We start from the raw sequence: 50,162 nt of genomic DNA on the forward strand, positions 1-50,162 counted from the left end.
AATCGTATCGAGGGCCGAGAATAGGTTGGTGATGACGGTGACGCCCCAGAAGCTCATCTGCCCCCAGGGCAACGTGTAGCCCATGAAGCCGGTCGCCATCATCAGCAGCATGATCAGGACGCCAGAACCCAAAGCACTTCGCGCGGCGCCTTATAGGAGCCGTAATAAAGTCCGCGGAAAATATGGATAAAGACCGCGAAGAAGAACATCGACGCGCCGACAGCGTGGAAGTTACGGATCATCCAGCCGTAATTCACGTCGCGACGGATGTGCTCGATCGAATCGAAGGCGCCAGAGGCGCTCGGCTGATAATGCATCGCCAGAATGACGCCGGTCACGATCTGCGCGACGAGGCAGAACGTCAGAATACCGCCAAACGTCCATAGGTAGTTGAGGTTGCGTGGCGTCGGAAAATCGACAAGCTGCCCATGTACCAAGCGCCCGACGGGCAGGCGCTCGTCGAACCATTTGCCCCAGCGCGAGGTCGGCTCATAGGTCGAAGTGTGACCACTCATTATTCTTCTCCCTAGCCGATCTTGATTTTTGTATCCGAGGAGAACGCGTAGGGCGGCACCTCAAGGTTTCTAGGCGCAGGGCCTTTTCGGATACGGCCGGACGTGTCGTAAACGGAGCCGTGGCAGGGGCAGAACCAGCCGCCGTATTCGCCACGTTCGTCACCCATCGACTGGCCTTTCGGAATACAGCCGAGATGCGTGCAGATGCCGACGAGAACGATCCAGTTCTCGTGACCCTTGACGGTCCGGTTGGCGTCCGTCGCGGGATCGTCGGTGGGGAGCGCGTCGTTCCGGGCGAGACTGTCGGGAAGCGTCTTCACGTCGACGTCCACGGCAGATGCGACTTCGGTTTTCGTGCGGTTGCGGATGAAGATCGGTTTGCCGCGCCATAGCACCGTGATGGCCTGACCCTCTTTAACGGGCGACAGGTCAACGTCGACAGACGACAGGGCCATGGTGCTTGCGTCGGGATTCATCTGCTGGATGAAGGGCCAAAGCAGAGAAGCGGCGCCGACAGCGGCAAACGCATTGCCCACAACCACCAGAAAATCTCGGCGATTTGGTTCTACTGCGTCAGTGGTCACGGGGGCCTCCAGTTCGAAGCGTTTGGGGAACACTGGAGGCAAGATACATGGGCAGGCGGCGAGACTTGCGTCTCCCGCTCTCAACCGTCCGCATCAAACCCCAGTCTTCTTCATCCCTTGTGGTCGTTCTGACAGCGTTTCGCTTTGCTCTCAAGCTCGGCCGAGCAACACTGTAAGGGGCAATTTGGCGCATCGTGATAAAACTCTCAATCTCGATAGCTCAATTCACAATTATTGCGGGATTTCTATAAATGCGCTTGGCGCTCTATCAACCCGACATAGCGCAAAATACCGGTACGATACTCCGCCTTTGTGCGTGCCTCGGCGTTCCGGTGGATGTTATCGGACCCGCCGGATTCGATTTCAGCGACCGCGCCTTGAAGCGCGCCGCCCTCGACTATCTGGATCATGTCGAGCTGAAGCGGCATATAAGTTTTTCCGAATTCATGGATCGGCGTGCTGAATCGCAAGCGCGCGGCCATGCCGGCCGGCTTGTTCTATTGAGCGCGCACGCCGCGACGCCGCACATCTCTTTTGCCTTTGAACCCAATGATATTTTGATGCTTGGACGCGAAAGCGCGGGATGCCCCGAGACCGTTCACGCACAAGTGGACGCACGCATCACCATCCCGATGCGACCAGGGCTCCGATCACTCAATGTGGCGGTGACAGCGGCGATCGTTCTTGGTGAAGCGCTGCGCCAGACCCATCAATTCCCTAGCCCGCAAGTCGGAATTAAATTCCTGTCGCAGACATGACATGCGAGTCCGGCAGATTTGGCGGGCCATTCTCAACCAAGTTTTCCGCACAGCATGGTCCTCAATATTTATCTCGCCGTCGCCGGTGGCATTGCTGCATTTCTTCTGATTGCGGGTCTCATTGCCGGTATTGCAGCGCATGACGATCAAAGCACATGGCGCATCTGGCCTGCTCCGCCAGCGGGATCGCTCAAGAGCTTTGCGTTCTGGACGCTCTTCCGGACGTTGAACATCGCCGTTCTCATTCTTTGCATCGGGCGATTGCTGCCCTTAACGACGGCCGGCCCGACGGCGATCTTGCGACTGGCCTTGATGGCGATCTCGATCGTTGCGTTCGCCGCTTATCTTTATGCACTTTGGGTTTTGGGGCGCGACGCCACCTATTGCCGGGCGAGCGGTCTCAACACGGACGGCTTCTATCGCTGGACGCGCAATCCGCAATACGCGACGGCCATCGCGGCCTTCGGCGCGCTTGGGCTCGCGGCGTGGTCGCCGGACGCAACGCCGCTCGCCGCTGAGCTGCTCCTCGTCTATGCGCTGATGGCGGTCGCGGAAGAGCCCTGGCTCGGGGCGCGCTATGGACGCGCCTACACGGATTACCGGACCGAGGTGCCACGCTTTTTCAATTTTCGTCATGCGCTCGCCGAGCTTGCGGTGCTCGCTGCCCGCAAGCCGCAGCCCCTCGCTGGGCAGCGCCGCAACGGCCGCTAGCTGACATGCCGTTTGCCGTTCGGCGGCTTGATAACGCCGCCGCTGATTACTCGGCCGCCTCGCGCGCCAGGAAGCCGCCCGACTGGCGCCGCCACAGCTGCGAATAAAGCCCGTCACGGAGCAACAGCTCGGCGTGCGTGCCCTGCTCGATGATGCGGCCTTCCTCCATCACGATGAGCCGGTCCATCGCGGCAATCGTCGACAGACGGTGCGCGATGGCGATGACCGTCTTGCCACGCATCAGCTTCTCGAGGCTCGCCTGGATTTCCGATTCGACCTCGGAATCGAGCGCGCTGGTCGCTTCGTCGAGAATGAGGATCGGCGCATCCTTCAACAGCACGCGTGCGATCGCGATGCGCTGGCGCTGTCCACCGGACAGCTTCACGCCGCGTTCGCCGACGTGGGCATCGTAACCCTTGCGACCCTTCATATCCTCGAGATGGAGGATGAAGCCGTGCGCTTCGGCTTGGCGCGCCGCTGCGATGACCTCGGCGTCCGTCGCGTTCGGGCGGCCGTAAAGAATGTTGTCGCGCACCGACCGATGCAGCAGCGAGGTGTCTTGCGTCACCATGCCGATCTCGGCGCGCAGACTGTCCTGCGTCACGTGCGCGATATCCTGTCCATCGATCACGATGCGGCCGCCTTCGAGATCGTAAAAGCGCAGCAGCAGATTGACGAGGGTCGACTTGCCGGCACCGGAACGGCCGACGAGTCCGACTTTTTCACCGGGTTTCACCGTCAACGACAGATTCTCGATGACACGCGGCGGCGCGTCCTCCGATGCCGCGCGTCCGGCGCCGTAGTGGAAGTGGATATGGTCGAGCCGGATTTGGCCATGCGGAACGGCGAGCGGCTTCGCGTCAGGCGCATCCTGCAACAGGTTCGGAAGCGAAATCGTTTCCATGCCCTCATGCACGACGCCGATGTTTTCGAAGACGTCGGCAATCGTCCACATCACCCAGCCCGACATCGTGACGATACGAATAACGAGGCCGCTGACGACGGCGATATCGCCGACGGAAACGTGTCCCATCGTCCAAAGCATAATGGCCGCGCCGGTCGTCGCGACAAGCAGGATGCCGTTGAGCGTGTAAAGCACAAGCTCCATTCCGGTGATCAGGCGCAGCGAAGCCTGCCATGCCTGCATCTGCTCGGTCAGGGCTTCGCGCGCATAGGCATCCTCGCGTTCGGCGTGCGCGAAGAGCTTCACCGTCATGATGCTCGTGTAGCTGTCGACGATGCGGCCGACGAGCATCGAGCGCGCTTCCGACGATTTCGTTGAACGATCCTTGATGCGAGGCACGAAGTAGCGCAGCGCGACGATGTAGGCGGCGAGCCAGATGACGAGAGGGATGGTCAGTCGCCAATCGGACGCGGCGAACAACAGCGCCGATCCGATGAACTGCACCGAGGCATACCAAAGCGCGTCGATCAATTGCACGACGCTTTCGCGGAGCGACGTGCCGGTCTGCATGATCTTGTTGGCGACGCGGCCGGCGAAATCGTTCTGGAAAAAGCCGAGGCTCTGGCGCAGCACATAGCGATGCGTCTGCCAGCGGATGCGCGTCGTCGTTCCCGCCGAGATCATCTGGTTCTTGATGAAATCGTGCGCGGTCGAGACCAGCGGCCGCAGGATCAGCGCGACGAAGGCCATCAGCGCCAGCATCCCGCCGTAGGTCGAGACGAAGGTCGCGGGATCGGGATGCGTGCGCATCCGGTCGACGATGGCGCCGACGAACCCCATGAGCGCGACTTCAATCGCCGAGCCGAGGCAACCCGCGATCAGCAGAAGCACGAAAAACGGCCAAAGCGGCTTGATGAAAAACCAGTAAAATCCCCACAGAGTATCCGGCGGGCGCGTAACCTCGCGCTCGTCGAAAGGCTTGATGCGGGTCTCCCCCCAGTGCATGAGTCGGCGGAACATGATGCCTATCACAAGCGCAAAAGCGGCGCGTCGTCGCAAGTACGGAAATCCGACTGGCGGCGGCGACCGGATGTTGATCGTGGATGCCGGTTAGGGCTAAGGGTCCTTTCAGTCAAAAACAAGACATTATGCAGAATAGCTGATGACCACATCCAATTCTCCCCTCGAGCAGCAAAAAGCGCAGGCGCGCGCCTGGTTCGAACGGCTGCGCGACGACATCGTCGCCTCTTTCGATAAACTCGAAGCCGGGTTGCCGGAAACAGCTCCGCATGGCGCTGACACACCGGGCAGTTTCGTCGCGACGCCGTGGACGCGGAAAGATGCCGCTGGGAATGACGGCGGCGGCGGTGTCATGAGCATGTTGCACGGACGCGTGTTCGAGAAGGCCGGCATTCATACCTCGACGGTCTACGGCGAATTCTCGCCCGAGTTCCGGAAGCAGATTCCGGGTGCCGAGGAGTCTCCCGCCTTCTGGGCGTCGGGCATTTCCCTGATCGTGCATCCCCGAAATCCGAACGTGCCCGCCGTTCACATGAACACGCGGATGATCGTTACGTCGAAATGGTGGTTCGGCGGCGGCGCCGATCTAACGCCGGTACTCGACAAGCGCCGCACGCAATCGGACGCCGATACACTGGCGTTTCATGCGGCGATGTATGGCGCCTGCGCCCCGCATTCCGTCGCCGACTATCAAAAATACAGAGACTGGTGCGACGAGTATTTCTTCCTGCCGCACCGGAACGAGATGCGCGGCGTCGGCGGCATTTTCTACGATCACCTCACACCGGCTGACACGAGCGGCGGGTGGGATGCCGCTTTCGCGTTCACCCAGGATGTCGGCAAGGCGTTCGCCAGCGTCTACCCGATGCTCGTGCGCGGCAATTATTCGATGCCCTATTCGGACGAGCAGCGCGAGGAACAGCTCATCCGGCGCGGACGTTACGTCGAATACAATCTTCTGTACGATCGCGGCACGATGTTCGGGCTCAAGACTGGCGGCAACGTCGAGAGCATTCTTTCCTCCATGCCGCCCGTGGTGAAGTGGCCGTAGAGCGGAGATTCCTCTCAGGCAAATCCCTACTTCTGTTGCCATTTGGCCAGCCGCGCCTTGCAACGGCCCGAGCGGTCGCTAGGCCGTTCTGGACCGTCGCGGCTGGTGCCTTATAACGCTGCCTGGAAATAGCTCGTCGCCTGTGCCTCAGTTCGCATTGGCGACGCATGGGTGTGCGTACCCCGTCGTGTTTCGCGTGCCGGAAACGGCCTTTGCCGGGGAGGCAGAATGAAACGTCTTGTCTGCTCGCTCGACGGCACGTGGAACGATGGTGACGGTTCGTCGCCGCAGACGAACGTCGCGAAACTACATAGCGCCATTCTGCCGAGAGATCGCAAAGGCGTTCGCCAGCTTGTCCGCTACATTGCGGGCATCGCGACGACAGAGAATTTGCACTTCGCGTTCCTGCGGGGCGCCGTCGGCGTCGAAGTCGGCGCGCGCATCAAGCTCGCGTATCAGTTTCTTCGCGACGTTTACGAGCCCGGCGATGAAATCTACCTGTTCGGATTTTCGCGCGGCGCTTTTGAAGCGCGCAGCCTTGCGAGTTTCGTGACGCTGTTCGGCATCGCTCCGGCGGACAGCGATTTCTCGTTCGAAGACGCGTGGAAGCTCTATCGCCAGTCCGAGCACAAACGGGACGTCGATACTTTGGCGCGCCTCAGCGCCGCTTGTCACTATCCCGTTCCAATCCGTTGCGTCGGCGTGTGGGATACGGTCGGCAACGTCGGAAATCCGTTCTCGGGCGCGTCGAGGATCAGCCGTCGGCTCGCGTATCACGACATGCGCTTGCACGACACGATCGACGTCGCGCTTCACGGTCTTTCGATTGACGAAGTGCGCGGGCCGTTCCGCCCGACGTTCTTTACTCTACCCGATGGAGCGACGCTCGCAGCACATCAGCGTGTCGAGCAGACATGGTTCGCGGGCACGCACGCCGACATCGGCGGCGGCTGGCCCGAGACGGAACTATCCGACATCGCGCTTCTCTGGATGGCGGAGCGCGTCGGCGCCTTGACCGGTCTCGCGATCGATATGCGAAAACTGAAGCGCACGACAGCGCCAGATCCGCTTGGGCTGCAGCACCATTCCGCGACAGGCTGGGTCTACACCTTCTCGCGGTTGGTCCCTTACATGCGGCTTGTCGGCCAGGATCTGCGCGCCATTGCAAAAGGACGACGGCGATGGCTCAGGGCATGGCGGACGAGCAAACTCGCTCCCGAGCTGGTGTCTCTCAACGAGACGATCCACAAAAGCGCTCTGGCGCGCTTCGGCCAGACGGTGCGTGAAGCGCGCGGCCGGACGGTCAAGGAAATTGCGTACCGGCCGAGGAGTCTTTCTTCCGCATTTTCAGTCTCGGCCGACGACGAGGCGCAGGATGGAAATTCTTCTGCAAAAGTAGCGTGAGCGTTGCGAATGGGGAGTTGCAGCGATCTCATAATCGCGGAGCGGTGCATCGCCACAGTTGCCGTCCACGACCGGCTTGCCACATCATACCCTGCCGCAGATATCCGTTTGCTCGCGCTATCCATCATATCCTTCATCATCCGGGATTTTTCACATGACATCGCTCCTTGATCCGCTTCGCGCAGGTGCCTTTACGCTGAAAAACCGTATTGTCCTCGCGCCGCTGACGCGCTGCCGCGCAAGTGCGGGACGCGTGCCAAACGATCTTATGCGGGACTATTACGTTCAACGAGCTTCAGCGGGGCTGATCCTGTCGGAGGCAACCTCCGTTACGGCAATGGGCGTCGGCTATCCGGATACGCCGGGCATCTGGTCTGACGAACAGGTTGCGGGTTGGAAGCGCATTACCGATGCCGTGCATGCGGCAGGCGGCACGATGCTTCTGCAGCTTTGGCATGTCGGGCGCGTCTCGCATCCCGACTATCTCGACGGGGCGCTGCCGGTTGCTCCCAGCGCAATCGCACCGCAAGGTCACGTCAGTCTGATGCGTCCGAAACGCGACTTCGTCGTGCCGCGCGCACTTGAGCTCAATGAAATTCCGGGCATCGTCGCCGATTATCGGCGCGGCGCGGAGAATGCGAAACGCGCGGGCTTCGACGGCGTCGAGGTTCACGGCGCCAACGGCTATCTGCTCGATCAGTTCCTGCAGGACAGCACCAACCTGCGCACCGACGCTTACGGCGGGCCTATCGAAAATCGCGCGCGGCTGATGCTCGAAGTCGTCGACGCCTGCATCGACGTTTGGGGCGCGGATCGCGTCGGGCTTCATTTGGCTCCGCGCGGGGATGCGTACACGATGGGTGACAGCAATCCGCTCGCCACGTTTGGCTACGTCGCCGAGCAAACTCGTCAACGCAAAATCGCATTTCTCTGCGCCCGCGAATACGAGGGCGCGAATGCGATCGGGCCGCAACTCAAGAAGATTTTCGGCGGCGTTTTCATCGCGAACGAGAAATTCACCAAAGAGACGGCGGAAGCTGCGATCAAGTCCGGCCGTGCGGATGCCGTCGCGCTCGGGCAGCTTTTCATCGCCAACCCCGATCTGCCGGAGCGCTTCAAGCTCGGCGCGCCGCTCAACGCTCCCGACCCGGCGACGTTCTACGCGCAAGGTCCAAAGGGCTATACCGACTATCCGTTCCTGGAGCGCGCGGAAGCCTAGGAAACCGGCGCGAAAGCAATCAAAGGGCGCAGCGGTGCTTCATCGCTCCGCCGTGCTGCGCCTAGCATACACGCTATCGAAAGCCTCGGCGAATTCCTGCGCGCCGGGCCTGATGATGGCCTGGGTCATGCGACGGTCCAACTCGAGCTGCAACTGCGCGCCCGTTAAACCGATGACCATCTTGTTCACGTAATAAGCGCGCCGGGCGAAAAAGTTCGTCGTCGGCGCGGAAGAGCCAGGCTCTTGCATCATCTCAAGACCCGTCGTCGGGCCCGCGAGATTCATCAACTCGAGTTCCGCTCCCGAGAGCGATCGGCGGCCTTGCTTCTCGGCGGTATCTTTCAGTGTTCTGAGCTTCATCGCCTGCAGCATCGGACCGATATCGGCATCGATGTTCAGGGTGTGAATTCCCATGCCGGTGTCCGTCTTGGCGTAGCGCTGCTGCACGCTCCATTCGAACGGCAAGCGTTTGACGTTAGCGTACATGCGTTTCAGAACCGCGAGCTTGCGTTTCAGCGCCGCCGTTCGCGCCGGAGAATTCGCCGGATCGCGCAACTTCTGATTAATCAGCGAGATGAACGTTTCGCCGCTGCGGGCCAGCTCGTTGATCGAGTTCGCGTCAAGAAGCTGCGCATAGCCGAGCGCGCTCGAGATCGCGCGACCGGTTTTCTTGATGGGATGAATACCCGACTGCATGTCGTATGTGCCGTTGCCGCCCGTCTCGAGCGCATAGACGCGCACGACCTGCTCCTTGGACAATCCCAAGGCATGCGCTTCCTCGGCATAGCGCAGCTTGAACTCGCGCTCGCTGACGCGCTCGGGCGTGAAGCCATAAACGCGCTTGGCGGCTTCCAGATAATCGGAAACGGTCGCAAGCTCTCGTTCCTTCGCGGGCTCCGTCGTCTTCTGATGTTCGACGAAGTCGTAATATTTTTTTGCAAGCGCGGCCGAGAGCGTTGGCCCGGTATACTTCGGCGGCAAGCTCATCACGTAGTCGCTTTGATCGAAAGGTATTTTCGCCGTACGCTTCTTGCGCCGCGTCTGTCGCTTCGCCTCGACGGCATCCCAATAGGCATCGGTTCGATCGCTGAAGACGTTGCGCGCCTCTTTCCATGCCCGGAACTCGTCGAGTTCAGAATCCGAGAGCGCCGCCAGGAAATCGATCGTCGACGCCGCACCAACAGGGCCGACGCTTGCGACGAGCGAAACGGCGGCGAAGACTGCCGATAACGCCAGCGCCCGAAGCGCTCCTGTCAGACCATGAATTCCCACGCGGTTCCAATTTTCCTGACAGACGGGCTTCGGTTTGCGATACGGTTTAGAAGGTATCGTGATTCAGCGGTGGCCGGCCACCCTTGGATGACGCCAGACATATGGTTACGATTAGTAAAATGCCCGCTCTTTCCGCCCCGAATGTGACGTCAATAGACCTCAATGCCGAAGTTTTCGAAAAGCTTGCCCGTGCGCGCCTGCTGGCGGAGCCGCCGGTCCTGAATGGGACGCATTCCTCGGGCGATGACGATCTCAATCCCGATGCCGGAAGATTTTTCCCGCACCCTCGCCACGCGGCGGTGCTCATTCCGATCGTCGCGCACGCGCCGCTGAGCGTGATCCTGACGGAACGAACGGGAAATCTTTCCGCCCACGCCGGTCAGATCGCTTTCCCGGGAGGAAAAGTCGAACCCGACGACACAAGCCCGCTGGCGGCGGCGGTGCGAGAGGCGCGCGAGGAGATCGCACTCGATGGCGCATTCATCGAGCCTCTGGGCTATCTGCCGACGTATCGTACCGGCACGGGGTTCATCATCACGCCGGCCGTCGCGCTGGTCCGTCCGGGATTCGATCTGGTTGCAGATCCGGCCGAGGTCGCCGACATTTTCGAAGTGCCGTTTCAGTTTTTGATGGACGAAGCCAATCACAAAATCGACAGCCGGAACTGGCGCGGCAACGAGCGGAGATTCTATGCCATGCCCTATGGCGAACGTTATATCTGGGGTGCGACCGCCGGAATCATCCGCGCGCTTTATCGGAGACTGTTCAGCGCATGATCCGCATCGTTTTTGAGAACATCTTTTTCTTTCTGTTGCCGACGCTGTTCTACATCGCCTGGGTGGCATTCCGGGATGACGAATGGTCGGGAGTTGCCGAGATCATGCGCGGCGCGCCCCTGCTCAAGCTCTTCATAGCCGGCGCCGCGCTCATGCTGACGACGCTCGTCGTTTTGTCATCGCGGACCTATAATGCGCCGCAAGACGTCTACGTCCCGCAATCGATGCAAGACGGAAAGCTCGAACCCGGACGCTCGATCCGTGCTCCGGAAGCGCAACCCGAGAAACCTTGAACGCATGTCGCAACTCACCGCCAGTGGCCCGCGCATCACCGCTGAATGGCTTGACGCAAACCCGCTTCGCAAAGTCTTCGCTGCGTTCGAAGCCGCACACGTCGATGTGTGCGTCGTCGGCGGCGCCATCCGGAATACGCTGATCGATCGACGCGTCATCGATGTCGACCTCGCGACGCCGGCTCTTCCCGGAGCCGTTATCCAGCTCGCAAAAGAGGGCGGTCTCGGCGCCTATCCGACAGGCATCGACCATGGCACGGTTACGCTCGTTTCCGATGGCGTCGGGTTCGAAATTACGACGCTTCGGCGCGATGTCGAAACCGACGGGCGCCATGCGACGGTCGCATTCACCCGGTCGTGGAATGAGGATGCCAAGCGCCGGGATTTCACGATCAATGCGCTTTACTGCACGTCCGATGGAACGATCTACGACCCGATCGGCGGCCTCGCTGATCTGCGCCGGCGGCGCGTTCGATTCATTGGCAACGCGGAAGCACGCATTCGCGAAGACTATCTACGCATCCTGCGTTTTTTCCGCTTCAGCGCGGAATACGGCAAAGGCCAGCTGGACGCGGCCGGACTGGCGGCGGCGATTGCACTGAGAGAAGGCCTGACGCAGCTTGCTGCCGAGCGTATCCGCGCCGAACTGCTGAAGCTGCTGGCGGCGCCTTTCGCAGCGGAGATCGTGCGGACAATGCGCGAGAACGGGATTCTGGAATTCGTCCTTCCGGGCGCCCTCAATCCGGAGTGGTTGGCACGGCTGCAGGCAATCGAGACCGGCCTCGGTCAGCCGCCGGATGTGATCTGCGGACTGGCGGCGCTCGCTGTTCCCGGCCCGGAGACTGTCGACGCGCTGGCGCAACGGCTTCGTCTCTCCAATGCCGAAGCGGCCGCGATCAAGGCTGCCGTTATCGTTAATCCAGACATCGATCCCGCGCGGCCTGACTCTGCCGCCTGCGTCGTGCTCTACCGCGTCGGGCGTGAGGCTTTTCGACGGGCCGTACTTGTCGCGTGGGCGCGGTCGGCCGCCTCCCTTGCCGACCCTGCCTGGCGCAGGCGCGCGCTGCTGGCGGACCGCTGGAGCCCGCCAACGATGCCGTTCGGCGGAAGCGACGTGCTTGCCCTTGGCGTGCCTGCGGGGCCGGCGGTGGGAGAAATACTCAAGGCCTTCGAAACGTGGTGGATCGCGAGCAATTTTGCGGCCGACTACGCTGAGCAAACGACAAAGATCAAAGCTCTGGCCTCAAAAGTAATTCATTAACAAAGCATTAAATTTTACTTCAAACTGCTCGTGACCGTGTTTATGCTCCCGGTCCGGGGTTTCGATTGTATTGCGTCGAGGGGAATACCCGGATGGATGATTTTCGTCACGAACGTGCACGATCACTCAGGTTTGTTCAGATTGTTTTTGCCGCGCTTGCGCTCTTCAGTCTGACCGCCGCCCTTGCGGTTGCTACACGGGGAGCCGACCTCGGACTGCCCGAAACATCGACCTACCCGATCTCGCTTGCGTTCCTGATGGTCGGAGTTGTCGATACGGCGTTGCTGTTCATCTGGGAACACCTTTTCCAGCGCATCGAGTTCTAAGCCGTCGCAGGCAAGCACCTGGAGCGAAATAATCGCTGTTGTCGCGACGCGCCGCAGGCTGCCGTCACACGCGTGTAACATGAATCCGGTCCTTCGCTCAGCATGAAAAGCTTGGCGATTGGGGGCCGAACTTGAGCGCCGCGACCGCACCTGGAGAACTGAATTACCGCGCCGTATTCATTTCCGATGTTCACCTCGGAATGCGCAATTCGCAAGCACCCGCGCTTCTCGATTTCCTGCGCTACGTCGAGAGCGAGGAGCTTTACCTGGTCGGCGACATCGTCGACTTCTGGAAAGTCCGGCGCGGACCGCATTGGCCGCAAAGCCATAACGACGTTCTGCAAAAGCTCCTGCGCAAGGCGCGCAAGGGCACGCGCGTCGTTTTCATTCCCGGCAATCACGATGACGGGCTGCGCGACTACGCGGGCATGAACTTCGGCGGCGTGGAGCTTCGCCGCGACGCTATCCACAAAGGCGTCAACGGCAAGCGCTATCTCGTTCTGCACGGCGACGAATTCGACGTCGTGGTGCGGTACGCGCGCTGGCTTGCGTTCCTCGGCGACCGCTCTTACGACGCGGCCTTGGCGCTCAACGTGCCGCTGAACTATGCGCGGCGCATGCTGGGTTTCGGACACTGGTCGCTTTCGGCGTTCCTGAAGCTCAAGGTCAAAAGCGCCGTCAACTTCATCGGTGAATTCGAGGATGCTCTGGCTGCCGAGGCGCGACGGCGCGATGCCGAGGGTCTCATTTGCGGCCACATCCATCATGCGAACAGCCGCATGATCGACGGCATCCACTATCTGAATTGCGGCGACTGGGTTGAAAGCTGCACCGCAATCGGCGAGCGCTTCGACGGCCAATTCGAAATCATCCGCTGGAAAGAGCATATCGGCGCGCGCGCGACGCAGGCCGCATCGGGACGCTGGCTGATCGAAGCCGCATAAAATTCTCAACGCCGTACCGAAAGCGGCGACCAATGGAGATCGTGAGTGAACGTATTCGCAAAAACCTTCGAACCGACCAGCATCAACCTGCTCAGCGAGGCGGTGCACCAGAACCGCGCGCTGAGCGCGGCGGGCTTTCTCGAACGAACCTTCACTTTCGCCTTCCGCTCCATGGTCTATCCGCAAATCTGGGAAGACCCGCGCGCGGATATGGAAGCGCTGGAATTCACGCCGCAGAGCCGCGTCATGACGATTGCGTCCGGCGGCTGCAACGTGATGAGCTACCTGACCGGCAATCCGGCGCGCATCATCGCCATCGACCTCAATGAAACGCACATCGCGCTTTTGAAGTTGAAGCTCGCGGCCGCTCAGCACCTTCCGAACCACGCAACGTTCTATCGCTTTTTCGGCTCGGCCGACGATCGCCGCAACGTGCATCTCTATCGCGATCTGATCGCGCAACATCTCGACGCCGAGACGCGCGCCTACTGGGACGGGCGCGACATCACCGGCCGGCGGCGCATTTCGCGGTTCGCGCGCAATTTCTACCGCTATGGACTGCTCGGCCGCTTCATCACGAGCGGCCATGTCATGGCTCGTGTTCTCGGAGCCAATCCCAAGCGCATTCTCGACGCACAAACGGTCGAGGAGCAGCGCGAGATTTTCGACCGCGAGATCGCGCCCGCGTTCGACCATCCGCTGTTGCGCTGGATCACGTCCAACCGCGCCTCGCTGTTCGGACTCGGCATTCCGCCCGTGCAGTATGATGCTTTATCGGATGGCGGCGCGCGGCCGATGTCGGAGGTTCTGAAGGAGCGCGCCCAGCGCCTCGCGACGGGCTTCGATCTCAAGGACAATTATTTTGCCTGGCAGGCGTTCGGTCGGCGCTATGCTCCGCAGGGGCAAGGCCCGTGTCCGCCCTATCTCGACAAAGCGAACTTTCTGGCGGTCAAGACGCGAACCAACCGTGTGACCGTCATTCATGACAACATGGTCCGCTTCCTGTCGAACGAACCGGCCGAAAGTCTCGATCGCTATATTCTACTCGATGCGCAGGACTGGATGGACGATGCCGTGCTCAACGCCTTGTGGCGCGAAATCACGCGCACGGCTCGGCCGGGAGCGCGAGTCATCTTCCGCACCGCGGGCGAACCGAGCATTCTTCCGGGACGCGTTTCGAACGCCCTGCTCGAACGCTGGACTTACGATGCCGCCCGCTCCGCCGAGATCCATGCCAAGGATCGCTCGGCCATCTACGGCGGCTTCCACCTTTATCTGAAACGCGACTGACGGAGCGCCCATGTCGGAGTCCGCTGCGGGAGCGATGGATGTCATCTATCGGCACCAGCGCTATATCTATGATCTGACGCGGCGGCATTATCTTCTGGGGCGCGACCAGCTGATCGCCGACCTGATGCCCCCCGCCGGCGGGTCCGTGCTGGAAGTCGGCTGCGGTACGGCGCGCAACCTGATCTGCGCGGCGCGCCGTTATCCGGACGCACGATTCTTCGGACTCGATGTTTCAGACGAGATGCTCAAAACCGCGCGTGCCGCGATTGCGCGAAGTGGCAAGAGCCATCGAATCCACGTCGCGCAAGCCGATGCGACCGCGTTCAGCCCAGAGGCGCTGTTCGAGCTCTCGTCGTTCGACCGGATTTTCATCTCATACGCCGTGTCGATGATTCCAGCCTGGGAAGCTGTGCTCGATCGTGCGGCCAGCACACTTGCGCCAGGGGGCGCGCTGCACATCGTCGACTTCGGAACGATGGACGGCATGGCGAACGTCGCGCGAAAGGCCATGCTTGCGTGGCTCGCACACTTCAGCGTAACGCCGCGCACCAACTTACAGGACGTGGTGCGCGCGGTCGCGCGGCGGCACGGCTTTAATGCGTCGTTCCACCAAGGCCGATTTGGCTACACAGCGATGGCAAAGATCAGCCGCTAACGTTGGCTCGGCGAAGAATTCGGTCAGCTGACGTGCGGACCGCGCATCGACTGCAACGCCGACTGAATGCGACGCCAATCCTCGACAAGATGTTTGTCGCCACGCTCCTCGAATTCGCGAACCCTATGCGCAGCTTCGGCCAAGGCTTTCGCGCCGTGAGCCTCATAGAGCTGTCGCGCGTGCGCTTGAATTTCGACGGCATCCATAGTTTTGCCTCTCGTTGGTCGACGTCCGTGAAGCATCTACTTTGAGGCGTAGGGCTGCAATATAAAAGTCCTTGAAACAACATGTGATCGAAGCGCTTTGGCGCGGATCATGAAAGAAAGCCCCGAGAGATGGGGCTTTCTGCGTGCTTCTAGCCGGTATTTCAGAACGCGATGCGGTGCATCACGACTTTGCTGCAGCTGCTTCCGGTTTCGAAGTTCCGGCGCCGTTGGCAACGATCTCGGCGACGAGAGCTTTGTCTTCGGGCGGAATTTCGAGAGCAGACGGAGCGTCGGCTTCTGCTGCGGCCTCAGCCGACACGACAGCTGCCTCATCGGCAGGAGCGACATCGGCGGCGGCTTCTGGCGCCGCAGGTTCTGCCGATGCAGACTCTACGGCTGGGGCTGCGGCTTCCGCTGGTGCATCGTCGGCCGGTGCCGCCTCTCCGGCTGCTGCTTCTGCTGGCTCTGCTGCGTCGGCCGCTTCTAATGCGGCCGGCTCTTCCGGAGCAGGCTCCGAAGCCGGTTCAGCATCGGCTGCTTCCGCGACAGCTTCATCGGCTGCCGCATCCGCAGCACTCACTTCTGCCGCTGCTTCCTCGGTTGCTGGTTCCTCAGCGGCTGATTCCTCAGCGGCCGATCCCTCTACAGCCGGTTCCGCAGCAGCTTCGGCGGTGGGCGCTTCTTCCGATGCCGTTTCTACTGTGGCCGGTTCGGGTTCCGCGGCCACTGGTTCTGCGACAGCTTCGGCTGCCGCTTCTTCTGCAGCCGGGGGAGCTTCCTCCGCCACGGCCACTGCTTCAACGACATCTTCGGTTGCAGCCGACGAAGCTTCTGCGTCCGCTTCCGGTGCAGCGGCCTGTTCCGTTGCCTGCTCCTCAACCACTGCAGCTTCCGCGGGTGCGAGAGCTGCAGCCAAGTCCCCGATCGCGCGCTCGACGGCTTTCATGGCCTTGAAATCCGACGTCGCCTCAATGCGCGCTTGAACGCCCTGATGTAACTCCTTGAGCTTGGACAGAATATCTTCCGACATCTATTCTTCCCTTTCTTCTTGGATTTTGAGAAAAAGTCGCCCCTTCATCAGCGCATGACTGTTCATGCGGATGCTCGTCTTCGAATTTTGCAGTAATGCGCAAGAATAAATGTACAGGAATTATTTGCTGAACCGAACAGCTGCGACGAACTGTACACAGCTATAAATTGCGCCTATGGCCAGTTGGCGTATGTAACAGTTTTACCGCATTCTCGGGAGGTGCTGTGATGAGGCAGCATCAGATTCGGGATGGAGGCAATGCATGGTCGAAGAGGGCAAGCCGTTTAAGCGGACGCAATTGCTCGCCTCGGTTCTGGAGACAGCGACTAGATGGTGGGGCATCCTCCTCCCGCTGTTGGGTGGCGCCATGAGCGGGTACCTAGCCTACGTTACCAGCGCGCTTGCCGCATATGCTCCATTCTCATGGCTGGCAGCAGGGCTAACTGCAGCTTTAGTTTTCATTCTAATAGGACTAGGAGCAGCGAAGACAGCCGAGCTTACTGCGAGGTGGCACTACACGCGCAGGATCACGGCCAACCCCCCACCAGTAAATCCCTTAGACAATGTTTTTACACGACGGCAGATCAAGTTGGCCGACATCCGCAATCCATTCAACGCAGTGCACTCAAATAAGACGTTCCTAGACTGTGAACTCATTGGACCTGGAACATTGCTTTTCGCAGGCAACACGACCTTGGACGGTATCGGATTTATCAATTGCGACTGCGTATCCGTTCGAGAAAACGTGCCGGTGCATAACCTCATAGTGCTGCAAGACGCTGTAATTCGGGGCGGGAAAATATACGGGATGACGCTCCTGTTTCCGGAGACTATGGTAGAACAACTAAATCGCGAGATCCCAGGGATTCAATGGATAACGAGGGTCTAAGTGTCCCGAGGCAAATATCTCTCGCTTGAAGAAGCCCGCAACACGGGCAAGCTCGAACAGTTTGCCAAGGACCATCCGAGTGAAGCCGATGCGCCCCGCTTTAAAAGCCTTCTGGAAGCGATGTCGAAAGGCGTCTTAGAAGCGTCGGAAACATCTTCTCCGGATCATGCCGCAGGTTCCAGCGGAACTCGAACTCGCCAAGGTACAAAGGCAAGCGGTGCGAAGAAACGTGGACGTGCGTCCCGCGAATAGACCGTTTGATGATCGACCAGAAGCCCTCAATCGTATTCGTGTGGCGGTCGCCGCGAACGTATTCCGTCGCAGCGTGGTTCACGCTCTCGTGATCATAGCCGTACATCCACAAACGCTTATAGCTTGTAGCTCGTCCGTGGTGACGGTGGCGTCACGCTTCACATGCTTGATGATGTGAGCCTCAAGCGTCTTGCGGGCGACGTTCGGAATAACACGGGTGATGATGTCGCCATTCCTGGAGACCATGCCGAGCACAATGGTTTTGTATTGCGCGTTGCGGCCCGAGCCGACGCCCTTCTTTTTGCCGCCGACAAGCGTCTCGTCGATCTCAACATGACCGCCAAGCGGCGGATCGGCATCGACGTAGGCCAGATACTTGCGGATTTGCATCCCCATCCTGTACGCCGTTTTGTAATTAACCGAGAGTTGCCGTTGTAGCTCTTTCGCCGGAACGCCGTGGCGCGTCGTCGTGAACAGGTACATGGCATAGAACCACTTTTGCAGCGGCGTGTGCGAGCGATAGAACGGCGTGCCGACCATCGGGTGAACGTGTTCGCCACATGAACACGTCCAAGCGGGCAGTTTCGACAGCCGTTTGTAGAGCCCAACGTCGCCGCAACGCTTGCATTTATACTCTGAACCGAAGCGGGCCCGGAACAGATGCTCAAGGCAAGCATCATCATCCGGGAATAACCTCATGAATTCAGTGATTGGCATCGTCTTGATCATGGCACCGCTCCCTCGCGTCCCATGATATATAGCCCAACAATCTACATACGTCAACTGGCCATTGGCGATAAATTGCGTTCGCGCGGAGCGGAGTGTTCCGGACGAGCGCGATCGCACTCACAAATTCTCGCGACATTGTGAGGAAAGTTCAGCAACGGCTTCGATTGAACGCGCCACCGACACGCCCAAGTCGATTGCATTGGCTGTCTCGATGGGAGACGCCGCACAAGACAAGGAGCCTGTTATGTCGGCACGTTTTAGTGTTCCCGCAATCGCACTTGCCTGCGGCCTCGCGATCTCGGCGCACCCCGCATCAGCGATGCAAGAGCCGGGCGGCAGCGCGGCTAGCACTCCCGCATCCATCATCGTCTTCGACCAGAAGCTCGACGGCCCGGACGTCAAAGTCAGCTACGTCTATGCTCCGGCAAAGAGTTTCGCCGTCGTCTACGGAAGCGATCAGCACGGCAAACCCGGAAGCAAGGTGCTTGGTTCAACGGCACTCGAAGCGGGCGACCATCGCGATGTGAAGGTGCCGATCTCCGCGCAAGCAAAGGCGGGAGATGCGCTTTGGATCTCGCTCTATCACGCCAAGGGCGATGGCAAGGCGTTCGATAGCGCGAACGCGACATCCTATTGGGGTAGCGAGAGCCTGCCGTCCACGAACGGCTTCGTCGTCAGATAACAAAAGAGAAAAGCCCCGCATTGCTGCGGGGCTTTTTGTTTGCGCCGGGCGACTCCCCTGTGGGGAGCCGGCCGCCCGGCGTGAAGTTGGTCTGTGCGGAAAGGCCGGAAGGCGCGGACGTATTCTAAGAGCGAGGAACGACTGCACCGGGCGGCCGGCTCCGCGGAGCTGGCCGCCCGGTGCAATTAAATTAGAAGTCCATTCCGCCCATGCCGCCCATGCCGCCGCCGGGGGCGCCGTGCGCGTGGCCAGAGTCTTTCTTCGGCACGTCGGCGATCATCGCTTCCGTCGTGATCAGAAGACCGGCGACCGAAGCGGCATCCTGCAGCGCGCAACGCACGACCTTCGTCGGGTCGATGACGCCCTGGGCGTAGAGATCGCCGTACTCGTGCGACTGAGCATTGTAGCCGTACGCGTACTTCGAGTTCTCGAGGATCTTGCCGACGATGACCGAGCCATCCTCACCGGCGTTCGTAGCGATCTGACGGGCCGGAGCCTGCAGCGCCTTGCGCACGATGTTGATGCCGACCTTCTGATCGTCGTTCTCGGGCTTCAATGCATCGAGGGCCTTGACGGCACGAAGCAGAGCAACGCCACCACCGGGGACGATGCCTTCTTCAACGGCTGCGCGTGTTGCGTGCAGCGCGTCGTCGACGCGATCCTTGCGCTCTTTGACTTCGACTTCGGTTGCGCCGCCGACCTTGATGACAGCAACGCCGCCAGCGAGCTTCGCCAGACGCTCCTGAAGCTTCTCGCGGTCGTAGTCCGAGGTCGTTTCCTCGATCTGCGCCTTGATCTGCTTCACGCGTGCTTCGATGTCGGCTTTCTTGCCCGAACCGTCGACGATCGTGGTGTTCTCCTTGTCGATCGTCACCTTCTTGGCGCGGCCGAGCATTTCGAGCGTCACGGTCTCAAGCTTGATGCCGAGGTCTTCCGAGATCACCGTGCCACCCGTCAGGACAGCGATGTCCTCGAGCATGGCCTTGCGGCGATCGCCGAAGCCCGGAGCCTTGACGGCAGCAACCTTGAGGCCGCCGCGCAGCTTGTTGACGACGAGCGTTGCGAGGGCTTCGCCTTCGACGTCTTCAGCGATGATGAGGAGGGGCTTGCCCGACTGGACAACGGCTTCGAGAACCGGAAGCATCGCCTGCAGACCCGAAAGCTTCTTCTCATGGATGAGAATGTAGGGGCTCTCAAGCTCTGCGATCATCTTGTCGGCGTTGGTGATGAAGTACGGCGAGAGATAGCCGCGATCGAACTGCATGCCTTCGACGACATCGAGTTCGAAATCGAGGGTCTTGGATTCTTCGACCGTGATCACGCCTTCCGAGCCGACCTTATCCATCGCTTCGGCGATCTTTTTGCCGACAACTTCGTCGCCGTTCGCCGAGATCGTGCCGACCTGAGCGATCTGATCCTTCGTGACCTTCTTCGAGTTGGTCTTGAGGTCATCGACGATGGCCTGAACGGCAAGATCGACGCCGCGCTTCAGATCCATCGGATTGGAACCGGCCGCAACCGACTTCGCGCCTTCACGAACGATGGCCTGAGCAAGAACCGTTGCCGTGGTCGTGCCGTCGCCCGCAAGATCGGCCGTCTTCGACGCGACCTCTTTGAGCATCTGCGCGCCCATGTTCTCGAACCGGTCTTCGAGTTCGATTTCCTTCGCGACCGTCACGCCGTCCTTCGTGATGCGCGGTGCACCGAACGACTTCTCGATGACGACGTTGCGGCCCTTCGGACCGAGGGTCACCTTCACCGCATTGGCGAGGATGTCGACGCCGCGGAGCATACGCTCGCGTGCGTCCTGAGCAAACTTGACGTCTTTAGCTGCCATCTAAGCAACTCCTGAATTTAGCTGAATGCTTCGGAGGGGGAATAGAATTAAGCGGCGGCCTTCTTCTTGGCAGTCACTTCGAGAATGCCGAGGATGTCGCTCTCCTTCATGATCAGGAGATCCTCGCCATCGATCTTCACTTCGCTGCCCGACCACTTGCCGAACAGAACGCGGTCGCCGACCTTGACGTCGAGAGCGTTGACCTTGCCGGCCTCGTCACGAGCGCCCGGACCAACGGCCACGATCTCGCCCTGCTGGGGCTTTTCCTTAACGGTGTCGGGGATGATGATCCCGCCCGCGGTCTTTGCTTCTTCCTCAATACGTTTCACGACCACGCGGTCGTGGAGAGGACGGAACGCCATGGGTTTAACCTCATGATTTGGCTTGATGATTCTAATATCTCTGCAGTGATGAGGAGTTGTGGCGGATAAATTCCACCGCCTGCCACCCTCATGACTGCGCGCTGGTTATATGGAATTGCCTGCTAGCACTGTCAAGAAGTGAGTGCTAAATTCGGGAACGAGATTGCGGCGGAGGGTTAGCGCCCGCTTTGCGCCTCCGGCTTGGCACGCGTGCAATGCCGTTCGGACGCGGCATCAGCGCCGTATCTAAAGATCGTCAATGAAATAAAGAGAGCCGCCGCGCACCGACATTCACGCACCCGGCGGCCCGGTTATTTTGAAACTGGCATCGGATCGCGATCTTTTCGCGAGACCGGCGAATGCCGGCGCGATGTCCGATCAGATTTCGAAATCGGCGAGCTTGGCGCCCTTCCGCAGGCGTTCGACAACCCAGTTGGGTTTGCGTCCACGGCCCGTCCAGGTGTCGAGCTTGTTTTCCGGGTTGGCGTATTTTGCAACGCCTACTGACTTGTTTTTTCCAGGCCCGCGACCGCGAGCTCCGCCAAACAATTCCGCTACGGAAAAACCGTGGGTTTCTGCGAGATCGGCGACCCTCTTCTTTATTTCCGTGCGCTCGCGATCGCGCGCCAGCGCAAGAGCTTTTTTTACTTTCCCATCAAGATCAATAAGCTCCTTAAGTGAAAGCTTGTCGACATTGACGGCGGCCATTTTCTTTACCTTTCGCATCACAGACTAAAACCTCTGGTAAATCCACCGCCAATGGTGGAGCCTGAAAAGAGGCGCAGAAAACTCATAACGTGCGGCGATGTCAATATAGATTATATTTACTTCATGGAGTTTCATAAATTACCGGAAATTGATACCTCGTCCAATTTAAACATCAAAATGTGCATTACTCAGTTCAAAACAACGATACTTTAGGCGGACATTATTCAGCTCTTCAACCTGATTTAAATTTGTTGAATAAAATCGCGGCTGATTGGCGCTGTCCGAAGACGCGCCAGATAACCGGGCCTAATCCGCGTTTTCATCGTTTGTTTCACTGCAACCGCCGTAGAACTAAATGCCTAGAAATTCGGAAACTTCCGTATCCACGATCCAATGAGCATTGGATTGGTAGAAATTTTCAATGTTGGGCCATACGCATCCAAATCTATGGACGAGCAAATTCATGGAACTGATACGCTGCCGACCGCGTTATCATGCGCTTGTGTTGACTGCCTTCAAAAGCTACTTTCCCCGCGTCGCGCTACCCTTAACCCAATGGATGAGTGGCCTTTCATGACACTGAAACTCCCCGATCTTCCGTATGCTTACGACGCGCTGGCGCCGTTCATGTCCGCCGAAACGCTCGAATTTCATCACGATAAGCATCATCTCGCCTACGTTGATAACGGCAACAAACTACTGGCCGGCTCGAAGTACGAAGGCCAGTCGCTCGAAGACATTTGCAAGAACGCCTATGCCGACAAAAACGCCGGCATCATCAACAACGTCGGCCAACACTGGAATCATCTGCACTTCTGGCAGTGGATGAAAAAGGGTGGTGGCGGCAAGAAGCTTCCCGGCAAGCTTGAAAAGCTCGTCGACGTCTACGGCGGCTTCGACAAGGTTCGCGGTGATTTCATCGAAGCCGGAAAAGGGCAGTTCGGATCGGGCTGGGCTTGGCTCGTCATTAAGGACGGCAAACTCGAAGTTCAGAAAACTCCGAATGGCGAAAATCCGCTCATGCACGGCGGGAAGCCGATCCTCGGCGTCGACGTCTGGGAACACAGCTATTACATCGATTATCGCAATGCGCGCCCGAAGTATCTCGAGGCGTGGTTCGACAATCTCGTGAATTGGGAACACGTCGAGGCATTGGCGGGCTAATCACGCGCTTATGTAGCTCGAATTATTTCCGGGGCGTCGCTATGGTATAAGGCCCGAAAGGCCTGCCACACGGCGCCCCGATGTCATTCAAGCCCTTCTCCCTTTCGAGTGTCGCGACGTTCCGGGATTTGCCTCCCGGCGTTTTGCGTTCGCTCGAGGAGAGGCTGCAGCCTCTCCCCATACGGCGCGGAGAGTGCGTCGTTCGGCAGGGAGAGGCCGCCGACGCGCTCCACGTTGTTGTATCCGGCCGCTTCGCTGTCGAGATCGACGGCCATGACGAACCGGTCGCGGAAATCACCCATGGATCGCCGATCGGCGAGATCGCGTTTTTCACCGGCGGCAAGCGAACAGCAACGGTGCGCGCAATCCGCGACGGCGTTGTCGTGCGGCTGTCGCGCGAGGACTTCAATTCGATATCCGAAGCTTCGCCCGCGATCTGGGTGGCGATCACCGCGACGCTCGCAGAACGGCTGGCTGTCCAAACGCGGCTGCACGCAGATCTTCGCCGCGACATCGGGATTGCATCGGCCCGCGCGCGGCCTAGAACGCTCACCGTCATAGGTGCCGGAGACGGGCATATCCCGCCTGAATTCCTGAGCGATTTTGTGAAAATCGCAGCAAGCCATTCGGGAACGGTCGTTGCATCGCGCGATACGCTGCGAGAGGTTCTTGGCCGAGATCCAGGCGACGACGACGATCTGACTGCGGCGCTTAACGCGCTCGAAACGCGCTATTCGACGGTCGTATTCATCGCCGATCGCGAACTGACCGCGTGGAGCGAGAAATGCATTCGCCAATCCGACGAGTTGCTCCTTGTCGCGGCTTCGCCCGATGATCCCATCGGTCGCGCTGTTCCGCTCGGCGCAACGGAAGAATTTGCACTGTCGCTGCATCGGCCTCAGTCACGGCGGCTCGCGATCGTTCATCGCCGCAAAGGCGTCGTGCAAGGCACGCGGCACTGGCTCTCTGGCCGCGAACCCGCGATGCATCACCACGTTGCGCTCGGCGACAGCGAAGACGTCGCGCGCCTCTGGCGTTTCGTCGTTGGTGAAGCCTTGGGATTCGTCGCGTGCGGCGGAGGCGCCTATTGCGCGGCACACGTCGGAATCTACCAGGCGTTTCGCGAAGCCGGCATCGGTTTCGATCTCGTCGGCGGAACGTCGGGCGGCGCGGCGATGGCGGCGGCGTTTGCGCAGAATGTCGATCCCCTCGAGATCGACGCGGGCGTGCACCGCATGTTCATCGAAGGCCGGGCGATGGCGCGTTATACCGTGCCGCGCTACAGCCTGCTCGATCATGCGCATTTCGATCATCTGCTAGAAAAGGAATACGGAAGTATCCGCATCGAGGATTTGTGGAAGCCGTATTTCGCGGTCTCGGCCGATCTTTCGGCTTACGAAGCGGAAGTTCATCGCAGCGGCAGTCTCTGGCGCGCCATTCGTGCGAGCGCCGCGATCCCCGGTCTGCTGCCGCCGTACTATACCGAGGACGGGCGGATGCTCGTCGACGGGTCCGTGATCGCCAACGTGCCGATCGATACAATGCATCGCCTGAAGCGCGGACCGAATATCGTCGTGAGTTTCGACACGGGCGACCGGCAGCACTATCCGGTCGATTACGCGTCACTGCCGAAACGCCGTGAGCTGATCTGGCAAACTCTCAATCCCTTGGCCGCTCGCAAGACGCCGCACGTGCCATCGGCTGCGACCGTGCTCGTCCGAAGCCTGATGGCCAATCGCGGACATTTCGAGCGACACCTGACCGCGGAAGACTGGCTTCTCGTGCCCCCAACACCGCCCGGAATGGGCGCTCTCGACTGGAAACGGCATTCCGAGCTGATGAACTCGGCGTACGCGTACACCCGATCCGCCATGGAAACGCGGGGTTGGCCGCTGTTTTCCCCCTCGGGACGATAAAGGCCGTCCTGCAACAGTCGTCCGAACGTCACAGGACGGCAATGTCGGCGGGGTCTGAGCATTCCCGCGTTGCCCCGGCCTTGAGGGTGCCTTAAAACATTTGCGATATTAGAGGGATTTTCTACGTCGGGGGTATTCAGTGTACGGGGCTAGGCTCTGTGTCGGCGTGCTATTGGCGTCCGCGTTCTGCCTCGCAGGCTGCGCGGCGACGATTCCGCGCAACGGCATCAGCGACGCCAAGCTCGCGCTCGAAGCCGAAATCCCGAACATGCACGGCGTCCGTTTCTGGGCCGATGAAGTCCCCAAAAATCCGATTGCGGAAATCAAGCGCCGCACGGCGCACATGCCGCCGATCGCGCGCAGCGCCAAACGCATTGACGGACGTCCGGTCATCGAAACGCTCGCGCTTTCCGGCGGCGGCTCAGACGGCGCGTTCGGCGCGGGCGTTCTCGCGGGGTGGACCCAGCGCGGCGACCGCCCAGAATTCGAAATCGTCACGGGCGTCAGCGCCGGCGCCATCATCGCTCCGTTCGCCTTCCTCGGGCCGTCCGAGGACGAGAAGCTGCAAGTGATCTGGACGCAGTACAAGCAGAACGAAGTCATCACCACGCAACTTCTACCGGCGCTGTTCGGCGGTCCGGCGCTCGCTGATACGACTCCGCTCCAGGAGCTGATCGCGAATTACGTCGACCGGGAATTTCTCGACAGGATCGCCGCGCAGTACAGGCGCGGCCGCATCCTGATGGTGCTGACGACGAACCTCGATGCGCAGCGGCCCGTCGTGTGGAACATGGGCGAAATCGCGCTCAGCAAATCGCCGCGCGCAATCGAACTTTTCCGCAGCGTGATCCTGGCGTCGGCTGCCATTCCGGCGGCGTTCCCACCCGTCAAGATCGAGGTCGAGGCGGACGGCAAGATGTACGACGAACTGCACGTCGACGGCGGTACGACGCGCGAGGTTTTCGTGCTCCCCGCTGAAGCGCCTCTGCAGGCCTTCGACGCGCTTTATCCTGTGCCGCCAATCCGCAAGTTCTTCATCATCAAGAACGGCAAGGCGTCGCCCGAGCAGGAGGTCGTTAAGCCGACGACCCTGCAAATCGCGTCACGCGCGATCTCGACGCTCATCAAGAGCCAGAACCAGGGCGAGCTTTATCATATCTACCGGATCGCGCTCGATGCCGGGGCGGATTTCAATTTCATGTCTGTCCCTGCGTCATTCGATTTCAAGACGACGCAGATCTACGATCCGAAATACCAAGCGGCACTTTATGCGGAAGGCATCAAGGAAGGCCGCAAAAACGTCTGGCTGAAAACGCCACCGGGACAGGCGCCGGTTGATGTCAGGTCTCAGTCAATTGCGCCTGCGAGGCCACGCGTTCCCGGCGCAACGCCGAGCGCGGCGACACCCTCCGTGAAGCCCGCGGCAAACGCGGCGACTGCAAAGAGGGTGGCTTCTAGTTCCGGCTGGCAAAGCTCAGTACAGTCAGCACCGTAAGAACAGCGACGCTCAGAACCATCGCGGCTGCCACCAATGCAGGAGCATGCGGACGGTGTCCGGAGCGAAGAGATACGCAAGCCCAGCCACGGCCACGATCAGCAGCAGTATGATGACCAGCGCAAGGCCGACCGGCGTGCGATAGCTCAGGCCCGTGCCGGGAATGCCGAGCGTCACCATCGGGCCGTTCTTGCCGACGTTCACCGTCGCGCCATGACCGCCGATGCTGGAGCTGACGCCGGTCTTGCTGAGATTGACGCGCACGCCAGGCAGAATGCTGAATGTCTTGCGGAAGCGGAAATAGCCCATGTGCTGCTCTCCTCGTCGCCGGAACCGGCGCTTCAATTCTCGGCCCACGCCGCGGCGGCCCAAAATCCGCGAATCTCAGAAAAACTAATGAGTCCAACCGTTACTTTCAACAGAGTTGGCAGGTCATTTCTTGAAACCGAAGATATTAGGGAATTTCGATAGCTTCTCTTTGATCTGGCCGCCAAACGTATTGCGGGACTGAAGCCGCTCGTAAGCCGATTCGCGGTCGAGAGTTTGGCGATACTTGCTGAAATTGGCTTTATCCGCTTCCACGAGGGACACGCGCTCTTCGGGCGTCAGCGGACCGACGCGCGACATCGGCGGGCGGATCAGGGTCCGCTCGACCATCGACGGCTCGCCCTTACCGTGAAGCAGAGAGACGAGAGCCTCGCCGACCTTAAGTTCCTGGATGGCGCGTTCGGTGTCGATGGCGGGGTTCGGGCGGAAGGTCTGCGCCGCGGCGCGGATCGCCTTCTGCTCCCTCGGCGTGAAGGCGCGAAGCGCGTGCTGGATGCGGTTGCCGAGTTGGGCCGAAACACGATCCGGCACGTCGGAGGGGCTCTGCGTCACGTAGTAAACGCCGACGCCTTTCGAACGGATGAGGCGCGTGACGCGCTCGATCTGTTCGAGCACGGCCTTCGGCGCCTCGTTGAAGAGCAGGTGCGCCTCGTCGAACAGGAACACGAGCTTCGGCTTGTCGAGATCGCCAACCTCGGGCAACTTTTCGAACAGTTCAGTCAGCAGCCAGAGCAGGAACGTCGAATAGAGACGCGGCGTGTCCATCAGTTTCTCGGCGGCAAGAACGTTGACGTAGCCACGCCCATCGGACGTCGTCTTGATGAAATCCATGATGTCGAGCGCCGGCTCGCCGAAAAATTTGTCGGCGGCCTGCTCTTCGAGCACCAGAAGGCGGCGCTGGATGACGCCGACGGTCGATGTCGCGACGTGGCCGTATTTGCTTCTGAGCTCCGAGGCGCGCTTGCCCATCTCATCGATGACGGAGCGCAGATCCTTGAGATTGAGGATCGTCATGTTCCTGTCGCCGGCTTCGCGCTCGTCGGCGGCCCAGCGGAAGGCGATGTTCAAGACGCCTTCCTGCGGCTCGGTCAGCTCCATCAGGCGTGAGAGGAGTAGCGGTCCCATCTCCTGCACCGTGGCGCGCACGGGATGGCCATCGACACCGAAGATGTCCCAGAACACCGTGGGGAACGCTGCGTTGCCGTAGTTGCTGATGCCGATTTCCGCGGCGCGCGCGACGAGCTTCGGGGCCTGAGTGCCCTTCATCGCGATGCCGGAAAGATCGCCCTTGATGTCGGCAGCGAAGACCGGCACGCCGGCGGCGGAAAAGCCCTCAGCCAGGACCTGCAGCGTTACCGTCTTGCCGGTGCCGGTGGCGCCTGTCACGAGGCCGTGGCGGTTGGCGAGCGACAGCTCAAGGGTTTCGGCCGCCGGCTCGTGGCCTGACTTGCTGACACCGATGAGGACGGCCCCATCCTGCACGTAGTCGCGGGGATCGGCGATGGCCGATTGAGACCCCGGTGTGCCGGACTTTCCAGTCATGTGCGACCCTCGCAATCCCTAAACGGCGCCGACTCGCGCGGGCCAGCAGGCTCCAGATGCCACGGCATCCGGATCGAGGCAAACGCGATAGGAGGTGGAGACGGAGCGCGCGCGGCAATTGGGCCACGCCGGTGGCCAAAATTCGGGCTCGCGCGGAGCCCTCGACCGGGTATACCGGGGCAAATATTTTGATCCCAGTCCATTGCGCTCCAGGAGCCCGATCGAATGAGCCGCTCGCCCTCCGAGACGAACGAAACGCACCTCGCGGAGGGATTTCCCGCCGCCAAGCTCGAGCAATGGCGCGCCCTCGTCGACAAGGCCCTGAAAGGCGCGGATTTCGAAAAGCGGCTGGTCCGGCGGACGGCCGACAGCTTGAAGATCAATCCGCTCTATACGCGCGCCGATGCCCGGCCAGACGCGGCGGCGGCGCTGCCGGGGCAAGCGCCGTTCACGCGTGGCACCAAGCCCGTCGGTGGCAGCTGGGACATCCGCACCTTCCATATCGAAAGCGATCCTAAAGCCGCGAACGCGGCGATCCTCGAAGATCTCGAAGGCGGCGTCACGTCGATCGGCTTGCAGGTAGGCATTGGTCATGGGCTTCCGGCGACGAAAGACGCGCTTGCGGTCGCTCTCGACGGCGTGCTGCTCGATGTCTGTCCGATCGTGCTCGTCGCGGGCGATCATGTCTTCGATGCGGCGCTGGCGCTGACCGGGGTCTGGGATGCGCGCGGCGTCAAGGCTTCCGAACGGCAGGGTTCGTTCGGCGCCGATCCAATCGGCACGCTGGCGATGACCGGGCGATTGTCCGAGACGCTCGACACGGCGCTCGCACGCGCCGTCGCGTTGATGAAGATCACGGCGGCGAGCCCACGCGTGCAAGCGATGACGGCCGACGGCGTCGTCGCCCATGTCGCGGGCGCGAGCGAGGCGCAGGAACTGGCCTTCATGCTCTCGACGCTCGTCGCCTATCTTCGCGCGGCCGAGAAAGGCGGACTGACGCCCGCCGAAGCGCTGCCGAAGATCAACGTTTCGCTCGCCGCCGACATCGATGAATTTTCGACCATCGCGAAACTTCGCGCCGCGCGCCGTCTCATCTGGCGCGTCGCCGACGCCTGCGGGGCGGGCGACGCGGCCGCGAGCGTGAAGATCAACTGCCCGACGTCCTATCGCATGATGGCGAAGCGCGATCCGTGGACCAACATTCTGCGCACGACGATCGCGTGCACCGGCGCGGCGCTCGGCGGCGCAGATGCGATCGTCGTGCTACCGTTCACTTTCGCCCTCGGCAAGCCGGACGCATTCTCTCGCCGCGTCGCGCGCAACATCCAGATCGTCTGCCAGGAGGAAAGCCATCTCGGCCGCGTCACCGATCCGGCTGGCGGCTCGTGGTACGTCGAGAATCTGACCGAGGACATGGCGAAAAAGGCCTGGGAGATTTTCCAGGACATCGAAGGGCGTGGCGGCATGGCGGCAGCGCTCACCTCGGGATACATCCAGGACATGATCGCAAAGACCGCGGAAGCGCGCGCGAAGGACATCGCGACGTTGCGCCAGGAGTTGACGGGCGTCAGCGCCTTTCCGCTGCTCGGCGATGACGGCGTCCATGCCGAGCCGTGGCCTACGGCTGCCGCGCCGTCCGCAAAGTCGGTCGTCGAGGTCAAGGCGCTGAAGCCGCACCGGCTCGGCGAAGCCTTCGAAGCTTTACGCGACGCCGCCGACGCACAGGGCGGCTTCAAAGTCTTCGCCGCGAGCATGGGTGAAATCGCCGATCACAACGTCCGCACGACGTGGATCAAGAATTACCTTGCGGCGGGCGGCATCGCGACCCTGATCAGCGACGGCTATAAAACGCCCGAGGAGGCTGCCGACGCATTCAAGGCTTCCGGCGCGACGGCCGCGTGCATCTGTTCGTCCGATGCCGTCAACGCGGCGCTCTCACAGCCGACTGCAGACGCATTGAAGAAAGCCGGTGCGAAGCTCGTTCTGATGGCCGGGCCCCCTGGAGATGCGGAAGCCGCTCTCAAAGCCGCAGGCGTCGATCAGTTCCTGTTTGCCGGAGCCGACGCCGTGGCGACGCTCAAGGGGCTGCAAGACCGTTTGCGATAATACATCGCGTTCGCTTTCTCGAATGTCCAACATGCGGTGACGTGACGATGGAGGACGGAACTCCAAACGATACGCCGAAGGCTGGCGCTCGGCGATTTGCGCGCACCCGGCGTCGATTGCGGCTCGGTATGCGTCGCTATCGTTATGTCAGCCTGTCGCGCCGCGTGTGGATGCGCCGCGCCGTATTCATCGCGGGGGCCTTGCTCGTCGGCTTGACGGCCGTCGGATTTGCGCAGATCGCGAACGGCGCCCAGGACGTCTACAGTTACATCCTGAAAAACCATCCTGTGCTTCCACTCGTTATCACTCCGGCTGGCTTTGCAGCTTTGGCTTTTGCGACCATGCGCTGGTTTCCAGCGGCGGCTGGCAGCGGCATTCCACAGGTGATCGCCGCCCGCAAGAGTTCGGACCAGGCGCACCGGCGCGCGCTTCTCGGCTGGCAGACGACGATTGCGAAAATCGTCATGACGGCGCTAGCGCTTGTCATCGGCGCGTCCGTTGGACGTGAAGGGCCGACGGTTCAGGTTGGAGCGTCGGTGATGTTTGCCGTGGCAACGGCTGCGGGTCTCGGGCGTCAGAACGGGTTTGTCCTCGCGGGTTCTGCGGCGGGAATTGCAGCGGCCTTCAACGCCCCTATCGCCGGCATTCTGTTCGCGATCGAGGAATTGGCAAAAGCTTTTGCCGGACGGATCAACGATATCGTCATCGGTTCCGTCGTGATCGCGGGCGCCGTGAGCTGGCTGATCCTCGGCAACTACGATTACTTCGGCCAAATTCCCGCTGATGTCGTACAGGCTCGGGATTGGGCCGTTGTGCCGATTTGTGCACTCTTCGGTGGCGTCCTGGGAGGGTTGTTCAGCATATCTCTGATCACGCTCTCCCGCAAACCGTTCGGCATTCTAGCGCTCATCAAACGTCGGCCGATCGTGTTTGCCGCGCTTTGCGGTTTGCTCGTTGCAATCTTAAGCATCGCGACCGCAGGATACGCGTCCGGTAACGGCTATGCCGAAACGCGCGCATCGCTCGTCGATGGCCAGACCATGCCGTGGTGGTATGGGCTCGCCAAGCTGGCTTCGACGCTGCTGTCTTCAGCAAGCGGCATTCCGGGCGGGCTGTTCTCGCCGTCTCTGGCTGTCGGCGCCGGCCTTGGGTCGATGATTACGCCGATCTTCACATTCGCCGATCCGCGCGCGTTCATGTTGCTAATGACGGTTGGATATTTTGCGGGCGTCGTCCAATCCCCGCTCACCGCAGTCGTCATCGTTATGGAAATGACGAGCGACCGGAACATGGTCATTCCGTTGATGGCGACGGCACTTTTTGCAGCCAGCATCTCTCGGCTCATCAGCAGCGAGCCGCTCTACCACGCGCTGGCACGCGGATATTATGCTTCCGTATTTCGCATCCACGGAACGCCCGACGTTTCGGCGGGATCGCCGTCAGCGCGTTAGACGGTGATCCGGGGTGAAGCCTCCAAAGCCGACAAGCCGATCAAGACCTGCACTTATGCCGGTCGATCGCTGCGACGTACCAGCGGACGCGACGCGATCCTGATGCTGACGCGCGCCGCCGCGCTTTGCGACCCGCGAACGCGAAGGACTTGCGCGCCGCGTCGTAGGCTCCGCATTACGCACCACCGATCGCGGAATTTCAGCGCTCTGTGTTTCCGTCCGAATGGCAACGCGCGCGACTTTCGCCGGATCGATCAGACCGGGCGATGGAATCAGTTCCGCCACTTTCACGAGCCTCTTCGGATCGGATGATGCATCAAGGATATCGGGGTCTTCCGGGTCGGGCGAAGCGGCGACGTGCATGCCGTGGGACGGCACTGCGAATTTTGCGCTCAAAGCTTCAGCCGCCGAGCGGGTCGCGGACGACAATGCACTCTCGCCGCCGAAATTTTCTCCGCGCGACGCGAGCAGAAACTGATCGTAATTCAGCACCGGCACATAGTCGGGAAGCCTGATTGCCGCGTACATCGCCGAACCAGGCAGCACGGGCTGAGCTTGCGACGTGTACTTCTGTTCCGCATGGATCGGAAACGTCACGGACGCGAGCCCAACGAAAACGAGCGCGACAGCATTCAGTCTCAAAACACATCCCCCAACGCAATACAAAGCAGACTTCAGTGCCTTGCGCGAACCCCATCACGCGCGATCATCGACGACTGAAACTTGGCAGGAGGCTCGATTGCGGCTCCCGCTCCCCGAAGTGAAAATCACGACTCAACAAGGCAGGAGAAAGGCTTGGTTTTTCTCGCTTTGATGACAATCGCGCAGCTCGATTTTTGTTCGCGACGGTTGCCGCAAAAAAAGGGCCAGCTCCCCGGGGGTGGAAGAGCTGGCCAAGGCAAGGGGGAGGGAAACGATGCGTGGAAGGACTATTCGCGACCGGAGGCGGCAAGAACCGTCATGACGGCAAGGAGCGGAGCAGACGCGAGAATGGATACGGTGGACAGCGCGTATTCGTTGCCGTCGATCAGCGGCGCGAGGAGAGACTGCGCGTCGGGAAGCGTCGCGATGGCGACCGTGGCTACGGTCGCGACTGCGGCTGTGGCGGACGCCGCGATGAAACATGACATGATGAACTCTCCTCTATTGGCCGTCGTCTTGAGGAGAGAATGCTGGACGCGACGCGATTTCGCTGTTCCGGGGGTGACAGTATTGATGGCGCTGGCGACTCCGCTGCGCGGAGCCGGCCGCCAGCGCGGCCTTGTTGAGGCAGCGGAGTAAAATCTCAGGGAATTGGCGCTGGCGACTTCGCGGCGCGGAGCCAGCCGCCAGCGCGAGTGTTTTGATTGGCGCTGGCGACTCCTCTACGAGGAGCCGGCCGCCAGCGCGGCTTTATTTCCGGAGCTTTTCGATTTTGGCGGCCATGTCGGGAATGACGGTCATCCGGTAGGTGTCATTCTCGCATTGCAGAATCCAAACGGCTTCGTTCGGCCTCGAAGCCTTGACTTCGCGCGCGGCGCTTTTTGGCGTGCTGCAGGCAAATCCTTGGTCGCGAATTTGCGACGCAAGGAGATCCGGCGTCGGTTCGTCGCCCGGCAAACACATAGCCGCTCCGCCGAATGCGGCGAGCGCAAAGGTGAAAATTGCGAGGTACACTGCTTTCATCATGTCAGTCGCGCTCCCGAGCCGCGCCTCGAACACTCCCAACCTACCGCAATCGCGTGAGAGACGTCCTGCTGCTCGGCTATCGAGGTAAATATTCCGTATCCTGATCATCGCGCGGGCGCATCGGCTGCGGCCGGTTGATGGCGGCGACAAGCGTGTAGGAAATCAGCATGAGCAAGAACCACGATCCGAGCTTGCCGACGCCGACGATTTGCCAGCCGTGCTTCTGGTGCGGATAGGCCCACGCCGCAGTGAACGTGCCGATGTTCTCGGCGAACCAGATGAACAGCGCGACAAGCACGAGCCCCACCAACAGCGGCATGTGGCGGTGCGTCTTCCATATCCGGTAGTAAATCGTGCAAGGTCCGATCAGGATCAAAGCGGCCGCGAACAGGACTGGACGCACGTCCCAAATGTAATGGTGCGCGAAGAAATTTATGTAGATCGCGGCGCTCAACAGACCGAGCGCCCAGACCGGCGGATGGCGCGTAAAGCGGAAATCGAACAGCCGCCAGCAGCGCGCGATGTAGGAGCCGATCGCGGCGTACATGAAGCCGGTAAACAGCGGAACGCCGCCGATGCGCAGCAGGCTCGGCTCCGGATAGACCCACGACCCGACGGAAGTCTTGAAGATCTCCATGATCGTGCCGACGACGTGAAAAATCAGAATGACCTTGGCTTCCTCGATCGTCTCCAGGCGAAAGGCCAGCATCAGAACTTGAATGACCACCGCCGCGATGACGAGGAAATCGTAGCGCGCGAGGGCGGCGCCCTTGGGATAGAAAAGGAACGTCGCGATGAGCAGCGCCAGCATCAGCGCGCCGAACAGGCAGGCCCAGGCTTGCTTAACGCCGAAGCGGACGAACTCGTAGGCGAAGTGCGCGGCCGGTCCGTGCGCCTCGGCGCGCTCGCCCAGGTTCGCTTCCCAGGTGATGAAGCGCGCCAGCGGCGCCCAGAGGCGTGCGGCGCTCGCGGCCGCGCCGCGCTGGCGGGTCCCATTCGCGACCTTGCGTTGCATATCTGACCCCGGGGGAATTCTGCTACGATCGCCCCATCATGCGGGCGTTTGTGGCGGGCTCGGGCCGATCGCTGAAAAGGCGCGCGTTTTCGGCCAGATCGGGCGCTCCTCATACGAATTCGATGTCGCACGGCGATTGTCGTTGCCGCCGCGTTCCATTACCGTTGCCGCGACGTATCATTTTCACCGGATTTATCGCGCCTGATGACTACTATTCCGAATTTCGCAGACGTGCCTTTCGAAACGGCGGCCACCGGCAAAGCTGGCTCAAGTCCGGCCGCACCCGAGGCTCCAGTCTGGGAAACGCCCGAGGGCATTCCGGTCAAGCCGGTTTTCACCAGCGCCGACACGGCGGGGCTCGATTTCGTCGATACGCTGCCGGGCATCGTGCCCTTCCTGCGCGGCCCCTACCCGGCGATGTACGCGCTGCAGCCCTGGACCATCCGCCAGTACGCCGGTTTCTCGACGGCCGAAGATTCGAACGCCTTCTATCGCCGCAATATCGCGGCTGGCCAGAAGGGCCTGTCGATCGCCTTCGATCTCGCAACCCATCGCGGCTACGATTCCGATCATCCACGCGTCAAGGGCGACGTCGGCATGGCGGGCGTCGCGATCGATTCGATCTTCGACATGCGCGTTCTGTTCGATTCCATTCCGCTGCAGGACATGACCGTCTCGATGACGATGAACGGCGCCGTGCTGCCGATCCTCGCGCTGTTCATCGTGGCGGGCGAGGAACAGGGCGTGCCGCCCGAGAAGCTCGCCGGAACCATTCAGAACGACATTCTGAAAGAGTTCATGGTGCGCAACACCTACATCTATCCGCCCGCGCCCTCGATGCGGATCGTCTCGGACATCTTCGCCTATACCAGCGCGAAGATGCCGAAATTCAATTCGATTTCGATCTCCGGCTATCACATGCAGGAAGCTGGCGCGACGGCCGACCTCGAACTCGGCTATACGATCGCGGACGGCATCGAGTATGCGCGCGCGGGTGTCGCCGGGGGATTGGATATCGATGCGTTCGCGCCGCGCCTGTCGTTCTTCTGGGCGATCGGCATGAACTACTTCATGGAGATCGCCAAGATGCGCGCCGCGCGTCTCCTCTGGGCGAAGCTCATCAAGCAAGAATTCAATCCGAAAAGCGACAAGTCCCTGTCGCTGCGGACGCATTCGCAGACGTCCGGCTGGTCGCTGACGGCGCAGGACATCTTCAACAATGCGACGCGGACCTGCCTCGAAGCCATGGCGGCGACGCAGGGGCATACGCAATCGCTGCACACCAATGGTCTCGACGAAGCGATCGCCTTGCCGACGGATTTTTCGGCGCGCATCGCACGCAACACGCAGCTTCTGCTGCAGCAGGAATCGGGAACGACGCGGACGATCGATCCCTGGGGCGGTAGCCACTATGTCGAGCGTCTGACGTATGATCTCGCGCGAAAAGCGCTGTCGCACATCGAGGAAGTCGAAGAGCAAGGCGGGATGGCGAAGGCCATCGCAGCCGGAATTCCGAAGCTCAGGATCGAGGAAGCGGCCGCACGCACGCAGGCGCGCATCGACTCCGGCCGGCAGACAATCACCGGCGTCAACAAGTTCCAGATCAAGGGCGACAAGGAAATCAATTTCCTCAAGGTCGACAACCACGCCGTGCGCGAAGCCCAGCTCGCCAAGCTTGCGCGCCTTCGTGCGGAGCGCAACGAAGCCGATGTGCAAGCCGCACTCAGTGCGCTGACGGAAGGCGCGAAGGGCAACGCCAACCTGCTAGACCTTGCGGTCAAGGCGGCGCGACAGAAGGCGACGGTCGGGGAAATCTCCTACGCGCTGGAAAAAGTCTTCACGCGGCACAAGGCCGAAATTCGCGCCATCAGCGGCGTCTACAAGAAGGAAGCGGCGATGAATCCGAGCGTCGATCGGGTGAAGACCCTCGTCGAAGCGTTCGACAAGAACGATGGCCGCCGGCCGCGCATCCTGATCGCCAAGCTCGGTCAGGATGGTCATGATCGCGGGCAAAAGGTCATCGCATCGGCGTTTGCGGACTTGGGCTTCGACGTCGATATCGGGCCGCTGTTCGCGACCGCCGACGAAGCCGCGCGGCAGGCGGTCGAAAACGACGTGCACGTTGTCGGCGTTTCGACGATGACGGCGGGTCACCTGACGCTGGTGCCCGAACTCAAGACCGCGCTCGACAAGGAAGGGCGCGGCGACATCATGATCGTCGTCGGCGGCGTCATTCCGCCAGCGGATTATGACGCGCTTTTTGCAGCGGGTGCGAAAGCCGTGTTCGGCCCCGGCACGAACATCCCCGAGGCGGCGGCCGATCTCGTCGAAAAGCTCAACGCGCAGCTCGGCTACGCCGACAAGGCTGCGGCGGAGTAAAAACGCAAATGGCCGGGCGAACCCGGCCATTTTCTTTTCTCTGAAATTCAGTTTGCGCTGAGATCACGAAGCCGGGTTGCGGCTCTGGCGGCCACGGCTGTCGTCGCGCCGGGGCTTCATGAACTTCGGCGCGTCGGTGCTGCTCCAGGCAGGCCGACGGTCACCGCGCTCCGCCTGACGGCCCGAGTTCGGACGATGCTCATCTTTGCGACGCTCCGGTGCGTGCCCGTCTTCGTGGCGGCGACCAGAGTGCGCGTTCTGCGGGCGCGATGCGTCCGTGTGGCGCGCGGGCTGGCCATCACGAGAGCGCTGCCCGGGACCGGAACGAGAACCATTACCGCGATGTTCGCCGCTACCGTTGCGCTCGTGATGCCTGCGGTCGCCCTGATGCGGGCGATCACCGGAACCGCGATGGGGACGATGCTCGTTGCCTCTCGTCTCACGACGCTCGCCGACGCCGAACACGGCCTCGCCGTCCGCCGCGATTGGAGCGGGCTCATGCTGGCGCCGGTTGTCGGCGTGCCGGGGCGACGACGGCGCATTGGCGCGATCGTCGCCGTTGCGGTGCCGCGCGGGGCGTTCTGCGCGCTGGCCGCCTTCGCGTCCGTCGCGGCGGCGGTCGGCATGGTCGTTGTGGCGGTCGCCATCACGGCGCGGCCCGTTCTGGGCGCGGTGATGCTGGCGGCGCTCCGGCATCGGCAGGGATTCGCCGCCGACGTCGGCGATGACTTCGAGCTTTTGCTTCATCATGCGCTCGATAGCCGTGATTTCCTGGCGCTCCGCCGGATCGCACAGCGAGATCGCGATGCCGCTGGTGCCCTTACGAGCGGTACGACCGACGCGATGCACGTAGGTTTCCGGGTCGAGCGGCATATCGAAATTGACGACGTGCGTGATGTTGGAAACGTCGATGCCGCGCGCCGCAATGTCAGTCGCGACGAGAACACGAACGTGGCCCATCATGAAGTCGTTGAGCGCGCGCTGGCGCGCGTTCTGCGCCTTGTTGCCGTGAAACGCCGAAGCACTGATGCCCGCCATTCCAAGGCGATCGGCGACACGGTCCGCGCCGCGCTTCGTCCGCGTAAAGACGATGACGCGCTTGCAGGCTTCATCGGCCAGGATCGTATGAAGCCGGCTTTGCTTTTCGGTGGCGTGGACGATCATGACCTTCTGGTCGATGCGATCGACGACCATCGTCTTCGTCGACAGGTCGACGCGGAAAGGGTCTTTCAGAATGTCGTAAGCGAACTTCTTGATCTCGGTCGGCATCGTCGCCGAGAAAAGCGCCGTGCGCCGGACCGCCGGAATAAGCCCAACGATTTTCTTGATGTCGCGAATGAAGCCCATGTCAAACATGCGGTCGGCTTCGTCGAGCACGAGGATCTGGACGCGAGAAAGATCGCAGGTACGCATGTTGACGTGATCGAGCAAACGACCTGGCGTCGCGACAAGCACGTGCACACCGCGTTTCAGCGCGTTGATCTGCGGCCCCTTGCTGACGCCACCGAGCACGACGGCGCGATTGATCCGCATGTTGCGAGAAAGGCTCGCGACTTCCTGATCGATCTGGATCGCAAGCTCTCGCGTCGGTGCCAAGATGAGCGCCAACACTTGTTTCGAAGCGGGTTCGATGGATTCCGCGGCGATCTTCTGGAGGATGGGAAGAAGGAAGGTTGCGGTCTTACCCGAACCGGTTTCCGCCATGCCGAGAAGATCGCGACCCGCGAGTTGAGGAGGCAGCGCCTGCACCTGGATAGGTGTCGGCGTTACGTACCCACACTGCGTGAGGGCGCGCGAAAGAGGCTCGGCGAAGCCGAATTCCTCAAAAGTCTGAACTGTCAAAGTGAAAATTTCCCAAGGGCTTCGAGGCCCGTGCATCTTGTGCCGGGGCTGCGTCCCATGGCCCACACCGGCGCATTCGGGGCGTGGCCTTATCTTAAAGGATTGATCTGGATGCAGGGTCGAGCGCGGCAGTTTAACCGCTTAGAGTGGCACGAGGACCCGAGCGCCATCGAAGAACAATGGCCCGTGTATCGGTGCGTTCGCTCCGCAAGTCAAGGAAGTTCGGGAAATTCGGCAATGATGCCGCGGTGTTCACCATTTGCCGGGTGTTCAGTCACAGAGGTCGGCTATGGCCCGGCGCATGGCATCCATGACGCCCGGATCGCTCATGGCATGACCTGCCGTCTCGATGAATTCGAGGCGGGCATCCGGCCATGCGGAGGCCAGCGCGTGGGCCGCCCGCGGCGGGCAGAGCAGGTCATAGCGGCCTTGCAAAATGCGGCCGGGGATGCCGGCAAGGTGGCGCGCGTCGCGCAGCAGCTGGCCGGGCTCAAGGAAAAAATCGTTGCGGATGTAATGCGCCTCGACAAGCGGCGTCGGCGGCAGGCGCGAGGCGCTGGCGGCCTCGGTCGGAAGCGGCCCCGGCTTAGCGGCGATTTCCGACAACGCGCGCTCGTAGGCGAACCATCGCAGCGCCGGAAGCCTGTGCACGTCCGGATCGGGATTGCAGAGGCGCTCCACGTATGCCTGGAGCGGATCGGAGCGCTCGGCGAGCGGCAGCCAGTCGCGGAAGTCGGCATAAAGCTCAGGGCGGAAGATTTTCGGCCCTCCAAGGAAAGCCCATTCGACTTCCTCAGTGGTCCCCAGGAAAATGGCGCGCAGGACAAGCCCCGCGACGCGCTCGGGATGCTTTTCGGCATAGGCCAGCGCCAGCGTCGAGCCCCAGGAGCCGCCAACGAGCAGCCACTTTGCAATCCGGAAGTGCTCACGGATGATTTCGAGGTCGCCGACGAGATGCGCCGTCGTGTTGGCGGTGCGGGACAGATAAGGATGGCTGCGGCCTGCGCCGCGCTGGTCGATCAGGAAGATGTGATCGCGCGCCGGATCGAACACTGTCCGGTGCAAATGCTGAGAGCCGCTGCCAGGTCCTCCGTGCAGAAAGACAATCGGGCGGCCGCCTCTCAAGCCGACTTCTTCGACATAGATCCAGTGTCCGTCACCGACCTGCAGCATGCGCGCGTCGAACGGACGGAAGGTTTCGAGCATTGTTTCCATCACCGCCCTGCTGAGCATGGAATTTCGCGCCGGGCAAGACGGCCGCTCAAGTGCGGAGCCTCGACGGGATCGCATTTTTCGACGTCACAGCCACGTCACAGACGGGGATTTGCGACGTGCATCGATGCCGCAGCGCGCAACGGTGATCCGCGCATAGGCGTTGACGAGCGGCTTTAATCAAAAATTCGCACGTCTTCTGAAACTCTTGGTTCACTCAATTGCAATTGACGAATGAGGTTTCAAACCCCACCTCCACACCCGGCGCAAGACTCGCTAAGATGGCCGCATCCGACATGACAAGTTCCGTTCAGAGGAGTTCGACAATGGTCCGCACTGTCGTTTCGCAAATGTTACGCGCCGTCGCCGCTGGCGGATTTGCCGTTGTCGTTGGACTAAGCGGCGCAAGTGTCAGCAGCGCACACGCAGAACCGGTGTCGCTCACCGGATCGTGGAGCGGCAACGGCTCGATCTCCTTCGCGTCGGGCTCGAAGGAAAAAGCGCGATGCCGCGCGCGCTTCGCCAAGACAGGTGCTTCGAGCTACGCGATGTTGGCAACGTGCGCGACGCCGTCGGCAAAAGTCGACCAATCGGCGACGCTCTATAAATCGGGCGCCAACAGCTATACGGGCAGCTTCTTCAACCAGCAGTACAATACCGGCGGGTCGATCCGCATCACGGTGTCAGGACGTACACAGAGCGTACGGCTCAACGGCGAAGCCGGCAGCGCGTTTTTCAAGCTGCGGAAGCTTTAGTCGCTCGCGGGAAGCAGCGAACCTTGGGCGCGGGTCATCAGATTGCGACTTCCCTACTCGCGTCGCGCAAAAATATAGCCGGGCATTCGCGCCCGGCTACATAAAGACCCAGACCGGATCGTTGAAGCGGATCAGCCCTTGTCGTCGGATTCGACCGGAGCGGCGGGGCCGCCGTCGTTTTCAGGTGCATCGTTCTGCATTCCAGGTCCGCCCTTGCCATCAGGGCCGCCGTGCCAGCCACGATGTCCGCGATGTTCCTGGCCGCCCGGACCCCAACCGCCGCCGAAGGCCCAGTGAGGACCACCACGGCCGCCGTGACCGAAGCCCGGCGTCAGTTGGCGCATGAGCGGACGCAGGACATCTTTCTGCTCGTCACTCAGGGACGCGTAGAACGGCGTGAAAGCGCTTGAAAATGCCTTCAGCCGATCGGCGCGCTCGCCGAGATGCTTGCTCATGCGCTCATAGCGTTCGGAAAGATCGGGCCGCTTGGATTGCGCGTCGGATTTGTCAGCCCGGCGCTCCTCGCGCTTCTTCGCCCATTCGGCGCGCTTTTCCTCGCGAACCTTGAACGTGTCGCGCACGTTCGTCTCGATGGGTGCCCAAAGCTTTTCCTGATCGGCATTGAGCTGCAGCGCGGCCTTCACCATTGCGATGCGGCCTTCCTCGAGGCGCGTGCGCGTTTCCGGCGTCATGTTGTGCCAGCCGCCGCGATCAACGGACTTGGCGATGGCGACGGTAGCTGGAACGGCGACAACGGCCGCAATCGCAAGCCAAGCACCGCGCGAAAGTTTGTTCATGTGGTATCTCCTTCGGCCAGCTCGGGGAGCGAAGGGGGAGCAAGTTCGCTGGCCGTCGGAGTTAGGAACGACGTTGGACCGATGATCCGTCGTCAAATATTTATCAGCCTGGCGAAGGGCTCATGTGCGGCTGCTGTACTGCGAGTTTTTTCGCGGGCCGATTGCAATCCGCTTTACTGACTTCCGCGCAGACCGTGGGGAATTGAACCGCTCGTTCCGTCCGATGCGCCGGTTGCCGCGCTCGAAGCCGTTTTGGCGCGCGCCTGGAGATCGATCGGCTGGGCATAGACGACCCGATCACGGCCGCTGAAGCAGCCGGCCACGCAAATGACGAGATCCTCGTTCGGGCGCGCCGCCGTCAACTGGCGGATGAGAGGACTCGACCCGGCGCCAACTTGAAAGCCGAAACCATCGAGGGGTACGGAATTGAGATTTTTTGCCGGAAACTGTTCGTCCGCAGCACCCACGGCGACGATCTGGGTTCCGTCAGCTTCCACGTCATCGACCTGAGCGTCTTCGGCGAGCGCTCCGTTTGCCGACACCAACGCAAAAAGAACAGCAACAGCAGCCGATGCAAACGGCTTCACGAACGCGGGACGCATGACGAACCCTCAAATACTGAACAAACTCGAAAGAATTGTGCCGCACGCGCGTAAAGGAAGTCTTACGAGACTTGCTCGAATTCGCACGGCGGCGACGCAATGGACGCCGCCGCAGGGGCTTGCTCTCGACTTTGCGGCTTGATCTTTTCGGCCGAGCTTACGGCACCGTCCCCGTTTCCGCCTGGAACCGCCAATACTTGCCCGCAGCCGATTCAACGGCCAGGATGCTCTTGACGCGCTTGTCCGGCGGGCGAAGCCCAGAGGCGACGAGAGCTTTCACGTCATTCAACAGCGCCGGGTTTTCCGCGTAACCCGAATGATTGAGCCCCAGCGCGTCCGTCGAGACGGCCGTGACGTCAATGGTATCGAGTCCGGGAATGATCAGCGGTCCTGTCGCCGGCACATCGCCAGCGCGCGGCACGCCGCCCCAGAAACGCGCAGAGTAACTCAACGCGCGATCGTTCGAAGCCGCGTAGAGCGTGACGCCCTTGGCGAATTTGATGACCTCGCGCGCCAGGATGTTGAACTTATCGCGGTCGACGTCGGGCGCTGCCAGGATAACCTGGCTGATCACCACGCCGCGCGGCACCTTGGTCTTTATGCGTTCGAGCACACGCAACAAAAGCTCGTTGCCCATCGAGTGCGCGATCAGGCTGATCGATTTGGCGCCGCTTTTCTGGATGACCATGTCCAGGAACTCGGCCAGCGTCGGCTCGGCCTGCTCAACGCTTCCGTGATCGTACGTATAGCTCGCGACCTTGCCGCCCGAGGGCCAGCTATAAAGGAACGGAACGCCGTCGAAGCGAAGATCGTAGGCGATCTGCGCCGTGCGGTAGAGCGCGTTGTCGAACGACGTGTTGAAGCCGTGCACGAAGACGAACGCGTGGTCCTTAAACGTCGTTGAGGTCGCCAGGCGCTGCTTGATGAGCGCCAGCATCTGGGCTTCCGTCAGACCTTTGATTTCCTGGACCGTGAAGTGTTTCTCGGGGTCTTCCTTTTCCTCGTAGACCTTGACCTTGAAATACGGGATCTCGATCACGACGGGCCGCTCGATATGCGGCACCTTGTGAATGAGCGGCACCGTCACCAACGCCCGGCCAAGCTGCAGCTTGTGTCCGCGCTCGGCGCCGAATTGCAGACGGTTCGGGTCCGGCTCGACGGCGCGATCCGTTCCGTAGAAAACGGGAACGACGTCGAAGGCCTTGGCCGGATCGTCGGCGGGTTTGGCGGGCGCCATTCTTTTCGCTTCATCGTATCGCTGTGCATTGGCGGCGCGCGTTGCCTCTTCGGCACGGCGGATCGCTTCGGCCTTGGCGGCGGCTTCGGCGCTCGCGTTCGCCGCGGCTCCGGGCGCGGCCGGGGGCATGGGCGGCTCTGGTGCGGCTGTCGGAGGGCGCGGCTTGGCGGCGGACGCGCGTGGCGGGGGCGGCGGCGGGGCCGGTGCCGGTTCAGCGGTCTCGTACGACGGGCCAGAGCCTCCGATCGGATCGGACGCTTCCGGATAAGGCGGGGGAGCCGCGCCGCCCGCAGGTTCTTGAGGAGCTTCGGACTCGACGGGCGCAGGGGCGGGCTCCGCCGATGGGGCTGGGGCGGACGGCGGCCGCACAGTTGCGGTCTTCGTCGAATCCGTTTCGGCGGGCGCTTTCGCAAGGCGAGGCGCCTGCGTGCATCCCCCCAGCAGACCGCAAACCATCATCGCCGCAATAACCGGTCCAGACCGGCTTGGCAGCAGCCAACGCTTGGTAAGCGAATACATCGCGTCCCTCCCCGCAATTCCGTCTTGAACCCCTGAGCCCGAGGAAATCCTAAGGGCCCGCCCCTCGTTGGGCAATAAGCTCTGCATGCCGAGAAATTGTGTCAGCAGGATTGTCGTGGATTTCCAGCGACGAAATCCGGACTTGCGGCGCGGGCCGTTCCTGACCATGGTCGGCCGTTGAAAGATAAAGGATATCCAGGCGAGCCATGGCGACTGCCACCCTGTCCGCGCATCGCATTCCCGTTGCCGATTACGTGGCCGGCATCACCGCCGGCGACCGAGCCTTGCTGGCTCGCGCGATCACGCTGGTCGAAAGCACAAATCCCGAGCATGGCCGCCTCGCGCAGCAGGTGTTGCAGGCGCTTCTGCCGAAGACCGGACAAGCCGTGCGCCTTGGCGTCACCGGCGTGCCAGGGGTTGGCAAGTCAACGACGATCGACCAGTTCGGGATGAACCTGATCGCCGAGGGTCATCTCGTCGCCGTGCTCGCGATCGATCCGACGTCGAAGCGCTCGGGCGGGTCCATTCTCGGCGACAAGACGCGCATGAGCTCGCTGGCGCAGGAGCGGAATGCGTTCATCCGGCCGTCACCGTCCTCCGGCACGCTCGGCGGGGTGACTCGGAAGACGCGAGAGACGATGGCCCTCGTCGAGGCGGCGGGGTTCAACGTCATCATCGTCGAGACGGTCGGCGTCGGGCAATCCGAGGTTGCCGTTTCCGATATGGTCGATTTCTTCCTCGTTCTCTTGCTGGCGGGCGGCGGCGACGACCTGCAAGGCATCAAGAAGGGCATCATCGAGCTTGCCGACATGATCGCTATCAACAAGGCCGACGGCGATAACGTCCGGCGCGCGGAACGGGCGGCGGCGGACTACCGGCACGCACTGCAGATTTTCACGCCCCACGATGCGACCTGGTTCCCGCCCGTACTCACGGTTTCCGGCATCGAAAATCGCGGGCTGAAGGATCTGTGGGCGAAAATTCTCGAGCATCGGGAAAAGATGTCGGCGACGGGCCAATTCCAGGCGCGGCGGCAGGCGCAGGCGGTGTCGTGGATGCGCGACATGCTCGAAGACCGTCTGATGGGCGCGCTCAAAGCAAATCCGAAAGTCGCCGCCGAACTTCCGAAAATCGAAGCGTCGGTGCGCGAGGGCACGTTGCTGCCGACGCTGGCGGTCGATCGTCTGATGGGCTTGATGGGGCTTTGACCTCGGCCTGATGCGCACCTCTTTCGGACGGCGCCGGCTGCGACCTATATTGAGTCATGGCGTTGAGAATGAACCGTCGCCCGACCGTATTGTTGACCGGCTTCGGACCGTTTCGGAACGTGCGCAGGAATGCGTCTGCCGCGCTCGTCAGAAGACTGGCGCGCGAGGCGCGACTTGCGTTGCCGCATTGCCGGTTCGCCGTCGCGGTACTGCCGACCGAATGGGCGCGCGCGCCCAGTCTTCTCTCAAAGCTTTACGAGCGGCACGCGCCTGCGCTGGCTCTCCACTTTGGCGTCGCATCCAATATGCGCGGTTTTCGCATCGAAACCGAAGCGCGGAATTTCTGCCGGATGTCGACGGATGCGGCTGGCAGCCTTCCGGTTTCCAGTTGTCTTTGCGAGAGCGGCGCTCCGGAGCTTGCGGCAACCATCGCCGTGACCGCCATCGCGCGGCATCTCGAAGCTCAAGGGTTCGAAGCGAAGCTCTCAAATGACGCGGGCGGCTATCTCTGCAACGCCGTCTTTTACCACTCGCTCGTGGAAGCGCGTGTGCGTGGAGACCGGTGCAAGGTCGGGTTCATCCACATCCCAGTCGACTCAGGCACGCCAGAAGCCGCAGGCCGTATCGTACCCGGCGCGCTGGAAATCCTCAAACTCGCGCTTCAGCCGTCTGCATCGGAGACGGCCTTAACTTCGGTTTAATGTCTGTCGCGCTGGCTCAGTCCTTGCTTCTTGCGCGAAGCAAACTGGAGCACGTCCATGACCATCGACCGCCGTTCGCTCATCGGGGCAAGCCTGGGCCTCGGTGCCGCCGTGAGCACCGCGCACGCGAGCGAGCGCCGATCCGTGCAAGGGCTAGCAACACCGAATGCGTCGGATCTTGCGCCTGCCCTCGTTCCGGATGACGCGCGAGATCAAACGGTTGCGCTGCAAGCGGCGATCGACATTGCCGCGGAGAAAGATATTCCCCTCGTCCTGCCGCCCGGCAGGTTCATCGTCAGCGATCTCAGGCTGCGCAGCGGCTCGCGCCTCATCGGCACGGCGCGGACGACGACGCTGGTATTTTCCGGCGGCGATGCCTTCGTCACTGGCGAAAAAGCCGACGGCCTGGTTCTCGACGGACTGAAATTCGACGGCGCTTACAAAACATTCGATCCGGCGCGCGGCGACGGACTGCTGACGTTCAGCAATTCGAAGACCGTGCATCTTGCCGATCTCGAAATTCAGAACAGCAGCGGCATCGGACTGTCGCTGGCGGAGTGCGGCGGGCGCGTCGAAAGCCTTCTTATCAGCCATGCTCTCGACGCCGGTTTCAAAAGCCTCGATTCCTTCGGGCTCGACGTCAGAGACAACACCGTCACCGAATGCGCTAACAACGGCATCCTGATCTGGCGTTCCAAACAGGAAGAAGACGGCAGCGTTGTCTCAGGCAATCGCATTTCGAAAATTCGCAATGCCCGAGGCGGCACGGGTGAGTACGGCAACGGCATCAACGTGTTTCGCGCCGGAAGCGTGCTCGTCTCGGGAAACCGCATTTCCGACTGCGCTTATACGGCGGTGCGCGGCAACGCTGCCTCAAATATCCAGATCATCGGCAATAGCTGCGAGCGGCTCGGCGAGGTTGCGCTTTATGCCGAATTTGGATTCCAGGGCGCGTTAATCGCAAATAATCTCATCGATACGGCCGCGAGCGGAATTTCGGTCACGAATTTCAACGACGGCGGACGCCTTGCTGTTATCCAAGGAAATCTCATCCGCAATCTTTTCCGGCGCGAGCAAGAAGCCGAAGACAAGCGCGGGGAAGGCATCGGCGTCGAGGCCGACGCGGTTGTCACCGGCAATACGATCGAAAACGCGCCGACCGCCGGCATTCAAATCGGCTGGGGCGCTTATATGCGCGACGTCGCCGTGACGGCGAATGTCATTCGCAATGCGCGCGTCGGCGTCTCTGTCACAAACGCGGCCGATGGCAAATGCCTGATCGCAAACAATTTGATTTCAAACACGAAAGACGGCGCGATCCGCGCGATGGACCTTGGCGTGCTCAAGGGGCCGGACCTCGCGCGTGAGCCGAGTGCATCGGACCGCATTCACGTCACTGGCAACGTCGCGGTTTGAGCCGCGGAAAGCCTTTTCAGAACATTGGATTTTTGGGAGCGCCGCGGCCCGGCCAAGGGGAAGACGGGGGGAGTCGGGACTTGGCCGGGCGGCAGCAGCATCTGGTGTGCACGGGGGGATGTGACACCAGCCTTGGGTTATATCTAAGCACAATAAGATGAACTCATTCTGAACGTGACGTTAAATTGCCGCAACGTTTCGGCCGACATCCCAGTAATTCCGGCTAACTCGACGTTTGCCCTCGATTTTTTTTATTCGCCGGCCGAGTTGCGCATCGAATCGTATTAGCGTCCGGAGACCGATGACTTGCGCATAGGACTTCGTGATGCCGGCCTTCGCCGCGCCGCTCTCTCTGCCGTTTGCTTCAGACTCTGGCGACGCCATGTCCCTCGCCCGCGCCAAGCTCGAGGACGTTTTCGGCTACAAGGGTTTTCGCCCGCTGCAGGGCGACATCATCGATACCGTTCTGCACGGCGGCGATTGCCTGGCGTTGATGCCGACGGGCGGCGGCAAATCTCTTTGCTATCAGATTCCGTCACTGGTCCGGCGCGGGACGGGCATCGTCGTTTCGCCGCTCATCGCGTTGATGCAAGATCAGGTCGACGCGCTGAAGGACCTCGGCGTCAAGGCGGCGTTTCTGAATTCGACGCAGGACCGCAGCACGCAGGATCGGATCGAGCGGCAGTTCGCGGCGGATGCGCTCGATTTGCTTTACGTCGCACCGGAACGGCTGGTGCAGGAGCGAACGCTCGGGCTTTTCGAGCGCACCGACATCGCGTTGTTCGCGATCGATGAAGCCCATTGCGTCTCGCAGTGGGGGCATGATTTCCGGCCCGAGTACCGGCAGCTCAAGATTCTGGCGCAGCGGTTTCCGAACGTGCCGCGCATCGCGCTGACGGCGACGGCGGATGAACGCACGCGGCAAGACATCATTTCGGAGCTGTCGCTCGAAAACGCCCGGAGCTTCATCGCGAGCTTCGATCGTCCGAACATCCGTTATACGATCGCCGAACTCGGCAGTGACAGCGCGCGGGAGCGGCTCTGGCAATTCATCGAAGCCGAGCATGCAGGCGAGGCTGGGATCGTCTATTGCCTGTCGCGCAAGTCGGTCGACGAAACGGCGGCGTGGCTATGCGCGAAGGGGCGTAAGGCGCTCGCTTATCATGCCGGTCTCGAAGCGCACATACGCGCGGCGGCGCAAACCAAGTTCCTGACGGAAGACGGGCTGATCATCGTCGCGACGATCGCCTTCGGCATGGGCATCGATAAACCCGACGTGCGTTTCGTTGCGCATCTCAACCTGCCGAAGTCGATCGAGTCGTATTATCAGGAGACGGGACGCGCCGGTCGCGACGGCGAACCAGCGAACGCGTGGATGGCCTACGGGCTGCAGGACATCGTGCAGCTTCGGCAATGGATCGGGCGGTCGGAGGGCTCGGACGCCTTCAAGACCGTGCAGCGGCAGAAGCTCGACGCGCTCATCGGACTGGCGGAAATGCCTGGCTGCCGGCGGCAAGCGTTGCTCGCCTACTTTGGAGAGATGAATTCCGCGCCGTGCGGGAACTGCGATAACTGCCTCAGCCCGCCTCATACCGAGGACGGGACCGTCGCGGCGCAGAAGGCGTTGTCGGCCGTTTACCGGACGGGGCAGCGTTTCGGCGTCACCTATCTCGCCGACGTACTGATCGGAACAGCGGACGAGCGCGTGCTGCGCAACGGCCATGACCGTCTGTCGGTTTTCGGCATCGGCAAGGACGTGCCGGCTTCGACATGGAAGGGGCTTTTCCGGCAACTGACGGCGCAAGGGTATTTAACGGGCGACGACGAGGGCATGGGCTCTCTCATTCTCACCGAACGGGCCCGGCCGCTGCTTCGCGGCGAAGAACGTTTTCTGATGCGCGTAACGCAGGCAAGATCGAAGCTTGCCAAGAAGCGCGGCGGGTCGCTTGCTCCAAAGGTTGCCGCCCAGAACCAGCCGTTGTTCGATGCGCTCAAAGCCGTGCGCCTCAAACTCGCGGCGGCTGCGAAACTTCCGCCCTACGTCGTGGCGCAGGACCGGACATTGATCGAGCTTGCGGAGAAGCGGCCGAAATCGGAATCGGCGCTGCACGACATCCTGGGGTTAGGCGCCAGCAAGATCGCGCGCTACGGCGCGGCGTTCATGCAGGTGATTTCGCAGTTCACGGCGCATCCGATTCTCACCAACCGATTGTCGGCAAGCGTGAATGCGACGCTGGCGGCACATCTCAGGAGCCTTGACGCCGAGCAGATTGCGTCCGAGCGCGGGCTCGAGGTTGCGACGGTTTATGGACATCTCGCCGAAGCCATCGAAGCTGGACTGATCGGCGCGGACGACGTCCTGCGCCTCGATCCTGCCGAACGCGACGAAATCGAGGCTGCGTTCGACCGCTGTGAGACACGCGACACCGGCAAGCTCGGCCCGGCGTTCGGGGCACTCGACGGCCGCTACAATTACGGCATTCTCAAATGCCTGCTCGCTGACGCTGGCTAGCGCGGTCGGCTTCGAAGCGGAGCAGAATTTCCGAGCCTTTGCCGGACGTGAATGCGACGCGAACGGCTGGGCCTTCGGTGCCTACGACCTCGCATTCGGCGCTGTCGCCGTACTGGTCCCAGTGCAGGCGCACGCGCGAGGGCAGGATCGTCGGCCGGCTCAGTTCGATTTCGGCACCGTCGGCGTCGATGTGACGGACGGTGCACCGAATTGGCGCAGAATTGCCGATTTGCAATTGCGCATGAACGAGGGACATCCGTCTGCCGAATGTCTGTTTGCCACAGTGCGTGCTGATATTGGACACGGAAGCCTCACGGATCGATAAGTCGTGAGGAGATAGGCAAGACGAGTGCCAGCTCCGGGCGACACCCAGGATCGCGACGTTTGGCGCGCCGCGGTTTACCTAACAAAAGGTTTACGCACTTAGAGCCTTTCCGCTTTTCGTTGAATCGCGGATCGGCTCTAGGTCCTTGTTTGCCGTGCTTCTTATCGGAAAACCGGTGCCCACTTTTCCGGAAGCACTCTAGGTCCTTGTTTGCCGTGCTTCTTATCGGAAAACCGGTGCCCACTTTTCCGGAAGCACTCTAGGCGCGGGGCGCACGTGCGAGGCGTTCGCCGAT

The 50,162-nt window shown here is 61.3% G+C and carries 45 protein-coding genes and 2 pseudogenes; 24 read left to right on the forward strand and 23 right to left on the reverse strand.

Features of this window, described 5'->3' with window-relative positions:
• Positions 1 to 515 (reverse strand): annotated as a pseudogene (locus WC026_RS11090) (cytochrome bc complex cytochrome b subunit); the annotation flags it as partial.
• Positions 516 to 526: 11 nt separating this feature from the next.
• Complete coding sequence (gene petA, locus WC026_RS11095; protein ID WP_372711013.1) at positions 527 to 1,099, reverse strand: ubiquinol-cytochrome c reductase iron-sulfur subunit; 573 nt, start codon at positions 1,097 to 1,099, stop codon at positions 527 to 529.
• Between the two features lie 251 nt (positions 1,100 to 1,350).
• Here petA and WC026_RS11100 point away from each other — a divergent pair, with 251 nt between their 5' ends.
• Together WC026_RS11100 and WC026_RS11105 are read left to right on the forward strand one after the other, a co-directional pair.
• Positions 1,351 to 1,857 carry a tRNA (cytidine(34)-2'-O)-methyltransferase gene (locus tag WC026_RS11100; RefSeq protein WP_372711014.1) on the forward strand — a complete coding sequence of 169 codons (507 nt, stop codon included), beginning with the start codon at positions 1,351 to 1,353 and terminating at the stop codon, positions 1,855 to 1,857.
• Positions 1,858 to 1,911: 54 nt separating this feature from the next.
• Complete coding sequence (locus WC026_RS11105; protein WP_372711015.1) at positions 1,912 to 2,568, forward strand: isoprenylcysteine carboxylmethyltransferase family protein; 657 nt, start codon at positions 1,912 to 1,914, stop codon at positions 2,566 to 2,568.
• Between the two features lie 46 nt (positions 2,569 to 2,614).
• Here the strand turns inward: WC026_RS11105 and WC026_RS11110 are convergent, their stop codons facing one another.
• Positions 2,615 to 4,492, reverse strand: a complete 1,878-nt coding sequence (locus WC026_RS11110; protein WP_372711016.1) for an ABC transporter ATP-binding protein — start codon at positions 4,490 to 4,492, stop codon at positions 2,615 to 2,617.
• A gap of 142 nt (positions 4,493 to 4,634) precedes the next feature.
• On the opposite strand from WC026_RS11110, the gene hemF reads away from it, so the two are divergent.
• The 3 genes from hemF (at position 4,635) to WC026_RS11125 (ending at position 8,166) form a co-directional block, all read left to right on the forward strand.
• Complete coding sequence (hemF, locus tag WC026_RS11115; protein ID WP_372711017.1) at positions 4,635 to 5,543, forward strand: oxygen-dependent coproporphyrinogen oxidase; 909 nt, start codon at positions 4,635 to 4,637, stop codon at positions 5,541 to 5,543.
• Positions 5,544 to 5,771: 228 nt separating this feature from the next.
• Positions 5,772 to 6,947, forward strand: coding sequence for a DUF2235 domain-containing protein (locus WC026_RS11120; RefSeq protein ID WP_372711018.1), 1,176 nt, complete (start codon positions 5,772 to 5,774; stop codon positions 6,945 to 6,947).
• A gap of 154 nt (positions 6,948 to 7,101) precedes the next feature.
• The gene (locus WC026_RS11125) at positions 7,102 to 8,166 is read left to right on the forward strand and encodes an alkene reductase (RefSeq protein WP_372711019.1); all 1,065 of its coding nucleotides are present in this window, start codon (positions 7,102 to 7,104) and stop codon (positions 8,164 to 8,166) included.
• A 39-nt stretch (positions 8,167 to 8,205) separates the two neighbouring features.
• Here the strand turns inward: WC026_RS11125 and WC026_RS11130 are convergent, their stop codons facing one another.
• Positions 8,206 to 9,438, reverse strand: a complete 1,233-nt coding sequence (locus WC026_RS11130; RefSeq protein ID WP_372711020.1) for a hypothetical protein — start codon at positions 9,436 to 9,438, stop codon at positions 8,206 to 8,208.
• A 119-nt stretch (positions 9,439 to 9,557) separates the two neighbouring features.
• Here WC026_RS11130 and WC026_RS11135 point away from each other — a divergent pair, with 119 nt between their 5' ends.
• From WC026_RS11135 to WC026_RS11145, 3 genes are read left to right on the forward strand one after another with little or no spacing between them, the layout of a single operon-like run.
• Complete coding sequence (locus WC026_RS11135; protein ID WP_372711021.1) at positions 9,558 to 10,214, forward strand: CoA pyrophosphatase; 657 nt, start codon at positions 9,558 to 9,560, stop codon at positions 10,212 to 10,214.
• Entirely contained in the window at positions 10,211 to 10,507 is a 297-nt protein-coding gene (locus WC026_RS11140; RefSeq protein WP_372711022.1) for a DUF6111 family protein, read from the forward strand. The genes WC026_RS11135 and WC026_RS11140 overlap by 4 nt, the downstream gene beginning before the upstream one ends.
• A gap of 4 nt (positions 10,508 to 10,511) precedes the next feature.
• Positions 10,512 to 11,768, forward strand: a complete 1,257-nt coding sequence (locus tag WC026_RS11145; RefSeq protein ID WP_372711023.1) for a CCA tRNA nucleotidyltransferase — start codon at positions 10,512 to 10,514, stop codon at positions 11,766 to 11,768.
• A gap of 122 nt (positions 11,769 to 11,890) precedes the next feature.
• Here WC026_RS11145 and WC026_RS11150 read toward each other — a convergent pair whose 3' ends face one another.
• Complete coding sequence (locus WC026_RS11150; RefSeq protein WP_372711024.1) at positions 11,891 to 12,175, reverse strand: hypothetical protein; 285 nt, start codon at positions 12,173 to 12,175, stop codon at positions 11,891 to 11,893.
• 50 nt (positions 12,176 to 12,225) lie between these two features.
• Between WC026_RS11150 and WC026_RS11155 the strand changes: the two genes are divergently transcribed.
• Genes WC026_RS11155 through WC026_RS11165 form a run of 3 tightly spaced genes read left to right on the forward strand, consistent with a single transcriptional unit; the run spans position 12,226 to position 14,983 of the window.
• Positions 12,226 to 13,038, forward strand: coding sequence for a UDP-2,3-diacylglucosamine diphosphatase (locus WC026_RS11155; RefSeq protein ID WP_372711026.1), 813 nt, complete (start codon positions 12,226 to 12,228; stop codon positions 13,036 to 13,038).
• A 45-nt stretch (positions 13,039 to 13,083) separates the two neighbouring features.
• Complete coding sequence (locus WC026_RS11160) at positions 13,084 to 14,328, forward strand: DUF3419 family protein (RefSeq protein WP_372711027.1); 1,245 nt, start codon at positions 13,084 to 13,086, stop codon at positions 14,326 to 14,328.
• Positions 14,329 to 14,338: 10 nt separating this feature from the next.
• Complete coding sequence (locus tag WC026_RS11165; RefSeq protein WP_372711028.1) at positions 14,339 to 14,983, forward strand: class I SAM-dependent methyltransferase; 645 nt, start codon at positions 14,339 to 14,341, stop codon at positions 14,981 to 14,983.
• Positions 14,984 to 15,006: 23 nt separating this feature from the next.
• Here WC026_RS11165 and WC026_RS11170 read toward each other — a convergent pair whose 3' ends face one another.
• The gene (locus WC026_RS11170) at positions 15,007 to 15,189 is read right to left on the reverse strand and encodes a hypothetical protein (protein WP_372711029.1); all 183 of its coding nucleotides are present in this window, start codon (positions 15,187 to 15,189) and stop codon (positions 15,007 to 15,009) included.
• A gap of 181 nt (positions 15,190 to 15,370) precedes the next feature.
• Entirely contained in the window at positions 15,371 to 16,219 is an 849-nt protein-coding gene (locus WC026_RS11175; protein WP_372711030.1) for a hypothetical protein, read from the reverse strand.
• 262 nt (positions 16,220 to 16,481) lie between these two features.
• Here WC026_RS11175 and WC026_RS11180 point away from each other — a divergent pair, with 262 nt between their 5' ends.
• Entirely contained in the window at positions 16,482 to 17,108 is a 627-nt protein-coding gene (locus WC026_RS11180; RefSeq protein WP_372711032.1) for a hypothetical protein, read from the forward strand.
• A 100-nt stretch (positions 17,109 to 17,208) separates the two neighbouring features.
• Here WC026_RS11180 and WC026_RS11185 read toward each other — a convergent pair.
• Positions 17,209 to 18,089, reverse strand: a pseudogene (locus WC026_RS11185) (IS1595 family transposase).
• Positions 18,090 to 18,333: 244 nt separating this feature from the next.
• Here WC026_RS11185 and WC026_RS11190 point away from each other — a divergent pair.
• Complete coding sequence (locus tag WC026_RS11190; protein ID WP_372711033.1) at positions 18,334 to 18,771, forward strand: hypothetical protein; 438 nt, start codon at positions 18,334 to 18,336, stop codon at positions 18,769 to 18,771.
• 190 nt (positions 18,772 to 18,961) lie between these two features.
• Here WC026_RS11190 and groL read toward each other — a convergent pair whose 3' ends face one another.
• The 3 genes from groL to WC026_RS11205 all read right to left on the reverse strand — a co-directional run bounded on the left by groL (position 18,962) and on the right by WC026_RS11205 (position 21,678).
• Entirely contained in the window at positions 18,962 to 20,608 is a 1,647-nt protein-coding gene (gene groL / locus WC026_RS11195; RefSeq protein ID WP_372711034.1) for a chaperonin GroEL, read from the reverse strand.
• A 47-nt stretch (positions 20,609 to 20,655) separates the two neighbouring features.
• On the reverse strand, positions 20,656 to 20,970 hold the full coding sequence (gene groES / locus WC026_RS11200; protein WP_372711035.1) for a co-chaperone GroES: 315 nt from the start codon (positions 20,968 to 20,970) through the stop codon (positions 20,656 to 20,658).
• A 378-nt stretch (positions 20,971 to 21,348) separates the two neighbouring features.
• Complete coding sequence (locus WC026_RS11205) at positions 21,349 to 21,678, reverse strand: H-NS family nucleoid-associated regulatory protein (RefSeq protein ID WP_372711036.1); 330 nt, start codon at positions 21,676 to 21,678, stop codon at positions 21,349 to 21,351.
• A 573-nt stretch (positions 21,679 to 22,251) separates the two neighbouring features.
• Here WC026_RS11205 and WC026_RS11210 point away from each other — a divergent pair.
• From WC026_RS11210 to WC026_RS11220, 3 genes are all read left to right on the forward strand, one after another.
• A complete protein-coding gene (locus WC026_RS11210; RefSeq protein ID WP_372711037.1) occupies positions 22,252 to 22,842 on the forward strand; it encodes a superoxide dismutase in 591 nt (196 codons plus the stop codon).
• Between the two features lie 80 nt (positions 22,843 to 22,922).
• Positions 22,923 to 24,758, forward strand: a complete 1,836-nt coding sequence (locus WC026_RS11215) for a cyclic nucleotide-binding and patatin-like phospholipase domain-containing protein (RefSeq protein WP_372711038.1) — start codon at positions 22,923 to 22,925, stop codon at positions 24,756 to 24,758.
• Positions 24,759 to 24,897: 139 nt separating this feature from the next.
• Complete coding sequence (locus WC026_RS11220) at positions 24,898 to 26,253, forward strand: patatin-like phospholipase family protein (protein ID WP_372711040.1); 1,356 nt, start codon at positions 24,898 to 24,900, stop codon at positions 26,251 to 26,253.
• A gap of 12 nt (positions 26,254 to 26,265) precedes the next feature.
• Here the strand turns inward: WC026_RS11220 and WC026_RS11225 are convergent, their stop codons facing one another.
• Positions 26,266 to 26,562 (reverse strand): DUF4236 domain-containing protein, encoded by a 297-nt coding sequence (locus WC026_RS11225; RefSeq protein WP_372711041.1) that lies wholly within the window; start codon positions 26,560 to 26,562, stop codon positions 26,266 to 26,268.
• Between the two features lie 123 nt (positions 26,563 to 26,685).
• A complete protein-coding gene (locus WC026_RS11230) occupies positions 26,686 to 28,122 on the reverse strand; it encodes a helicase HerA-like domain-containing protein (protein WP_372711042.1) in 1,437 nt (478 codons plus the stop codon).
• A 225-nt stretch (positions 28,123 to 28,347) separates the two neighbouring features.
• Between WC026_RS11230 and WC026_RS11235 the strand changes: the two genes are divergently transcribed.
• Together WC026_RS11235 and WC026_RS11240 are read left to right on the forward strand one after the other, a co-directional pair.
• Positions 28,348 to 30,228, forward strand: a complete 1,881-nt coding sequence (locus tag WC026_RS11235) for a methylmalonyl-CoA mutase family protein (RefSeq protein WP_372711043.1) — start codon at positions 28,348 to 28,350, stop codon at positions 30,226 to 30,228.
• Positions 30,229 to 30,356: 128 nt separating this feature from the next.
• The gene (locus WC026_RS11240; RefSeq protein ID WP_372711045.1) at positions 30,357 to 31,679 is read left to right on the forward strand and encodes a chloride channel protein; all 1,323 of its coding nucleotides are present in this window, start codon (positions 30,357 to 30,359) and stop codon (positions 31,677 to 31,679) included.
• On the opposite strand, the gene WC026_RS11245 is transcribed toward WC026_RS11240, so the two are convergent.
• The 4 genes from WC026_RS11245 to WC026_RS11260 form a co-directional block, all read right to left on the reverse strand.
• The gene (locus WC026_RS11245) at positions 31,668 to 32,321 is read right to left on the reverse strand and encodes a hypothetical protein (protein WP_372711046.1); all 654 of its coding nucleotides are present in this window, start codon (positions 32,319 to 32,321) and stop codon (positions 31,668 to 31,670) included. The two genes, WC026_RS11240 and WC026_RS11245, sit on opposite strands and share 12 nt — an antisense overlap.
• A gap of 287 nt (positions 32,322 to 32,608) precedes the next feature.
• Positions 32,609 to 32,809, reverse strand: coding sequence for a hypothetical protein (locus WC026_RS11250; RefSeq protein ID WP_372711048.1), 201 nt, complete (start codon positions 32,807 to 32,809; stop codon positions 32,609 to 32,611).
• 262 nt (positions 32,810 to 33,071) lie between these two features.
• Positions 33,072 to 33,347 carry a hypothetical protein gene (locus tag WC026_RS11255; RefSeq protein WP_372711049.1) on the reverse strand — a complete coding sequence of 92 codons (276 nt, stop codon included), beginning with the start codon at positions 33,345 to 33,347 and terminating at the stop codon, positions 33,072 to 33,074.
• 76 nt (positions 33,348 to 33,423) lie between these two features.
• A complete protein-coding gene (locus WC026_RS11260) occupies positions 33,424 to 34,362 on the reverse strand; it encodes a DUF817 domain-containing protein (RefSeq protein WP_372711050.1) in 939 nt (312 codons plus the stop codon).
• 204 nt (positions 34,363 to 34,566) lie between these two features.
• Between WC026_RS11260 and scpA the strand changes: the two genes are divergently transcribed.
• Positions 34,567 to 36,741, forward strand: a complete 2,175-nt coding sequence (gene scpA, locus WC026_RS11265; protein ID WP_372711051.1) for a methylmalonyl-CoA mutase — start codon at positions 34,567 to 34,569, stop codon at positions 36,739 to 36,741.
• A gap of 63 nt (positions 36,742 to 36,804) precedes the next feature.
• On the opposite strand, the gene WC026_RS11270 is transcribed toward scpA, so the two are convergent.
• Positions 36,805 to 38,583, reverse strand: a complete 1,779-nt coding sequence (locus tag WC026_RS11270) for a DEAD/DEAH box helicase (protein WP_372711052.1) — start codon at positions 38,581 to 38,583, stop codon at positions 36,805 to 36,807.
• A 270-nt stretch (positions 38,584 to 38,853) separates the two neighbouring features.
• Positions 38,854 to 39,816 carry a prolyl aminopeptidase gene (gene pip / locus WC026_RS11275; RefSeq protein WP_372711053.1) on the reverse strand — a complete coding sequence of 321 codons (963 nt, stop codon included), beginning with the start codon at positions 39,814 to 39,816 and terminating at the stop codon, positions 38,854 to 38,856.
• Positions 39,817 to 40,121: 305 nt separating this feature from the next.
• Here pip and WC026_RS11280 point away from each other — a divergent pair, with 305 nt between their 5' ends.
• Positions 40,122 to 40,550 carry a hypothetical protein gene (locus WC026_RS11280; protein ID WP_372711055.1) on the forward strand — a complete coding sequence of 143 codons (429 nt, stop codon included), beginning with the start codon at positions 40,122 to 40,124 and terminating at the stop codon, positions 40,548 to 40,550.
• 131 nt (positions 40,551 to 40,681) lie between these two features.
• Here the strand turns inward: WC026_RS11280 and WC026_RS11285 are convergent, their stop codons facing one another.
• From WC026_RS11285 to WC026_RS11295, 3 genes are all read right to left on the reverse strand, one after another.
• Complete coding sequence (locus WC026_RS11285; protein ID WP_372711056.1) at positions 40,682 to 41,347, reverse strand: Spy/CpxP family protein refolding chaperone; 666 nt, start codon at positions 41,345 to 41,347, stop codon at positions 40,682 to 40,684.
• A 173-nt stretch (positions 41,348 to 41,520) separates the two neighbouring features.
• A complete protein-coding gene (locus tag WC026_RS11290) occupies positions 41,521 to 41,949 on the reverse strand; it encodes a hypothetical protein (RefSeq protein WP_372711057.1) in 429 nt (142 codons plus the stop codon).
• A gap of 157 nt (positions 41,950 to 42,106) precedes the next feature.
• Positions 42,107 to 43,705, reverse strand: coding sequence for an alpha/beta hydrolase (locus WC026_RS11295; protein ID WP_372711058.1), 1,599 nt, complete (start codon positions 43,703 to 43,705; stop codon positions 42,107 to 42,109).
• Between the two features lie 206 nt (positions 43,706 to 43,911).
• Between WC026_RS11295 and meaB the strand changes: the two genes are divergently transcribed.
• The 4 genes from meaB (at position 43,912) to recQ (ending at position 49,542) form a co-directional block, all read left to right on the forward strand.
• Positions 43,912 to 44,913 (forward strand): methylmalonyl Co-A mutase-associated GTPase MeaB, encoded by a 1,002-nt coding sequence (gene meaB / locus WC026_RS11300; protein WP_372711059.1) that lies wholly within the window; start codon positions 43,912 to 43,914, stop codon positions 44,911 to 44,913.
• Positions 44,914 to 44,981: 68 nt separating this feature from the next.
• Positions 44,982 to 45,614 (forward strand): pyroglutamyl-peptidase I, encoded by a 633-nt coding sequence (locus WC026_RS11305; protein WP_372711060.1) that lies wholly within the window; start codon positions 44,982 to 44,984, stop codon positions 45,612 to 45,614.
• Between the two features lie 57 nt (positions 45,615 to 45,671).
• Positions 45,672 to 47,030 carry a TIGR03808 family TAT-translocated repetitive protein gene (locus tag WC026_RS11310; protein ID WP_372711061.1) on the forward strand — a complete coding sequence of 453 codons (1,359 nt, stop codon included), beginning with the start codon at positions 45,672 to 45,674 and terminating at the stop codon, positions 47,028 to 47,030.
• A gap of 325 nt (positions 47,031 to 47,355) precedes the next feature.
• The gene (gene recQ / locus WC026_RS11315; protein ID WP_372711062.1) at positions 47,356 to 49,542 is read left to right on the forward strand and encodes a DNA helicase RecQ; all 2,187 of its coding nucleotides are present in this window, start codon (positions 47,356 to 47,358) and stop codon (positions 49,540 to 49,542) included.
• Here the strand turns inward: recQ and WC026_RS11320 are convergent.
• Entirely contained in the window at positions 49,514 to 49,846 is a 333-nt protein-coding gene (locus WC026_RS11320; protein WP_372711063.1) for a hypothetical protein, read from the reverse strand. The two genes, recQ and WC026_RS11320, sit on opposite strands and share 29 nt — an antisense overlap.
• Positions 49,847 to 50,162 lie beyond the last annotated feature (316 nt).

Source organism: Hyphomicrobium sp. (assembly GCF_041674905.1).
Taxonomy (GTDB): Bacteria; Pseudomonadota; Alphaproteobacteria; order Rhizobiales; family Hyphomicrobiaceae; genus Hyphomicrobium_B.

Excerpts from the sequence above, each read along its gene's own strand:
- WC026_RS11175 (WP_372711030.1), bottom strand. The coding sequence starts at position 16,219 with ATGTCGGAAGATATTCTGTCCAAGCTCAAGGAGTTACATCAGGGCGTT.
- WC026_RS11150 (WP_372711024.1), bottom strand. The coding sequence starts at position 12,175 with ATGTTACACGCGTGTGACGGCAGCCTGCGGCGCGTCGCGACAACAGCG.
- WC026_RS11240 (WP_372711045.1), top strand. The coding sequence starts at position 30,357 with ATGCGTCGCTATCGTTATGTCAGCCTGTCGCGCCGCGTGTGGATGCGC.
- groL (WP_372711034.1), bottom strand. The coding sequence starts at position 20,608 with ATGGCAGCTAAAGACGTCAAGTTTGCTCAGGACGCACGCGAGCGTATG.
- recQ (WP_372711062.1), top strand. The coding sequence starts at position 47,356 with ATGCCGGCCTTCGCCGCGCCGCTCTCTCTGCCGTTTGCTTCAGACTCT.
- WC026_RS11250 (WP_372711048.1), bottom strand. The coding sequence starts at position 32,809 with ATGTCATGTTTCATCGCGGCGTCCGCCACAGCCGCAGTCGCGACCGTA.
- WC026_RS11235 (WP_372711043.1), top strand. The coding sequence starts at position 28,348 with ATGAGCCGCTCGCCCTCCGAGACGAACGAAACGCACCTCGCGGAGGGA.
- WC026_RS11290 (WP_372711057.1), bottom strand. The coding sequence starts at position 41,949 with ATGCGTCCCGCGTTCGTGAAGCCGTTTGCATCGGCTGCTGTTGCTGTT.
- WC026_RS11165 (WP_372711028.1), top strand. The coding sequence starts at position 14,339 with ATGTCGGAGTCCGCTGCGGGAGCGATGGATGTCATCTATCGGCACCAG.
- WC026_RS11260 (WP_372711050.1), bottom strand. The coding sequence starts at position 34,362 with ATGCAACGCAAGGTCGCGAATGGGACCCGCCAGCGCGGCGCGGCCGCG.
- WC026_RS11135 (WP_372711021.1), top strand. The coding sequence starts at position 9,558 with ATGCCCGCTCTTTCCGCCCCGAATGTGACGTCAATAGACCTCAATGCC.
- WC026_RS11205 (WP_372711036.1), bottom strand. The coding sequence starts at position 21,678 with ATGGCCGCCGTCAATGTCGACAAGCTTTCACTTAAGGAGCTTATTGAT.
- WC026_RS11125 (WP_372711019.1), top strand. The coding sequence starts at position 7,102 with ATGACATCGCTCCTTGATCCGCTTCGCGCAGGTGCCTTTACGCTGAAA.
- WC026_RS11295 (WP_372711058.1), bottom strand. The coding sequence starts at position 43,705 with ATGTATTCGCTTACCAAGCGTTGGCTGCTGCCAAGCCGGTCTGGACCG.
- WC026_RS11145 (WP_372711023.1), top strand. The coding sequence starts at position 10,512 with ATGTCGCAACTCACCGCCAGTGGCCCGCGCATCACCGCTGAATGGCTT.
- WC026_RS11210 (WP_372711037.1), top strand. The coding sequence starts at position 22,252 with ATGACACTGAAACTCCCCGATCTTCCGTATGCTTACGACGCGCTGGCG.
- WC026_RS11110 (WP_372711016.1), bottom strand. The coding sequence starts at position 4,492 with ATGTTCCGCCGACTCATGCACTGGGGGGAGACCCGCATCAAGCCTTTC.
- WC026_RS11100 (WP_372711014.1), top strand. The coding sequence starts at position 1,351 with ATGCGCTTGGCGCTCTATCAACCCGACATAGCGCAAAATACCGGTACG.
- WC026_RS11280 (WP_372711055.1), top strand. The coding sequence starts at position 40,122 with ATGGTCCGCACTGTCGTTTCGCAAATGTTACGCGCCGTCGCCGCTGGC.
- groES (WP_372711035.1), bottom strand. The coding sequence starts at position 20,970 with ATGGCGTTCCGTCCTCTCCACGACCGCGTGGTCGTGAAACGTATTGAG.
- WC026_RS11215 (WP_372711038.1), top strand. The coding sequence starts at position 22,923 with ATGTCATTCAAGCCCTTCTCCCTTTCGAGTGTCGCGACGTTCCGGGAT.
- WC026_RS11170 (WP_372711029.1), bottom strand. The coding sequence starts at position 15,189 with ATGGATGCCGTCGAAATTCAAGCGCACGCGCGACAGCTCTATGAGGCT.
- WC026_RS11190 (WP_372711033.1), top strand. The coding sequence starts at position 18,334 with ATGTCGGCACGTTTTAGTGTTCCCGCAATCGCACTTGCCTGCGGCCTC.
- WC026_RS11255 (WP_372711049.1), bottom strand. The coding sequence starts at position 33,347 with ATGATGAAAGCAGTGTACCTCGCAATTTTCACCTTTGCGCTCGCCGCA.
- pip (WP_372711053.1), bottom strand. The coding sequence starts at position 39,816 with ATGCTCAGCAGGGCGGTGATGGAAACAATGCTCGAAACCTTCCGTCCG.
- WC026_RS11225 (WP_372711041.1), bottom strand. The coding sequence starts at position 26,562 with ATGGGCTATTTCCGCTTCCGCAAGACATTCAGCATTCTGCCTGGCGTG.
- WC026_RS11180 (WP_372711032.1), top strand. The coding sequence starts at position 16,482 with ATGGTCGAAGAGGGCAAGCCGTTTAAGCGGACGCAATTGCTCGCCTCG.
- WC026_RS11120 (WP_372711018.1), top strand. The coding sequence starts at position 5,772 with ATGAAACGTCTTGTCTGCTCGCTCGACGGCACGTGGAACGATGGTGAC.
- meaB (WP_372711059.1), top strand. The coding sequence starts at position 43,912 with ATGGCGACTGCCACCCTGTCCGCGCATCGCATTCCCGTTGCCGATTAC.
- WC026_RS11140 (WP_372711022.1), top strand. The coding sequence starts at position 10,211 with ATGATCCGCATCGTTTTTGAGAACATCTTTTTCTTTCTGTTGCCGACG.
- WC026_RS11310 (WP_372711061.1), top strand. The coding sequence starts at position 45,672 with ATGACCATCGACCGCCGTTCGCTCATCGGGGCAAGCCTGGGCCTCGGT.
- WC026_RS11105 (WP_372711015.1), top strand. The coding sequence starts at position 1,912 with ATGGTCCTCAATATTTATCTCGCCGTCGCCGGTGGCATTGCTGCATTT.
- hemF (WP_372711017.1), top strand. The coding sequence starts at position 4,635 with ATGACCACATCCAATTCTCCCCTCGAGCAGCAAAAAGCGCAGGCGCGC.
- WC026_RS11305 (WP_372711060.1), top strand. The coding sequence starts at position 44,982 with ATGAACCGTCGCCCGACCGTATTGTTGACCGGCTTCGGACCGTTTCGG.
- WC026_RS11285 (WP_372711056.1), bottom strand. The coding sequence starts at position 41,347 with ATGAACAAACTTTCGCGCGGTGCTTGGCTTGCGATTGCGGCCGTTGTC.
- scpA (WP_372711051.1), top strand. The coding sequence starts at position 34,567 with ATGACTACTATTCCGAATTTCGCAGACGTGCCTTTCGAAACGGCGGCC.
- WC026_RS11230 (WP_372711042.1), bottom strand. The coding sequence starts at position 28,122 with ATGACTGGAAAGTCCGGCACACCGGGGTCTCAATCGGCCATCGCCGAT.